Origin of the sequence: Paenibacillus rigui (assembly GCF_002234615.1) — a bacterium.
In the GTDB taxonomy this organism is placed as follows: Bacteria; Bacillota; Bacilli; order Paenibacillales; family NBRC-103111; genus Paenibacillus_S; species Paenibacillus_S rigui.
The window spans coordinates 57,040-114,710 of record NZ_NMQW01000057.1; the positions used below are offsets into that span (position 1 = coordinate 57,040).

Here is a 57,671-nt window from a genome sequence, read left to right on the forward strand (position 1 = left end):
GGCAGGGCTACACCTCTACGGCGATCAGCCCTTTTTACAACTGGTATTTCGACAGTTCCAACGTATATCGGCACTTTGGCTTTTCACGCTTTATCAGCTTTGAATATTTCAACCCGAATGAATATGTCGGCCCCTACATCGGGGATCATGCCGTGGCCAAGCGAATCATAGAAGAGAGTGAACGCAGTACGGGCTCGGATTTTATTTTTGCCAATACCATGGAAAATCACTATCATTATTGGCCGAACAAATTCAAGAAAAATACGATTGATATTAAGGGCAATATGTCCGGGGAAGCGCTTGGCATTCTCGAAACCTATGCACAAGGCGCCAACGGTGCGGATGCGATGCTGCAAGAGCTTGTAGAGCACTACAGTCGAGTGAAGGAACCGACCATTCTCGTCTTTTTCGGAGATCATCTCCCTTCGCTGGAGAAGGAGTTCGTTTACCGTGAAAGCAAATATATTAGCGGAGAGGACGATCCCGACTATCTGGAAAAAATGCACCGTACCCCGGTTCTGGTCTGGGACAACTATTTGAATCATGGCAAGGACTCGCTGCAGATCAGCCCTTCCTTCCTGAGCCCTTATGTTCTTGAGCTGGCCCAAAGGAAAGGAAGCACTTACACCGATTTCCTCCATGAGCTGTCCCGGAAAATTCCGGTCATTCCGCCTAAAGCCTATTATGAGGCTTACCACATTCGGGAGGCGGATTTGACCGAGTACGAGCAGCGGCAGCAGCAAATCTTGTTCGGCGTGGGCGATTCCGCGGAACCGGTTAAGCCCCCGATCGGCAAGGATCCGAATTTCATATCGGGATATGGCGATCCTGCGATCCGCTCCGTAGCTCCGGATCACCTCCAGGCAGGCGAAGGCGGACTGGTCGCCGATTTGAAAAAATCCGTCACCCTGACGGTAAAGGGTGGCCGGTACGGCATTGCAAGTGTGGTGTTTGCGGATGGAAAGCCGCTGCAGACGGAATGGCATAATGAGGAGACGTTAACGGCTTCCTTGCCTAAAGAAATGATGATGGGGCCAGGCAATCTGCAGCTGGATGTAAGAGTCGTCGACGAGAAGTACAACGTGCTGGGTCAATCCCCACCTTACCCGCTCCAGATTAAGGATAAAAAAGAAAAATAAAAGCATACGAACCAACCCTGAGCCGCTTAAGAGCTTGGGGTTGGTTTTTTACTGTCTGTTTCTGGATATACAAGGAGTAAGCCTGAAATACAGCGCCGGCTGCGAATTTTGTAGAATACACGTTCATTATGCAGATCTGAGGGATAAACGATGAGATTCGTTACAAAGACGAGACTGGAATATCTTCAAACCTTGTTAGTCCAATCGATCGAGGATACCAAGAAGCAAAAAGAGGCTTTGCATTTGCTGGAATCGATTGAACGGGATATCGAAGAAAACTATGCTGAAATTCAAAGACCGATCCGGCTGACCGAGCGGTTTTAGCTTTTGGCCGGCGTTTCGGGATTGCCGGTTGTCTGTTTCCTCAAGGTGCGCTGGGTGAAATAGACGCCGGCCACGATGAATACAATACCGAGCAGATGATACAAATGAAACCTTTCGCCTGTAAAGCTCATTGCGAAGATGGTGCTGAACATCGGAATGAAATTAAGGAAGCCCGCACAACGCTGCGGTCCGGCCAGCTCTATCGCGCGATTCCAGGACAGGAACGCCACGATGGAGGCGAACAAACCGATATACAGCAGACCTGCCGCCACGGGAAAACTCCATTCAACCGGTTTCCCAACCGTAAAGAGCTCCATTGCGGAGAGCGGAATCATAAGCACCAGCGCGAAGCCCACCTGCACCAGCAAAAAGGGACTGGCCGGAAACAGCCCGGCCGCCCTTTTCATGCCGACGGAATACATTGCCCAGCACAACACGGCCAACAGCATCCACAGATCGCCTTTATTGAACGATAGGCTGAGGAGCGCATCCATACTGCCCCGGCCGATAATCCAGGCGACCCCCGCCATAGACACGACAATCCCGGGGATGGCCCTCCAGGCCAGCCTTTCTTTTAACATGACCCAGGATAGCACAACGACCATAATCGGTGTCGCCGAATTCATAAGCGAAGCATTGATCGATCCCGTATACTGGACCGCCACATAGGTTAATGTGTTGAACCCAGCCACACCGGTGATAGAGAGAAAGCTGATCATTTTCCAGTGCTTTCGCACCTTAGAGCGCAGGCGCAAGGCTTCCTTTCCGTAAAATAGGGCCAGACCTGCAAAAGCAATGCACCATCGCAGTGCGGCCAGCGTAATCGGCGGCATATGGCTCACGAGCACTTTGCCGGCAACGAAATTGCCCCCCCATATACATGTGGCGATAATAAGTAAAGCGTAAGATGAATTACGCAGCATGCGAGTCACTCCTTGATGTATGCAAATTGGTTATAGCCTCCGAATCGGCTGACCCGCCAGAAAAGCCTGGATATCCTCCACCGCATCCCGATAAAATGTCCGGTAATTGTCCTCCGTCACATAACCGAGATGAGGGGTTGTGAGCACATGAGGCAGAGACCGGAATACATGCCCCTCCGGGAGCGGCTCCACTTCATACACATCGATGCCGGCTCCTGCGATCCAGCGGTTGGCTACCGCCTCCTCCAGCGCTTGCTGATCGATGATGGGGGCTCGTGACGTATTTATCAAAAACGCAGTAGGCCGCATATGTTTCAGCTCTTCCGCACCGATGAGTCCTCTTGTCCGATCGCTAAGCACCAAATGGATCGATACGAAATCACTGCTCGCAAGCAGCTCTTCCTTGGAGGCTGCAAGCTGAACGCCCACCTCATCCGTCCGTTCCCGGGTCAAATTCTGGCTCCATGCGACGACCTCCATGCCGAAGGCCAAGCCGATTTGCGCCACGCGGCTGCCCAGCTTCCCAAGTCCCAGCAGACCGAGCCTTTTGCCGGAAAGATCGGTACCGAGCGTGCTCTGCCACGGCCCATTGTTTTTCACCGCAGCATGCTCCCAAACGATATTGCGGGCAAGCCCAAGAATCAAAGCCCAGGTCAGCTCTACTGTCGGGGTAGCCAGCCCGCCCGTCCCGCATACAACGATGCCGCGGTCGGCGGCAGCCTGTGTATCGACGGAGGCATTGCGCATCCCTGTGGTCACGAGCAGCTTCAACCGGGGCAACCGGGCTAGGAGCGACGCGCGAAACGGTGTGCGCTCACGCATAATCACCAGAATCTCATAGCCTTCAAGCGCTTGGACGAGCTCGTCCTCCTCTTCCATATGCTCGTGAAAGACATCCACCTCAACTTGATCCGAAATAACGGACCAGTCGGCTATCGTTCGCGCTGCCTTTTGATAATCATCCAGAACCGCACATCGCAGCTTCATTCAGCCATCCTCCTTCATATGTATAAGCAAGTTTGAGCTGCTTCCCCGTTCTCACCTTTGGGAATCCGGTGAATTTGCATCTCTGCCAAGACGGAGCCTTCTTCCCATCGCTGCTGAGCCGCTCTACAACGGTTCATCCGGTCCGATCCGCCTCACCTTCGCCGGAATTGTTCGTTCGGTTTCGTTAAGCCGACTAGGGCCGGCATTTCGAGAATAGTATAACATGGAGAACACGCTGGCAAAAGAACCTCCTTATCCATAGGCGGAGGATTCAATGCCAAGTATCGAGGGAGCGGGGGATGAAAGCTGATGCAAGGGATGGATGAAGTAAGTCACGCAATCCGTCAGATGACGGAAAACCTGCTGAAGCTGCAGCAGTCTGACGGGTCTTGGCGCTTTTGCTTTGAGAACGGAATCTTGACGGACGCCTATATGATCATTACCCTGCGGGTGCTCGATATGAACGATGAATCCTTGATCCGGAGACTGCATGCACGTATTCTTAACGAACAGCAGGCAGACGGGTCCTGGAAAGTATTTCACGATGAGAAGGAGGGCAGTCTCTCGACCACGGTCGATGCTTATTATGCACTGCTATGCAGCGGATACAGCAGCCGAGACGATTTGTCCATGCAAAAAGCCAAGCAGTTCATCTTGTCCAAGGGCGGCCTGCGGAAGGTCCGTGCTGTGCTGACAAAAATTTTTCTGGCAGTGACCGGCCAATATCCATGGCCCTCCTCCCTGCTCATCCCGATTGAATTACTGCTGCTCCCCCCTTCGGCTCCGGTCAGCTTTTGGGACTTTTCCGGCTATGCACGGGTGCATCTTGCTCCCATGCTTCTCCTGGCCGATCGAAAATATGTTGTTTCAGTACAGGAGCTGCCCGATTTATCCGAATTGGCGGGCGGTCGTCCTGAAGGCTGGGATGATCCCGAGCCCCCTTCCCGCGGGCTGCAAGATCTGCTGCACAAAATGAAAAACGGGATTGGCAGGCTGAGCGGTCTGCCTCTGCAGCTCCATAAGGCGGCAACGCAGGAAGCGGAGCGATATATGCTGGATAGGCGGGAAGCGGACGGTACCCTTTACAGCTATGCCACCTCGACCTTTCTCATGATCTACGCCCTGCTCGCTCTCGGCTATGATAAAAGGCATTCTGTCATTACCCAGGCGGTTCAAGGCTTGAAGGGCATGCTGTGCTCATCTGACGGAAAGCTTTTTTTACAAAACTCACCTTCACCGGTTTGGGATACAGCCCTGCTGTCCCATGCCCTGCAGGAGGCGGGACTAAGCGCAGAGCATCCGGCGATTCGAAGCGCAGCCGGCTACCTTATCCCGAAGCAGCAGCGGACATTAGGCGACTGGACCGTCCATAATCCCAATCCCGTGCCAGGGGGCTGGGGCTTCTCCGAGACGAACACCATGAACCCGGATGTGGATGATACGACTGCTGCATTAAGGGCCATCAAGCCTCTGCTCAGATCGGAGCCGTCTTATCGCGAGGAATGGAACCGGGGGGTGAATTGGGTTATCTCGATGCAAAACGACGATGGCGGTTGGCCCTCCTTCGAGAAGGACACCGATCTTGAGCTTCTGACCTGGCTGCCGATCGACGGGGCCAAAGCAGCGGCAATCGATCCTTCATCCGCCGATTTAACCGGCCGGACCTTGGATTTTCTGGGTCATTGCGCCGGTCTCAACCAGCAGCAGCGGTTTATTCGCTCGGCCGCCGATTGGTTAATCAACCGTCAGGAAGAGGACGGATCCTGGTACGGCCGCTGGGGCGTTTGTTACATTTACGGCACCTGGGCAGCCTTAACGGGGCTGCGTGCTGTAGGGATTGAAGGCGAGCACCCGACCGTAAGGAAAGCGGTCCGCTGGCTCTTAAGTATCCAGAACGGCGATGGAGGCTGGGGGGAATCATGCAGCAGCGACAGGCTGATGCGATATGTTTCTCTTGGGCACAGCACCCCTTCGCAAACGGCATGGGCATTAGACGCTCTCATCGCGGTCCATGCTTCATCAACTCCGCCGATCGATCTGGGCATACAGAGACTCATCCGTCTCCTGCATGAGGACGATTGGAAGAGCACGTACCCGACAGGGGCCGGACTTCCCGGCATCTTTTACAGTCATTATCATAGCTACCGCCTGATTTGGCCGCTGCTTACACTTAGCCATTACCGGAATAAGTACGGGTAAAGCCGCGCAAAAAAAGGGAGGCTTCGCAGCCGTCCTGACCGGCTTGAAGTGTCCCTTTTTCCGTATAGGCCCTATAGATGAACTGTATATTAGCTTAAGCTTCCTCGTGCATCGGCTTCGCCGCTTTCATTTTCCGGTACGCCACGGGAGTCATCCCTTTCGTCTCCCGAAATATGCGGGCAAAGGTATTGTAGGAGCCGTATCCGGTCTCCAGTGCAATGTCTGACACATTCATTTCGGTTGATACGAGCAGCCCGCAAGCCTGGCGGATTCGAACCTCGTGAACGAAGGTCACGAAATTTTGACCGATCGTTTTTTTGAATAGCTCGCTTAAATACGGGATACTGAAGCCGAAGCGCTCCGCTAAGCCGGACAAGGTCAGATCCTCCTGATAGTGGGCATGAATATGCTGGATGACGCGCCAAATGCTGCCTCTTGAAGCGGTCCGGTCGCTTGTATGCTGGGAACCGGCTTCCCCACTTGCCGTCTCTCTGCGGGTCCGGTCGAATTGAACCAATAGCTCCATCAGCTTGGCCTTGATCAAAGCATGCTTCCACGCCTCGCTCCCGGTATACTCCTGCATCAGTTCCTGCAAAATCCGGCACATCCGCTCGTGCCCGTCCCCGCTCATTTGTACGAACGGCGGCAGTTCCGCTTCGGTCGACTGCCAGTCAATACCAGGAATTGGCTCGCCTGGGGCATAGAGATGAATTCCGAAATTACAATTATATAAGGATAGGCGCTGCCCTGGATCCGGATGGATTTCGTGATACTGGTAAGGCATAACCAAGGTGAAGGTGCCTGGCCGCATCGGATGCGTCACACCGTTGATGATTTCGTTCCCGCTTCCCTCGATAACATAGGAAAACTCCAAATAATCGTGCCTGTGCGAGGGAAAGCCCTTGGTCAAGGTATTGATTTTCAGATGAAAAGGAAACCCCGAATCCATATTCGGATAGTGTGTAAAATATTGCGGCACCGATGCCATGAACGAGCCGCCCCCTCTCCAAGACTTCTAAGTGCTGAAATAATGGGATATCCATCGGAAAAAATGGGACGCAATTTATACGCTTTCATCTTACTATAAAAGTGAAAGCAGTACCAACACACGAACAACAAATAGGAGGGTCTCCACTCATGAGCAATTCGGCACAAATCCGCATCGGAATTATCGGAGCGGGCAATATCGGTAACGTGCATATTCATACCTTCAAGCAGCTTCCCGACGATGTATCCGTACAAGCCATTACGGATGCCTACCTTCCTCTTGCAGAGCAGCGCGCGGCGGAACACGACATACCCAAATGCTACTCGACGGCAGAGGAGCTCATCGCCGATCCGGACATTGACGCCGTAGTGATCGGCGTCCCGAACCAATGGCATGCGCCGATCGCCGTACAGGCACTCCGCGCCGGCAAGCATGTGCTGCTGGAGAAGCCGATGGCCATTGACGTGGCGTCCGCGCGCGAGATTGTCAGAGCGCAGCGCGAGAGCGGCAAAGTGGTCATGATTCCGCATCAGATGCGTTGGGAATCCATTCCGCTTCAGGTGAAGCAGCAGGTAGATCAAGGAGCGCTCGGCACCATTTATAATGCCAAGGTCGGCTGGTTCCGCCGCAAAGGGATCCCCGGCTGGGGAACATGGTTTACCCAGAAGGAACAATCCGGCGGGGGTCCGCTTATCGATATCGGCGTTCATATGCTGGATCTGGCTTTCTTCTTCATGAACTCCAAGCCGGTTTCCGTCTACGGCTCCACCTATGCCGAATTCGGTCCGAAAAAACGCGGTATCGGCACATGGGGGACACCGAACTGGAACGGTCATTTCGACGTAGAGGATTTGGCCACCGCATTGATCAAAATGGAGGACGGCAGCACGCTTTCCCTTGAGGTCAGCTGGGCCGTACATATGGATACCGACAGCAATCATTTCATTCATCTTATGGGTTCCGAGGGCGGGGCTTCCATTCGAGGCAACCACGGCAAGCTGCTGACCGAGACATTCGAGCGTGCGGTCGAAGTCGATTTGACCGTCCCATCGAAGGACGAAGGCGGACGTGTCCGCATGAGCCGCCATTTCATCGAGTGCATCCGTGAGGGGAAAGAACCCGCAACCTCCGCTATGGCGGGCTTTACGAACAATTTGATTCTTGATGCCATTTACGAGTCCTCTCGTACAGGACATGAAGTCATTCTGGACTGGACTCTGTAAAAGAAGCTCTTAGGAGGCGAACACCATGCTGAAAGGTTTAACCCGGGCAGGACTGGGTCCTGTAGGTTCCATCGAAGATTTCATCAAAGGCGCATCCGCCCATCAATTCGATGCCATTGCTTCAAGCGGAACCGAATTGGAACAATGGATTGAAAGCAAAGGGCTGGAAGCAGCCCAATCCTTCCTGAAGGAGCACCGCGTTCAAATTTGTACGATCGGCTTATCCGTTCAATGGCGGACCACCGAGGAGGAATTCCGCAGCGGGCTCATCCGGTTGGCTCAGGATGCGGAAGCGGCCTCTGCTCTGGGCTGCACCACCTGCACCACCTATGTGCTGCCTTCGACCGATCACCCCTCCGCCCATTTCATGGCACTGGCCACGCGGAGACTGCGTACCTGCGCTCAAATATTGGCGCCATACGGCATCCGGCTAGGTCTTGAATTCGTCGGGCCCCATCACCTGAGAACGAGATGGCAAAATCCGTTTATATGGGGATTGCAGGAAATGGCGGATTGGATCGAGGCGATCGGTGAGAGCAATGTCGGGCTGCTGTTCGACAGCTACCATTGGTATACGAACGAGCTGAATGTTGACGCAATCCTGGCGCTGAAGCCGGAGCAAATCGTCCTCGTCCATATCAATGACGCGCCGGATGTACCTGTTGCAGAAGTACTGGACAATGACCGATTATTCCCCGGAGAGGGCGTTATTGACTTGGCCGGCTTCCTCAGCGCGCTTCACCAGATCGGCTACAAGGGCGTTATAGCCCAAGAAATATTGACGCCCCAACCGCTGGAGGAGCCTAGCGAAGGTCTGTTTAGACGCTCTCAGGAAGGGTTCCGCAAGGTGTATGCGGCGGCAGGTCTACAATAGAAAGAACGACACCAGGCGATTGCATCTGCTTGTATTGAGCGCATGCAACCGCCTGTTTATTTAGTGCATCCGTAGTTGTCCCAAGCAGCCTGCCAGGGACGCGCTTCAAGTGGCATGGCATCATATCAACTGGTTAAGGGAAATGCACATTGCAAGCTTGAGAATATTATTTTATGGCTTTAACAAACTCTGTATATTTCGTATTGAATTCATTTTTCAACGCAGCCCAATTTGTCTCCATATGGTCCAATCCCCCTGTTTTTCGCGCGAGCTCGACACGGGCTGCCTTTTTGTTTTGCGTTTTGGCCGGTAATGCCGTCGGCTTGGCCTCTTCGACTTCTTTTTCATCTGCAATTTTTTCTTCCCACGAAATGAGAAATTGCTCTTTGATCTTATCCCTCCAGGCTGCTTTAATTTTATCCTTATGGTACTGAAAGTGCTCAACCAAATGCCGTGCTCCTACCGCAGCAGCATGCTCAAGTCTTCTTTTGGCAGTAAAGCTTGGGGGGAAGAAGTCAAATGTTTTAATAATCCTGTCGCTGATCTCTTTTGCTTCAGTATCAGACAAATTGGCTTGAGCTTGATAACTCTCGGCCGTGGAATTGACTTGTCTTGGTCCCACTGCATCCCCAGTAATGTATGAACCGGTATCGACGGATGTCCAAGGGATTTGCCCGCGCAGAAGTATCCATTGCTCGCATGCATTAGCCAGACGAAGTACATCGGCATCTCTAAGGGTTGGCTTCCACTTTTTCACAATATGCGTCGAGGCATCTACCCCATCATTGGGTTGATCAGGCAAATGATCGTAGTACTTCCAATCGTTAGGCGTGCCCACAATGGGTCTCGCTGCCCAAAGGTGATCTCCGATGGGATGACCGCCACGAGTTAACTCGTTATCACAATTATCTATTTGAGCTTGAATAAGTCCCGGCAGGTTATTTCTTATATTCGCATTTGAGCCCGTCCGTAAGTCGTTTTGCTTGTACCACTGATCCAATAAATCATATAAAAATTGATACTGCTCCTTCACGGCTGTCCATGCTTGGACCCAGGTTTTCCCCGGCAGCATCCGCTCGAACATGCTGGTAAATACCACATTCGAAGTCACATGGGCGTTCTGTGCTTTATCGTGGGACTGATCCTCAGTGGATACACTGTAACTATCCCGGTCTGCACGAATCTGCTCGATTTGTGCGGCGGATGTATCAAGATCCTCCATTTCATGCTCAGGCTCTTGAAACTTAATGGTTACTTTTCGTTGAATTTCATCAGACGGATTCGGGGTTATCGATATCGGGGCTTGGATGGGGCTGGCTTGAAGCATCAGGCTGGATACAGATTTATTGCCTAAAGCTCTTTGTAATTGCATAATTTGACTGAAATCCGCGTCCCCAGCCGGAATACTTGAATGGGTATGGGACGATTCCTTTGGAGCAATTAATGATTTTCCCTGATTGGAATAAATCATGCTAGTTCAATCTCCTTTTCGAAAATGGAATGGGATGATCGACCGCTGCTGCACCCTAACTATAAACAATAAACCCATTTACTTACAAGCAGGATGAAATTCGGTGACAAAAAAATCAAGGAAGCCCCTATTTGTAGGCCCCCTTGTTCATTTCAATACGTGCATATTATTTCTTTTTAAATTTGGCGTCATAAGCGGTTTGATAAATTTCCAGATAACGTTTGAGGTTCATGTTATCCAAATTTTTCACATACGCATCCCAGCCTTTATCAATATCGGAATCGCCTGTAATGAACCGCGCCATCATTTCCTTGACATGATCCAGAATGGTTTTCTCCATGTCGGCAATTTCGGAAGCCTGCTCCGCCGTAAAGAAAACCGGTGGCATAACTTTATCAATCTTCATTTGATACGGCTCCATCTTTTCCTTCGTTTGGTTATACAGGATGACTTCCAGCGGCTGCTCCGGATTTTGCGCCTCGCCGAGACGGAAATCACTCGAACGGTATCCCGGACCGGTTTGACCCCAGTTCACGTTCTGCACGCCGCCCCATGGCGTCAGCTGTTTCCAGATGGCCGGCTTGCCGTTAATGCCGATCTCGCCTTTTTCCGCGTAACGCCATTCCTTGCCTTCGACTCCTGCATACCATCTCAGCGCTGTGTCCGGGGAATTGAACAGAAAGTCAGCCAGACGGAACGCCGCTTCCGGATTCTTCGCATTTTTCGTAATAATATATTGTCCGTTGCCTACAACATAGGGATGGTACGCCGCAGTCTGGAAGCCGTTAGGTCCTTTGAGAGGAGGGACCGCTTCATAGGTCAGCCATCGGCCGCTTTTTGCCCCGAGCGTAGTCAACGAACCCATGTTGTGGCCTGAGGAGGCTCCAAGAATAACCGTATCCGGATTTTCCCCTAATTTTTTCAATTGATTATTGTCCTGCGTTAATGCCTGCGGATCAATCAAGCCTTCTGCATACAGCTTCCGGATATATTTCAGGCCTTCTTTCCATTCAGGCTTGTTATAAGGTACGGTCACCTTGCCGTTATCCAGATACAGCTTTTTGGTATCGTGATCGTACGTGAAGGCGTTCATCAAGAAAGAATCAAGCATCTGCTCGGAAAATAAATTGCTTGCACCCGCCTGGATCGAGCCCGAAAGCGGAATCTCATCGGCTTTGCCGTTTCCATTCGGATCTTTCGTTTTGAACGCTTTTAATACCTCGTAAAATTCGTCCGTCGTGGTCGGCATCTTCAGGCCGAGCTTATCGAGCCAAGGCTTATGAATCCACATTCGTTGCTTATACATGCAGTGGTAGCACTCGTTAACCTGCGGAAGGGCATAAATATTGCCATCCGGGGCTGTGATCAAATCCTTATATATGGGATTTTCCTTGAACATCTTTTGAATTTCTACCCCGTACTTGTCGATCAGTGAATTCAGAGGAAGGAATACCCCTTGGCTCCCATTAATCATCATTTGTGTTGGCGATACGCCAAAGCCCATAATGACATCGGGGTAATCGCCGCTGGACAGCACGAGATTTAATTTCTCTGTCGCTGATTTCTCGGGCGCAACCTCCCAATCGATATGAATGTTCGTTTTTTGCTCCAGCCATTTCGTAAATTCATTGGTCGCAAAATCCTCCACCGAGGCACTGCCCTTCATCAGCACCTTGATGGTCGTCTTCTCGTTCGTTATCGGAAACTGGCCTGCGGGATTCACTGCTGCCCCCGGCTTCGAAGAATCGACCTTGCCTCCTGACCCCTCGTCTCCCCCTCCGCTGCAGCCGCTCAAAGCGACGGAGATACCTAAAACGAAGGCCAGCATTCCCTTTGTCGTTCTTTTCAATTGGACCCCTCCTACGAGTGTTCTGAGTTATCGAAAGAAATCCACTACCCTTTTAACGATCCGATCATAATGCCTTTGACGAAATATTTTTGAACGAACGGGTATACGATCATCAGAGGTAACGTAGCGACAATAATAAGGGAATATTTCAGCAGCTCGCGCAGGCCTTCCCGCTTTGCCGCTTCCTGTACATCGACGAGCATGTTCATATCCACATCATTCTGAACCAGAATGTCCCGGAGCACGAGCTGAAGCGGAAACAGCTTTTGGCTTTTCAAGTAAATTAATGCATTAAAGAAGGAATTCCAGTGGCCAACGGCATAAAACAATGTGATCACGGCAATAATGGGTCCCGACAGAGGGAGTACAATTTTCCACACAAATTGAAAATCGTTGCAGCCGTCCAGCTGAGACGCCTCCAGCAGCTCATCGGGGATCGTTGTTTGGAAATAGGTTCGGGTGATGATCATATTCCAAACGCCCAATGCACCCGGAAGCACCATGGACCAGGTCGTGTTCAGCAGACCCAGATCCTTCACAAGCAGGTAGCTCGGAATCAAGCCTCCGGTGAACATCATGGTGAAGACGAACAAGAACATGAATGTATTTTTCCCGTAAAAATCTTTCCTCGATAATGGATACGCTGCCAGAATCGTCATCACGACATTAATCAAGGTTCCTGCAACCGTATAATAAAACGAATTCATGAATCCGCTTACAATCAGCTTGTGCTTAAACACCGCCTCATAGCCCATCCATGTCGGCTCAATCGGCCATAACCACACGCGACCGGAGATTACCGCCTCCGAGCTGCTGATCGAGGCGCTTGCAATATAAACTAACGGGTACAGTATCGTAATGAGGAATAAAGTGAGAATGACATAATTGACTACGGTAAACAGCCGGTCCAGATTCGTTTCTTTAATGGTTGAATGCTCCATGGAGATCTCCTTCCCCTTCCCCGTTTACCATAGGCTAGCCTGCTTCGTCTTCTGAGCAATTTTATTGACCAGCAGGAGAAGCACCAGGTTAATCACCGATTTGAACAGACCGATAGCGGAGGAATACGAATAATTCATCGCCTGGGACGCTAATCCGACCTTGTACACATAAGTGTCAATGACCTCCGAGGTCCTCAGGTTCAGCGGATTTTGCATTAACAGCACCTTCTCAAAGCCAACGTCCAGCATATGTCCCGTATTCATAATAAGCATAATAATGGCGATCGGCATAATACCGGGCAGATCGATATGCCACATACGCTGCAGCTTATTCGCGCCATCGACGACAGCCGCTTCATGAAGGGAAGGATCGATGCTGGCCAGTGCAGCCAAGTAAATAATGCACGAGAAGCCCACACTCTGCCAAATTCCCGACCAAACATAGATCGATTTGAAATATTCCGGTGTCCCCATAAAGCTGACCGACTCAAAGCCGAGTCCCTTAATGATCGTATTGACGATCCCGTTTCTGGGGTCCAGCAGCTCCAATATAATCCCAACCATTACAACCACGGAGATGAAGTGGGGTGCGTAGGTGATCATTTGCACGGATTTTTTGAACAACTGGTTTTTCACATAATTCAAGCTAAGCGCCAATATAATCGGAAACGGAAACCCTGCCACCAGACTATACACGCTTAAAACAATCGTATTTACCATTAATCTGCTGAACTCATATGATTTGAAAAAACGTATAAAATGCTTGAACCCCACCCAATCGCTGCCCGATACGCCTTTGGTAACAATAAAATCCTTGAAGGCGATTTGGGCGCCGTACATTGGCACGTATTTAAAAATGATTAAATAAAGAACCGGCAATGCGATAAGCACGTAAAGCCGCCATACTTTCCGGATTTTTTTGATTGGTGTCTGACTATTCGTTTTGACTGCCACCTGAGAGTCAATCCCTGCTGTTTGTTTAAGCGCTTCCAAATGGTCACCTCCTTTAACCTTTTGCCACCCTGCACCGTTGTCCCCCTCTCTACGGCATCTGCCATATACGATAAAGGTCATGGCACGTATTGTATATGTGAAAAGCTGACGATCCATATGCAGTCATGCAGAAAGGGGATGTGCAATTGTGATTCGGATGTGCACTCATTAAGAATGCGCTTTCATTTCATGCTCGAACGTCTGTATTCCATTGCACTTATGGCGTGAATTCGCTTGAATGCCCGGCAAAATGTGTTGGATGAGCTGTATCCGGCCTGCTCGGCAATTTCATAAACCGCCAGATCGGTTTGGGTGAGCAGTGCTTTGGCATGGGCCATTCTCAGCTCCTCCAAATAATCGGAGAAATTAACCCCCTTCTGCTCCTTGAAAAATTGGGACAAGTATCCCTTCGAAATGTTCAATTGTTCCGCGACCGAATCCAGACACAGCTCAGGACGGGCAAAATCCGTGTGCAGCATCTCCATAATTTTCTCCAGCAGCTGGATGTTCTGACTCTTCTTATGATCGTTAACGTACTCGCACACCTGCATATAAGCCGCCCCAAGTGTCCGATAATTGTTCTCAAGCCCGGCATAAGATGCCGTATCGCCCGACTGCTTCATCTGCTCCAGTGCCATTCCCTCATCCATTCCTACCTGCGGCAGCAGCTTAACCATCGTTCCCCACATCTCATTCTGGAACACCCTCAGCATGGGAACCGTCAGCCGTCTTTCTTCGAAGTTGATCCGGTACAGCTCCTCCAGCAGCGCCGCTACCCCTGCTTGCTCGCCGGCTTTAGCCAAGTTGCTCAGCCGCTGCTCCAGATCCGAGGGATAGTAGTAGCCGCTGTTTTCCTTGGGCAGCTCCCCGAACCGCATCATTCCGTTCATATTTCTCCAGGATAAGTATTCCAGCGAACGCTTGGCTTCCTCGTAGGAACGTGAAACATTGAGCACGTCCTCGTACATATCCCCTACCCCAAATCGGATCGCCATGTGCAGCCGCGTTTGAATCATATCCCCCACATCGCCGATCACCTCTTCTACATACGCATGCCTTGATTCGGTCTTGCTGCCGGCCGATAAGGTAAACAAGAGCGCAATCTGATCCTCCGCCACATCATGCCAATGCACGCTGCCGCCCAGCTCGACGCGAATGATGTCCTTTACCATGACACGCTTGACGTCCAGCTCCTCCAGCACATCGCGGTCCAATCCGTTATCATAGCCCCTGAGCTGCAGAATGACCACCATAAAATAATGCCCGTCCGTTGCGATACCTACGTGCTGAAGCAGCACCGGAATATCCTTCCGGGTCACATATTCCCCCTTCAGCAGCCGCTCGAACAAGGCCGCCTGAAGCAGCGGCGCCTGCTTTTCGATTTTCCCTTGCAGCTCCTGGTTATTATCAATAAGCCGGGATACCGTATGCCGGATCAAATGATATCCGTCCGAGCCGGCGTAGCCTTCCCCGTTGGTTCGCTCCATGATCGTTTCCATAATATGTTTGAGCGGCCGGCTGTTGCGGTACGCGATGAAATAAGCGATCAACAAGCCAATAGCCAAAAACAGAAAGGCCAAGGTGAAGGTCATCTTTTTTATGTACAGCACTTTTTTCAACACCACATTCACGGGCTGGGCAACCAGGTACGTCCATCCGTTATATTGTGACGTCGTATAAGTAACCATCATAGGGGCGGAGCCTACAGTCTGCTGCACGCTGCCATGCCTGCCCACCAAGCTGCTCCTGTCTATCCAGTGTGCCATCCCGTCCGAAGAAACCGAGCTTATGATTTCGCCTGTCTCATTTATGATATAGGCCCAGCCGCCCCCGGAAAGGTCCAGGCCGCCAAGCAGCTTTTGAATTTCCCGATTATCAACCGTGATGGCAACCGAGCCTTGAGGAAAGCCCGGATAGCCTAAAGAATGAATATAGGTTACTAATGAATACTTGGTTCCGTTCACCGTCACATCCTGTGCCGGGAGCACCCTGCGGTCATACCTGTCTCCGATAAACAAGCCCCGCCAAGCCTGGGTATCGAGCTGATTATAGGAGAAATACGTTTGGAATTGCGGCAGCATATAAGTTGAGCTTTCCGCGAGGACGAGCTCACTATTTTTGTAGCTAATAAAATAATTGAATATAAAATTGTTGGATAGGCTGTAATTATATAAGCTTTTGCGGGTATCCAGCACTTTGTACGTATTCGCCCCTTCAAACGGCTGCGTTACATTGGTCAGCTGTACAATTCGCGTATCGTTAGCCAGCTGCAGCGCAATGGACGCGATTTCTGAAAATCTGCGGTCCATAATGTCTCTCGTCTGCTGAAGCAGATTCATATTGGACGCCGTCACTTCCTTCTCCATCTCCGCCAGCGTTTTGTTATAAAAAACCCAGCCGATTGTAAGCGCTATCAGAAGAAATAACATATTAGGAACCAGCAGCCGCAAAAAAAAGCTGTGACCGCTCGCCTTGCTTCGTTTGACAGTCCACATCCTGAACCCCTCCAAGCATAGAGCTTGATATCATTGTAATGGACTTCTTCCAACTCAACAACGTAAATAAATGTCGCACGATGTCAAATGAGCTCTGTTTCATGGACAAACCGTTATGCCTTGGGGGACCAAAAAAATAGGACCTTCCGGCGGAAAGGATGATCCCCTTCACCAGAAAGCCCTTCTTCCTATACAGCTTCTCGCGCGCGCTTGAATACTTGCCCGCTGCCAGGTTGCTGCCCCATCGCTTGCTGTCGCGCTATGCGAGCAGCTTGATACCCGCAAGCGCCAAGCCGATCAAGAAGCCGCAGATAGCTCCATTCACCCGAATCCACTGCAAATCTTTGCCCACCTTATCTTCCATAAGGGCAATCAGCGTCTCATCGTCGAACCGGTCGATATTTTCCTTAATCAACCCGCCGATCTTATGATGATTCGATTCGATCCAACGGGCAATTTGCTCCCGCAAACCGAGCTCCAGCTTGTTCATCAGCTCCGGGTCTTCTTCCAGTCTGCGAACGATGCCCGAAAGAAACGGCTGCACGTACTTTGAAGCAAAATCCTCCGTATTCACCCATTCAAGCGCCTGGGCTTGAACCCGCTGCAGGAGACCGAGCAGCTGCTCGCCAAGCTTCCACTGCGTCAGCAGCTGATCTTTCCAGCCTTCCAGCTCACTCGCGATGCGGGTCTGATGGTCGGGCTGATCCAGCCAATGACGCAGCGTCCGCATAACCGCCTGCCGGTTCACATTCCCTTCGTTCCTTAGCCCTTCAATGCCATTCAGCATAAACTGCTGAATCAATGTGCCGAGCTTCTCCTCGTTGAAAAATCCGACAAAAGCATTCAGTGCAAACTGCATCAAGCCGTTCGTCTTCAGGTGGGATAACGCTTCAACGGCCATCAGCCCCATCCGGTCCCGGATTTCATCCTTTGCAACCAGTTTTTCAGCCAGGTCCAGGACAAAATCGAATGCTTTCTCGTCATACTGCTTGGCATAAACCTGCTCAAGCACCTTTTCCAGCACCCTGCGCATGTCGGTGCTCTCGATCAGCCTCCGCAGTTCCTGCTCGGCGTAAGCAGCGATTTTCTCCAAGGGTACCTGCCGGATCACGTAATCGCTCAGCACCCTGATGCCCGCTTGGGCACTGTCCGTGGAAAGCTGCTCCTCCGCGCCGCGCAGCAGCTTGGCAGCCAACGGGACTTGGGACAGCTTGTCCATGATGCTTTGCTTGCTGAGCAGATCCTCCTGGATCGTCGTGACGAAGGCCTTGGACACCTTGTCGCGGTTTTTGGGCAGCAGCGCCGTATGCGGAATGGGAATGCCTAACGGATGACGAAACAGCGCCGTTACGGCAAACCAATCCGCAAGTCCTCCGACAAGCCCCGCTTCAAAGCCGCTCTGAACAAAGCGTACCCACGGGGCTCCATCTATAAATAAAGTGCCTGCAAATCCGGCCGCCATCACCCCAAGGGATACGGTTGCCGTATATTTAGAATTTCCGCTCACTTCCCTAATCTCCTCTGTATGCAGCCATTCAAGCATTGTGGCTTGGCTTTATGTATTTCTTCTATTATAGAACATAAATGGGGAGGAAAATCAAATAAATGCGATTTTTTTGTCGATTAACTATGACTGCAGCTGTCAGGTTCCCGGGATATACTGAAATAGAAGAAGCACACTAAAGAAATTCAAGGAGGCCGAGGAAATGGTATACGAGAGCGCACTTCAACAGCTTAAACAAACCGGGACGCTGCAAGGGAAGGTAGCCGTGGTAGCAGGGGGGACGCGAGGGGCCGGCAGAGCCATTGCCATATCGCTGGGAGCTGCAGGAGCCACCGTCTATGTAACGGGAAGAAGCGTAAAGGGACGACCGGCGACGGAAGGACGAACGGAAACCATTGATGAGACCGCGGAATGGGTCACCGCCAAAGGCGGCGTCGGCATCCCGGTTCGGGTCGATCATACCGTCGAGGACGAGGTTCGGGGACTTTTCGAACGGATTCAAGACGAACAGCACGGCCAGCTGGATATTGTGGTCAATGATATTTGGGGCGGGGATGCACTAACGGTGTGGGGACAGACCTTCTGGGAGCACTCGCTGAAGGACGGACTCCTCATTCAGCAACGAGCAGTCCATTCCCACATGATTACAAGCTACTACGCGGCTCCACTCCTGGTGAAGCGCAAGCAAGGATTAATTATTGAAATTACCGATGGTGTCGGCTACGATTATCGCGGCAATCTGTATTACAGCTTAGCCAAAATTTCCGCCATCCACTTGGCGCAAGCTATGGCCAAGGATTTGCAGCCGCATGGCATTACAGCCCTGGCATTGACACCGGGCTTCTTGCGTTCGGAGGCGATGCTTGACCACTTCGGAGTCACCGAAACCAACTGGCAGGATGCCGTGAAACAGGAACCCCATTTCATCTCGTCGGAAACCCCCTACTTTGTCGGGCAAGCGGTCGCTGCGCTAGCGTCCGATTCGAGGGTAGCGGACAAAAGAGGCATGTCGCTGTCCAGCTGGGAGCTTTCCCGCGAATACGGGTTCCAAGACATTGACGGCAGGAAGCCCGACTGGGGCCGCTACTTTGATGAGCATGTTGCCGGCACCTTGGAATAAAGCGGCGGAGAAGCTCACTGCATCCAACTTATGCCGCTTGGTTCGGCTGGCCCTTCAAGCGGTATTTCTTCTCGAGACTCGCACCATAGCCGGCAGCGAGCAGCTGCTGGAACAGCATTCCTGCGATAACGGGGAGCGCGACCGGCGGCGGGAAGAAGCTTATAGCAAGCACCGCGCCTGCGCTCAGATTGCGCATCCCCGAGTTAAAGGTCAGCGCCACCGTCACATCACGCTCCCACCGCATGGCACGGGATGCCAGCCAACCGAGCAAATATCCGACCGTCGCACAGACGAAGGCGACAACGATAATCGTGACGAGCTTGAGATTGACTTCCTTCAGGTAGGGCGCGACGACCGAGCTGTTGATCGCAACGACGATAAACAGTCCGATTTTGGTAAAGGGTGCAAGCCGCGGGCCCCATACCTTTTTAATCCGGCCTTTGGTATATTGATTCAGAACCATCCCGATAATCGAAGGCAGCACGACCATCCAGAACAGCCCTTGCATCATGGACCAGCTATCCAGGTGAACCTTGGCCCCTACGATAATCGACAGGCTGAGCGGGACCATAAATGGGGACAGCAGTGTATCCAGAAGAATAAGGGCGAGCGTCAGTGCGATATTACCGCCGTAGATGGTCACCCATACCAGGCTGACGACCCCTGTAGGGATAACAAACAGCAGCACAAAGCCCGTTTGGGTCAAATCATCGCCCGGGAAAAATAACGTCCCCGCGCCCCAGCCGAGGACCGGCATGATCAAATGCAGGATGACGAAGGTTGCGATAATGGGCATCGGATGCATCATCACCTTGCGCAGATCGTTAAAGTTGGAACCAATGCTGCCCGCAAAGGTCATGCAAGCAAATATCCACTGCACCAGAAAGCTGAACGAATGAAGCCATGAAGCACAAAGCAATCCAACCACGATAGCTGTCGGTGTAAGGAACGGCAGCACCTTTTCCAAGGTTTTGTTTAACCGGTTTAGCATGATGAGACCTTCTCTCTGTTGTGGTGAGCAATCGTTTTCAAGCTATCCAAAAAATGTTAACGTGTGCATTGCATAATTATTTTTATTGTATCACATTTCCGGTTGCTGTAGAATGATGGATTTGACTATACGGCTAGAAAATGATCCCTTGAAACAACAAGCGTCCCTCCGCCAAAGAGGGACGCTTCACTTTACATGGGAAAGACGCCTCACGGCGTCCTTGGTGTAAACTATGCTTTCGAGCCAGGGGGAAAGATTCGGATACAGGATCAACCGCTGCCTCTCTCTCCCATGGGTCTCACAAGCAAATTGCAGCTTATCTTCCGGGTCTCCTCTTACGCTGCATCCTCCTGCACCAGCAGCTGAAGCTGAGGCTGAATGTACGGATTAGCCGCCACGATGCCCGTGCTGCCCCAATCAAATGCTTCGCCGCCGCTTGAAGTAACCCGCCCGCCTGCCTCCTGGATGAGCAAAGCTCCTGCAAGCCATTCGTACAGATCAAAGCTGTATTCCCAAAAGCCGTCCAATCTTCCGCAAGCCACATACGCAAGCTGCAGGGATACTGCGCCCAGCATCCGCACCGCGAATGCTTTTGGAAACACGCGAGACAACCCCTGCACCGCAGCCTGGGTCAACACCGGCTCCTCGGCAGGATAAGACGGAGGCGACGTCGCGATGACCGAGTCCGCCAATTGCCGCTTCGCCGATACATGAATCGGCTTCCCGTTCAGATAAGCTCCTCGTCCCGCTTCAGCGTGGAACAGCTCCCGTTTCACCGGATCATAGATGAAAGCAGCTGAGGGCTTGCCCCCATGAACCAGGCATAAAGAGATGGACCAGCTGGGAAGATCGTGCAAGTAATGGACCGCCCCGTCCAGCGTATCGCACACCCAATACGTACCTTCGAATTCGGGGCTTTTCTGCCGGGTTACATCGAATTCCGCTTCCGACCACGGAATGCCCGGATACCGTTTCATCAATCCGTCCCGCAGTGTGGATGTCATGAAAAGATCTATCTCCTTAAAGCGTTGAAACAGTCCTTCCCGCTCCTGGGGCCATTCCTCGGTCCTCGCCATTTGCCTGTAAATCTCATCGCCCGCCTGTACGACCAGCTCTCCACAATAAGTAACGTCAATTGTCATCATCCTATCCATTCCCATCCCTTCTCCCGCTTGTAATAATCAATCAGCTGCTCATAATGGCTGCCGTACCGCTCGGACAGCTGCGGTCCGAAATCCGTCTCGATATGCGTCATCAGCAGATCATGATAGAAGGCGTTCTTCAGCACCTCCACAACGGCAGCGTGATCCGTCTCTACCGCGGAAAGCCGCCTTTCTCCGCCAAAGCTGCCAAGCACCGCGGAGCTCCCGTCACATAAGATCGAGAACTTCCGTTCGATATGGGCCGGCCAAGCCTCGTCTCTTTTATGGAAAATCACGTTGTTCAGCGAGCTGCGTATGTCACCCAGCACAATAACGACAACCGTAACCTCCCTCGACTCTGCCTCCAGCAAAGCCGGCTGGAATAGCGAAAGCTCTTCCGCCCACAAGTCCACAACGATGCTGCGGCTAGCATTCGCAATTAACCGCTGTGCTGCGGTAACAATCGCGTCTTGGCCCTGCCAATTATAGAAAGCAGGCGCTTCCTTCGGCGGAGTCTTCAACTGCTGCGCCAGCAAGCTGGCCGTCTGGTCGAACTCGGTGCGCAGATGGCGGAGCAGCTGCTCGATCGGAACGGCATCATAGCGTACCGGGTCGCCATCGATCAATCGGCACGCACCCTTATCCATGAGCGATCTGAGCGAAGCGTACACATTCGTTCTGGAAACAGATACCCGTTTGGCCACCTCGTAGCCGGATAAGCCGGATTGCTCATGAAGCACGATATAGCAGCGTGCTTCCAGCTCGGATAAACCGATTTTCGTTAACAGCTCCATGATCCGTTTCTCTCCTCATTCGTTAGTAGTATGTTTAAATACTACTATTGATTTTTATCAGAGTCAACCCGGCGGATTCGGATAATCGAACGAGTAGAAATTTTTTCATCGGCAATCATGTTAATTTTCGTGTCGATGTAGTAAAATAACATCATTTCATGTCTAATGTATAGGAGCCAAAGAAACATGAGCGTAGAACAGCAAGCTGCCGTATTATGGAGAAATTTAATGGATCTGAGCCGCCAGCTGAAACAGACGCTGCAAACAATGAACGCAGACAATCAGTTTAGCAATTCATCCCTGGCCGTCATCTTTCAATTGGAGCATAAATCCATGAAAATGAACGACATTGCCGATTATTTGTGCATTACGCTGGGGGCTGCTACAAGCCTTGTCGACAAGCTGGAGCGTCAAAATATAGTGTCCCGCATCCGCTCAGAAGAGGATCGGCGCATTATTTACGTGGAGCTGACCCCCACAGGGAAGGAAACGATTCTATCGATCCGCAAGCATTTTGCCGACGAGGCCGGGATTATTTTCGAGCATATTTCCGCTGAACAGATAAATATGTGGAACACGGAGCTGAAGCAGATTGAATCCGTGCTGTCCAAATATAACCATAGATCAACCGATTCCAATTAACCCCCCTGCAGCCAGCCTTCGTACGAATGAAGGTATTTAATTTTGAAATCGCTGTCAGAAATGAAATGACTCCTTCCATCGGGGGCGCCCATCGCTACAAGTTCCGGCTCCCCTAGCCGCCATCTGCGAAAAAATATCCTGTGCCGCGGCTGGGCCGGACGATGGGCCGATGGGCCGAACGGAGCATTTGTGAGCCCATTCCCTAGTCCATCAGCACGAATTTCAAGGAACCGGTATTAGCAACCAAGTAAAAATATTGTATTCCCACTATTTTCTAGCCTATAATTAAAGAGTTGTTATAATTTAACAATTCATATGCATAGATAAAAAGGAGTGGGAAGGACAGTTATGAAGAAATCCGTTGTTGCAATTGTCGGTGCATCGCTGCTGCTGGGTGCAAGCATGGGTGTATATGCCGGCTCCAATCTGCAGGAAATTAAGGCCTACCTGAACGACGATATTAAAGTGAAGGTCAATGGGGCCGCTACACAATTACTTGATGAGCAGGGCAATGTCGTAACCCCTATCACTTACGAAGGCAGCACCTATTTGCCGGCAAGAGCCATTGCTAATTCGTTAAATGTAGCCGTCGATTACGATGCCGCGTCCAATACGGTGCTGTTCGGGGAAAAGGTTGAGGGAACACCTGTCAATTCTGTTCAAACCTTCTATCAATCCATTAAAGATCCGAACATGACCAAGTATAAAAACAAGGATTACATCGAGGTCATCAAGGATACGAAGAACGCCGGTTACAATTTTTCACTGACGCCAAACAAGAAATTCCAGAAGCTGTACCTCCAGGCAGCCGCTATCGGCTCGGACGTAGAGGTGAAGATCGAGGATAGCAACGGCCGGCTGCTGAAGCAGGAAACAGTGACTGTCGACAATGGATTGAAAACGATTGAAGCTAACGTAGCTGGCCTCTCGGAGGTTACCGTTTTTTATAAATATGAGCAAAATGGAAGCTCCGGTATTTTCATTCCTCTATCCACCTCCTATTACAAATAAGCCGCGCAAGCACCCTTGCTCCCCGCAATTGCAGGAGACGGGGTGCTTTTTTTCAATGAACAAAAGAAAGGAGTGACTTTATGCTTCGGAGATTTTTTTCTTACTATCGCCCTTATAAAGGGTTATTTATACTGGACTTCACCTGCGCCGTCATTGCCGGGCTGCTGGAGCTTGGCTTCCCCCTAGCAGTCAATCAGTTTGTTGACAAGCTGCTGCCCGGCAAAGACTGGCCGCTCATTCTTTGGGCGTGCGCCGGACTGCTCGCGGTCTATGTGCTGAATATGGTTTTGCAGTATATCGTAACCTACTGGGGACATATGCTCGGCATCAACATTGAAACCGATATGCGCAAAAAGCTGTTCGAGCATATTCAAAAGCTATCGTTCCGGTTTTTCGACAATCATAAAACAGGGCACCTGATTGCACGGATTACGAATGATCTGAATGAAATCGGCGAGGTAGCGCACCATGGGCCAGAGGATATTTTTATAGCGGTTATGACGCTGGTCGGGTCCTTCATTCTGATGTCGTATATCAATTTGAAGCTAGCCATTCTTACGTTTCTTATCATTCCTGTCATGGCCTGGCTTGCCTACTACTTCAGCCGAAAAATGACGGTAACCTACCGCCGCCTGTTCGGGGATGTCGCCAATTTCAACACACGGGTGGAAGACAACGTCGGCGGAATTCGCGTCGTTCAGGCATTCGCCAACGAAGAGTATGAGAAGCAGCTGTTCGCGGTCAATAACCGCCAATTCCGCGCCACCAAGCTGCTCGCCTACAAGATTATGGCGAAAAGCATGTCCATCACCTACATGATGATGCGGTTTGTCTCGATGTTCATCATGATCTGCGGCACGTGGTTCGTCATCCACAACGAATTGACTTACGGCGAATTTGTCGGCTTTCTGCTGCTGACGAACGTATTTTTCCGCCCGATCGAGAAAATAAATGCCGTGATTGAGAGCTATCCCAAAGGCATTGCCGGCTTCAAAAGATATGTCGAAATTCTCGATACAGAGCCTGATGTTGCAGATATGCCTGGTGCTGTGGATATCCGTCATTTGGAAGGAAATATCCGATTCCATCAAGTCAGCTTCGGATATGAAGAGCATAAAACGATTCTAAACGGGATCAATCTGACAATTCACGCGGGGGAAACCATTGCCTTCGTCGGTCCCTCCGGTGCAGGCAAAACGACCATTTGCTCGCTGCTGCCCAGGTTTTATGAGGTCAGTGGGGGAAGCATCACGATTGACGGGATCGATATCCGCCATATGACGCTGGCCTCGCTCCGCAAGCAGATCGGCATCGTGCAGCAGGATGTGTTTTTATTTTCCGGAACGATTCGTGAAAATATCGCCTACGGCAAGCTGGACGCTGCTCCCGAGGAAATTTGGGAAGCAGCCCGTCGCGCGCGGCTCGAAGATGTCATCCACAAGCTGTCGGACGGCATGGATACGGTAATTGGCGAACGGGGGGTGAGCTGTCGGGAGGGCAAAAGCAACGACTGGCTATCGCACGCATGTTTCTCAAAAATCCGCCGATCCTCATTCTGGATGAAGCCACCTCGGCGCTCGACACCGAGACGGAAGCGGCCATCCAACAGTCGCTCTCGGAGCTGTCCGTCGGACGTACCACTCTCGTCATTGCGCATCGTCTGACGACGATCAAAAATGCCAATCGCATTGTCGTCGTGAATGAGAACGGCATCGTAGAGCAAGGCCGGCATCAGGAGCTCATCGCGGCCGGCGGCATCTACAGTCGTCTCCATCAGGCACAGTTCAGCCAGTGATCTTACCTGTCCTGCAGCGGCGGCGGGGCGTCGATCCAATTCCATTCATTGTTGGCTACGAACAGGCTAACGGCTTGATGGTAGGTGATCCCCCAATCCTGAAAGGACCCTATCGTCTCCACAAACTCCAACATGCGTTCCTTCGTCGGATCGGCCAGCAGCTCATGCACCTGCTGTACGTATTGTACGGGTTTATCGGGCGCTCCCTCCACTGCACGCATGAACGATTTATGGCAAGGAAACAGGATCCGGTTGTAAGCGAGGATCAAACGGCCTGCGAACAAGACGACATTGCTAAGCGATTGGCTTAGTAAGTAGGGATTGTTCTGATCCAAAGCCCTTGCGGCAAAATATTTTCCATACAGCAATACCTGAGCGTAAAAATCCTTCAAATTCTGTTCCCGGTTTACTTCCGGGTATACGGGGATTTGCTGCAGCAGTGAGTCGATGCCGGGTATTCTCGAAAAAACAGCTCTGCTTCCGATAAAGGAAGCCCGGGTCGGTTCACTGCCGCGCTCTAACGCGCTTTCCAGAAACGCGTAGTTAATGATTTTGCCGTCGATATAGCCCTCGGGGTACGTGCACACATCCTTGTCATAATAACAAAGGCTGTGATCCCTTTTTCGCTTCTGAAATTCTTCGTCCGTTACAACCAGATAAACGTCGATATCGGAATCGTCACGCGCTACGCCTTGAGCAATAGATCCTGAAAGGATGATGGCGCGAAATGACTCATCCTGCTCCAGCAGCCGGATCAGGTTGGCAACCGATTCACGATGATGCTCTCTCAGCTTCAATGAATCCAGATTCATTACAGAACACCTCTTCTTCAATAAATTTCCTTCGCATAGTTAGACAAAAGGTTTCCTCGCCTTCCAAATGAACTTATGTTCTCTGATCCCCAACCGGCCTCCGATGTTATGCTCCGAAATACGCTCTTCCAGTTCCTGCTGATGTTCAGGTAACGTATAATCCGGATTGCCCGGAATCGAAGATAGCGCTTTCGTAAATTCCGTTCTATTCGGATAGTAAGTCACTGCCTCGTCATACTCTTCCATTTCGATATCGGTATACCGGTTGCGCGTTAATCTTTCCTGAACGGCATCCACACGATTATGAATACCGAAGATGATCCCGCCCGGGCAGAGTACTCTTGGGTGATCAATAATTGAGGTTGGCCCCCTCCGATCGTAAATGAGATCGAACTCTCCGTCTTGAAAGGGCAGCTCGGTTTTGGTCGTTGCATACACAAATCGAACATGGCTCACGCCTGCTTCTTCCCATAAACCATGGGCAATAGCCAGCAGGTTGGCTGAATTGTCAAATCCGGTCAGCCGCTTCGCATAAGGTGACATTTTCAATGTAAACTCGCCATGCCCACACCCGGCATCAAGTACGGACTCGCAAGCAGGCAGCATCTGAATCAAGCGCTGCTCGAAAATATCCTCTGCCGAAATACCTTCCACTGTACAAATGGCATTGCTTTTATACCCGCCGTTTCGCAATGCGATTTGATCATACCATTCCATTCCCATGAGGGTTCCTCCTGCAAATCGAAATGTACATTATTTCCAGATCTGGTTGGAAAGACAGTATACCATAATAGCCTGCTGGACATAAATTAAATTTTTTTTGAAAGCATGACCTACAAAATAATCCGAGGATATTACCTCTTCGCTTACTTCTTTCTCCCTATATACAGCAGATGGGAGGAAATGCCCAATATTGCGGGATCATTCGCAGCTGCAGTGAGAAACTCAATCAGCTTTTCGTACTCCCCTTTGTCTGTCCAATACTGTTTTTGCTCACTATTCAACAGTGTTCCAAAACTGGAGGAGCCGATCAAATCCAAGGTTTCAAATCCGTGGCTCTCCATAAAAGGTTTAATTTCATTAATTTGAAAGTAATAGGCTCCCGTAAACCGTCCTTTATCGTTATGATCAAAAATACCACTTCTATAAAACGCCTGGATTGAATCCATGCTGTCATGCGGTTTCCAATGCTCCGGGGACTGTAAAGAGGTAATCGACATCCTTATCCGGCTTTGGAACGCGACAAATACGATGCCGTTCCTTTTTGTTACCCGATACAGCTCTTTTACGGCGGAAACTCGCTCTGCTTCTTGCTGTAAATGGTACAGGGGGCCCAGCATCAAAGAAGCATCATACATTTCATTAAGTATCGCCTCTAATTGGGTTGCATTTAAGACATGAAAGCCATTGAATTGTTTCAGTACTCCTAATTCGCTTGCCTTTTGCTCTGCCATTTCAACCAGTCGAGGGGTCATGTCAGAGAGAGTGATCTCATAACCGAGTTTGGCCAACTCTATCGCATATTTGCCTGGCCCTGCCCCATTATCGAGTATCCTTCCAGATGGGGGAAGATATTTTCTTATGTACTGCAGATTAATTTGGAACTCCAGCGGCTCTCTATCCAACCTCCCCCACTCATCAAAGCTCGAATAATAATCAGTCACTTTGCTCATGCCAAAGCACCTCTCCCTCGCGATCATGTTTACGAAAAGACAAGAAAACCTATCGTCTGCAAAGAGGCGATAGGTTTAACCTTCACGGTACCACTCTTCTTGTTTCGTTGGCGTTTCGCCTTATTATAATTGGACTCAGTATACTATTTCCATATAATTCCTGTCAATACATCTAACTTCTCATTGGCATTTCCATTCGCTTTTCTACACAATATGTATACACACCGGCTCAGCTACCGCGATGGAGCGGCTGGCATCATGTGTCAGCCTCCCGCTGACCGGGTCCAGTTGGAACACCTCAATCGTATCGGTCTGCTGATTAGCCGCAAGCAGCAGCTTCCCTCCAGGAGCAATAGCAAAATTTCGCGGCGAGCTGCCATGCGTTGAAGTATGCTCGACATAGGTCAGCCGGCCTGAGTCCGGATCGATCCGGTACACCACAATACTGTTATGTCCTCGGTTCGAGCCGTAGAGGAATCTGCCGGACGGATCCAGATGCAGATCGGCACTCGTATTGCTTCCTGTAAAATCGGCTGGCAGCGTCGGAACGGTCTCCAACGCCGTTAGCTTTCCTTCTTCACCATCAAAAGCATACGCCGTGATCGTATTATTTAGCTCGTTGATGCCGTAAGCATAGGGCCGCTCAGGGTGAAAGACAAAATGTCTTGGGCCTGCACCTTCCGCTGCTGCCGTCTCGCTGTGTGCAACCAGCTGCTTCAGCTCGGCATCCCAGCGATAAACGATCAGCTTGTCTTGGCCTAAATCGGAGACCACGACATACTTCCCTTCAGGGTGAATGACGGCGGAATGGGTGTGCGGGCCCAGCTGCCTTTCCGTAGCCCCGCTTGCCCCTTCATGGGAGATGAGCTGGAGCAGCGGCTCCAACAGATCACCAGAACCGGACAAAGGAAACACGCTGACGCTTCCGCTGGAATAGTTCGTTGCAAGCAGCAGCCGCGATTGCTTCTCGTTCAGCACACTGACGTAGCAGGGGTCTTTGCCAAGGGTACGCTGTCTGTTCAATTCGTGCAGACGGCCGGAAGCAGAATCCCGTTCATAGCTCACGACTTCCCCGCCCAATTGCCCTTGCACTTCCTGCACCTCACTGACTGCATAAAGCCGCTCTGTCTGAGCATCCGTTGTCAGAAACGATGCGTTTTTAATCGTTGTTACCGTTTGCAAAAGCTGCGTCTCCCCGGTTCCTGTATCCAAACGATACAGGGACACCCCCGCATCGCTTTTGTTCGTATAAGAACCCACGTACATGTAGACTGATTGCCCTTTTTCCTCAATAGAGCTCATCATCGGAGCCTCCTATTCTTTCTTTACACCTCTAAACGGTAAAATACCGCTGCATTCCGTCCCAGCACATCGTCCAGCTCCGTATCGGAAAGCTGCTTCGGAAGCGTATTACGGAGCAATGCATACACCTCGGAATATTGTGCAGCCAGCAGGCAGACCGGCCAGTCGCTGCCGTACATGACCCGTTTTGTTCCGAAATGCTCCACGATATGATGGACATAGGGTACGAAATGAGCTTCCTCCCAATGGTCGTGGTCCGCTTCCGTTACCATGCCCGAGAGCTTGCAGTAGACGCCAGGGAAATCTTTGGCGATACGGGCCATATGCGTTTGCCAAGGCTCCAGCTCCTGCTTGGAGATTACCGGTTTGGCGATATGATCGATCACCGCCCGTAAATTCGGAACAAGCTCCAACAGCTTATAGGTGTCCTCCACCTGATGCGACTTAATCAGGACGTCCACAGGAAACTGCTCCTTTTCCATAAAACGCAGGCCTTCCAGAACCCCCGGACGAAAGGCGAACTCCATATCGATATCCTGGAGCATGATTCGGATTCCTTTGAAAAAGGGATTTTGACGAAGCCTTGCATAGTCCTCCTGATAGGTTGGACTCTCCAGATCAAGCCACCCTACCACGCCTGCAATCGTATCCGTCTGCTCGCACAAGCTCAGCATGAAATCCGTCTCCGCCACCGTTGGTTCCGCCTGCACGACAATTGTCTTCTGAATACCGTTGGCCTGAAGATGCGCTTCCAAATCCTTCGGCAAATAAGTTTGGTATAGGACCGGCACGTCCGGCGTCAGCCATCCGTAATCCCCGCGGTCCAGACTCCAGTAATGCTGATGCGAATCAATTCTCATCCCCGGTATCTCCTCACCATCCATGGTTTACAAGCTTGTGATGTTGTTCCCACTTACGATGATAATATAGGAGAAGCGGTTTCACAACCTCCACACCAACAGCAAAAAAACACCCGGGAGTGATCCGTTCTTCAGCGGATGGTTCAAGCAACTAAAAAGAAGGGCCCTCCCTGTACCGGGAAAGCCCTCGCTTTTGACGTACGGCCAGGCCTGGCTAGCCCTAAGATTCAGGCTTAGCATGAACGGCTGTGCACGCACGCGTCATTCTTTATTCGGCTCTAATAAGGAATCACCGATCAGTTCAAGACAAACGATGGCATTCAAGCACCATTGGGAAACGGAATTCGTCGAAATCCACGGAATTTCGTGAATGTCTCTGATGTACTCGGCTCTCGAAACCGGCAGCCGCTCCGCAGCCAGCTTCAAATCCCCCATCCCTGCGTCGTTCAGCAGAATCGTCCAGGCCTGCTTGGCCAATGCCTCATCCTTATACTTCCGCGCGGCAAAGGCGGCTATGCCGGTAGAAAACATCGGCCACGCATAGCCTCCGCTCGGCATATCCCCAACCAGCTGCTGCTCCTTCTGTTCTCTCGGCAAATTGTAAAAGGCGCCGATTTCGGCTAGCATCTCATCCCAATCCGGGTCTTTCAGCATAAGCGACAGCTCCATCCATACTTGCGGACCACCCATACAGATGGCCAGATGGCCTCCCGCGTTATTGCCCATATCGAACAGCCGGCCGGTTTTCGGATCATAGCCATGAACGGCCAGGTTCCGCATCCGGTTCGGCATCTGCTTCAATGATTCGATGCCCGTAAGCAGCTTGTCACGGTACGAAGTATCCTCCGTCCGTTCCCAACGGGTCATCCAGTTCGAGGTAAAAGCGGCCCAGTCCGGTCCCACGCGGGCGTGTGTCGGGTATTCGTCCTTCGGAAAGTAATAGCGCATCGGATCCAAATGGACGGTCGTATAATCGGAATCGACCACTTCATTCATGATGTCTCCAATCCGCTCATCCGCTGTCAAGTAATAGTAATAGCGGTGCAGCCCCGCCATTGAAATCCGCGCTTCCTTACAGCCGCAGCCCCAATGCACGACGTTATGACGGGAGCCCAAGCCCGCATATTCTCCGAAATGATATACATCCGCTTCGCTTGTATGCCGGGTCATCGCCTCCGCCATCCGAAACACATCCGCTCTGCCTGTCCGAAGGAACATGAGCCACAGCCACATGTTGGGCACCAGCTCCGTATTTTGCCAAGCGCAGCCTCCGATGTCGTAGCGCCAAGTATGGCGCACCGTGTCATAGCTGTGCATGACATCGCCATAATCCCAGAAGCCGTACCATCTGCGCTGTTCGATTTCCTGCTGGTAAAATGCAATGGCAGCCTCCAGCTGATCCTCGACGGCTCCTTTGACCGGGGAGCTGCGGTCCGGAAGACTCCACACGCCGAACGCTTGGGTGCGATGGTAGTACTCCGGCTCGCAAACCAGCAAGGACGGCGATTGCGTTTCCGCCGTAAGCGCCAGCAGCTCATCGTGGCTCGGCGTACGATCGCAGCACCATAAAGACAGCTCGCTCGTATTGGCCACCCCGTAAGGCGTGCTCCGCATTTCGTCGAAGCCTTCGTACGAGGATTGAAGATGCGTCGTCGTATCATAATGGCGCAGGTCCATCGCCGGCGCGTCCGGAGACCAGAACCACAGCGTCATCTCGGCCGTTTCCTTCGACAGCCCACTCAGCTCAAGTGAAGACGGATGCTTCCGCCAAAAGTTTCTGACCCCCGCGGCCAAGCCCCCGTGCTCCCCGCCGGCAAACACCAATCCGTTGGAACGGTTCCCTGCCGCTGCCCGAATCCATGCACAGCCTTCCTGAGTGCGCTTCGAGATCGTATACGAGTCCGCAGATTGCTGAACCAGCTTGTAGCTGTCCCATACGGCAGATTCTTCGATCAGCCCGATAAACCGCGCATCCTCCTCTGGATCGAACGCCACCTTTTCTCCAGCCGATTGGCGCTTGAATAGCTCCTCGTACTTCCCTGTGGTCCGGATCGTCATCAAATGCTTCGGAGATTCAATGAACAAGCCGGTATCGCCCGCAAAGCGAATATGGCGGTTATATAACGGTCCTTGCATCGGCATAGCGAAGGTCATGCCAAGCCCTTTGATGAAATCCATATGCGGGTTGCCGTCATACATAAACGTATGAACAGCCTTAATGGAATGCTGACCGGCATAGAAATACAGGCGCAATGTAAAAGGAAGCCATTCCCTGACACCCGAGGTCAGCTTATGACGACCTTCCACCCTGACAACAGCGCGAACGGGGCCGCTCTGTTCGATAACCGCTTCGGTCACGAGGCTGACGTAGTCATGCTCTTTGATCGAACGCTGACCGGAGGTGCAATGCCGTTCCTCCACAATACAGCGCAGCTTTCCGTCAGTGCAAAGAAGCGTATCGCCGCGATAGATCGCGCTTACGACAGACGCCCCCCGCTTATTCAACAGACAGCGGATGCTTCCCGTATCCACTTCAATGACATCCCCTTGCTGCGATACGGCAACCTGTTCGGCTGTAGTCTGCGAGCGGTCCTGGTTCCGCTTGGTTAAGGAATAAGAAGCCGAGCGGCTGTCTGGCATGGACACCGCATGAGCGGACCATTTTACACTGCCATCGGGCCAATAAGCCGTAGGCCAGCTTTGTACCGGAAGCTCCGCCTCATCATCGCCGCGAAGAGAGAACGTTTCGCCCCGTTGAAGCTCCCCTTCCGCCCAGGGCACACCCCAAGTGACACCTGCTGCTGGAGCTTTGTGCTCCGTATTGCTATCTAACCAGCCCAATCGGATGGATTGGTCTTCCGAATGCTTTCCCATGTCCTCGTCTCCCCGCATTTTGCAATCCTTCGCATCGATTATTTGCTTGCCAGTGTCTCCGTCAGCAGCATGATCGCCAACGCTTGTCCATAAGCTGTAGGGCAAATCGGAATGTTCAAATAATGCTCGTCGTTCATGCCGATCGCAGTGCCATAGGAAACCTGCAGCACCGTACCGTCCTCATCAATGTTAGCAATCACTGCTTGTACCGCCTTCTCTGCCGTAGCCGCATACGAAGCGTCCAGATATCCTTGGCGGACTGCCTTCAAAATACCGTAGCCGAATCCCGCCGTAGCCGAAGTCTCGGTGTAAGAAGACGGGTCTGTCAAAATGGTGTGCCACATGCCGTCCGATTCCTGAAGCTTGGCCAAAGTTCTCGCCTGCGCCTCCAGCGCTTCCAGCAAATAACGCTTGACCGGTCCTTCCAATTCGGCAATTTCCAGAAACTCCACGACACCGGCTGTAAACCAGCAGTTGCCGCGGGCCCACAGTGTGCGTCCGAAGTGATGTCGGCCGATGAAGCTCCAGCCATGGAACCACAACCCGGTCTCAGGGTCATGCAAATATTTGATATGCAGCAAAAATTGGTAGACCGCTTCGTCCACATACTCCTGCTTGCCGGTCACTTTGCCCATCTTGGCCAAGAACAGCACGGTCATGAACAGCGTGTCGTCCCACAGCTGCTCCACATTATCCTCAATGATCGTAATATGCTGAAGTCCGCCCTCCTCGGTGCGAGGCATGTCGTACATGACCCATTCCGCCCATTCGGAGCAGACGTTCAGGTAAGCTTCGTTCTTGGTCTGCTCGTACAAGTGAATCAGGGCGAGCAGAGGCGCGACGGAATTGACATTTTTGGGAGGCAGCCCCTCAGCCAGATGACGGTCATACCAGTCAATGAGAAAATCCGTATACTCCTGTTTTCCTGTGAATCGGGTATATTTGAATAAACCGTACAAGGCAACACCGAGCGGCCATTCCCAGACATCAAAGTCCATATGGTCATTGGCATTGTCCTTGTTAGCCGACACCAGACGCTGGAACACCTTCTCCAATAGCTCTGCCGTGTTCGTAACGGTTACCTCTTGATTCGATTGCTGCATCATTGACACACTCCCTTAAATTGATTTAATGGATATGAAGGTGAGCGCAAGCGTTTTCATCTGCCAGATGAGGGGCAGTAACAGCTCGTCCTGCTCTGTGGAAAGCAATGGATTGCGTTAAGATCTATGTATACGATACCTTTATTTGTTTTTGTTTTCAACCGTTTTCTTTTGAATTTCTTTTTTAATGCAATGAGAAAACCCATTCAACTGGACATTGAAAACCGCAAATTGTAAAATCCCCTGCGAAAAAGAAAGCAGGGGATTGCATGCTTGCTATTCAACTGATCTTGCCGGATAACGTCCGGCGCGTCGGCAATTATTTTTTCAAACGGATTACGTTCCAGGAAAGCTTCGGCAGCACCGCTTGAAGGAGGCCATCCTTCACCTCAGCGTTACCGCGGTTATGCGGAACGACACGATTAGGCTCTTTCTCGGTATTCGTCGCCTTCACGTCTTCATTCTCGAGCACCAGGTGCTCTACAACCTTAAAGCCGGAGAAGCCGCGAATATCGCAATCCAGCAGCAAGCCGCCGGTCGTATCCTTGTTCACGGCAAATACGGTAAGCTCTTCGTTCTCCTCGTTGTATACCGCAATGGATTCAAGATACGGTACATCCGTGAAATCTTTACTGTCATACTTAGGCGAGCTGATGATCGGATTCAACGCAACGCCTCTTCCATATACCGATGCATGCATATAAGGATAGAAAATGGTTTGACGCCAGGCGTCCCCGCCGTTAGTCGTCATAATCGGAGCAATAACATTGACCAACTGAGCCATGCAGGCAATCTTCACGCGATCGGAATGACGAAGCAGCGTGATCAGCAGGCTTCCTACCAATAAAGCATCCTCGAAGGTGTATACATCCTCCAGCTGCGGCGGCGCTATCGTCCAAGGCTCCAGCTTCCGGTCGGCTTCATTGGAGTGGAACCACACATTCCATTCGTCAAACGACAGGAACATCGTTTTCTTCGAGCGCTTCTTCGCCTTGATATAATCGCAAATGGCAACCACCTCGTGGATAAAAGCATCCATGTCCAAGGATCTCGCCAAGAAATTTTCGATATTGTTATCCCGGTTCCCGTAATACGTATGCAGCGACAAATACTCAACATGGTCATACGTATGATCCAGCACCGTAGCTTCCCACTCCGCATAGGTAGCCATGGCACGGCTGGAGCTGCCGCAGGCGACCAGCTCAATCGTCGGATCGACCCACTTCATCACCTTGGCCGCTTCCAAAGCAATACGTCCGTATTCATTCGCCGTTTTATGACCGATTTGCCAAGGCCCGTCCATCTCGTTGCCCAGGCACCAGGTTTTAATCTTATGAGGCTCCTTGTAGCCGTGCGAGATGCGCAAATCACTATAATAAGAGCCGGAGGTATGATTGCAATATTCCACCAGATTACGGGCCGCATCAATGCCGCGTGTTCCAAGATTGATAGCCATGTTGACCTCGCTGTTTACCCGCTTGGCCCACTGCATAAATTCATTGGTCCCGATCCAGTTCGGCTCGGTTGTCCGCCAAGCCAGCTCGAGCCTGCGCGGTCTGGCTTCAACCGGCCCTACGCCGTCCTCCCAATTGTAACCGGATACGAAATTCCCGCCCGGATAACGAATAATCGGCACGTCGATTTCATTAATCAGATCGATCACATCCTGACGGAACCCCTGCTCATCCGCCGTAGGGTGGTCCGGTTCATAAATTCCGCCATACACGGCACGGCCCAAATGCTCGATGAACGAACCGTAAATACGTTTGTCCACCTCTGCAATAGTGAAGTCTTTCTCCAGCACCATCTTCGCTTTCTTCAAATCCGCCACGTTCTTCTCCTCTTTCCATCGTTTATTTTAAATTAATATAAAACAATTTAAACTTTTATTTTCATCCTTATTTTAAAAGAAAGCTGTTTCTTCTGTCAATAACAAAATAAACACGGCATCCATCGATGCTTATACAGGAGTGAAGCTTTTCTTTTCGCTCATTTTACTTTATACTTTATTAAAACAATCGATGACACGAGGAGTTTGTCCACCTATGATTCATATCAAAGACTTAAAAACAGGCTTGAACCTATTCAAGGCATTGAGCTCCGATATCCGGCTGCAAATTATTGAACTGCTTGCTGAGCACGAGCATCTGAATTTAAATGATTTGGCCCACAAGCTGGATTTGACGAACGGCGCTATTACTATGCATATCAAGAAGCTGGAGGAGAGCGGACTGATTGAGATTCAAACCGCGGTAGGCAAGCATGGCATCCAAAAAATATGTTATCTGAACGAAAACAAGCTTGTCGTAGAACTAAAAAGTCAGGAAAAAGGAAACAATATTTATGAGGTCGACATTCCGGTAGGACGCTACAGCTCTTATGAGGTAAAACCGACCTGCGGAATGGCAACCCGCGACAAAATCATCGGCGAGTTCGACGATCCGCGATATTTCGCCGACCCTCAGCATATTCACGCCGACATTGTATGGCTGACGGAGGGACACTTCGAGTATCGGATCCCGAATTATTTGAAATCGAACCAGCAGTTCGAGGAGCTTCAATTCATTATGGAGATCGGTTCGGAGGCACCCGGATACTGTAATAATTGGCCTTCGGATATTTATTTCTATGTGAATGATCAAGAGATCGGCTATTGGACTAGCCCAGGGGACTTCGGCGGGGTGAGAGGAACGTTTAACCCGGACTGGTGGCCTCTCAGCTTAAACCAGTACGGACTGCTCAAGCTGATCCGTATCAACAAGGACGGCTCCTTTATTGACGGAACCAAGGTTTCCGAAATAACGCTGGATCATATCGGACTTGATTATAAAAGCGATATCAAGCTGAAAATCGGCGTGCCAGCCCACGCCAAGAACCCCCATGGCCTCACCTTATTCGGCAGCCACTTCGGCAACTACAATCAAAACATTACCGCTCGCGTCCTATATCAGCAGCAGATGTAAACAATATAAGGTTTCAACAGCCGCGGGCAGGGGGAATCACCTCTGCCCTGTTCTTTTTTTAATGAATCCGTTCATGAAAAAGGGGATGGATTCACTTTTTTTATGGCAAATAATGGGAAAACCATGGAATTCATAGATTCTGTAGTAAAATTGTAAAACTATTTTAATGTTATTTTAATAATCGTAATATATCCTATTTACATATCCAATATTAGGTTGGTGATCAATGATGAAACTATTTATTACTATTCACAACAAAAAGGTACCTGTGTACACCGATGAAAAGACAAATAAGAAATTTAATTTATTAAAATCCGCCGTGGAATCGAAGCTCGTTAAAGGAAGAAAAGCAGTGAAGAAATGCCTGGACTCCTTGATCAGCATCGAAATCGTAGGCTGCGAAGCGATTCTTCATTCCCTGAACGAACGAGACTCGCTCGCTTTATCCCTCTATTAATCTATGAAAACAAACAGCTTGAAATTTTAGCATAGGCCGGGACAACAGCTTCGCCGTCTTCGAAGGCATCCGTGTGTCACAATTCACTGCATAGGCAGACCGGATGTACACACAAAAAAAACAAAATCCAGACCTTTCCCGGAAGGGTCTGGATTTTGTAATGCCTGCAAAACGTCATTCGATGTAGCGTTCCTTCAGCACGTTCAAATGATGCAACTCATGCCCGATGATAATACATGCCAACGCTAGCGGGGTCATGGGACCGCCGTTGACGTTGCCTTGGCGCTGCCATGCTTCATCGTTCAAGCCTGCAAGCAGCGATAGCGTGGAATGCCTTACGAGACGAAGCTCTTCAAGCAAATAAGCGGTTGCCAGCCCGTCGAAGGACGCCCCCGGCACATAGATATCCTGATCATAGCCAGGCAAGGGCCCTGTCTCGCCGCGGGCAATACAGAGAAGCCGGTAAGCCATGATCCGTTCATTATCGGAGATATGACCTACAACCTGCTTGACCGACCATTTGTCAGGTGCATACCGGTGCTCCCACTGCTCTTCGCTTAAGGACTCCAGCCACCCGAGCACGGTCTGGTGCTGAGCCTGCAGAATCGTTAGCAGTTCACCTTCAGGCACCAGCCCTATATACATCTCATAAAACGGATTGTATTCCCCCTGCCGAGGTCTTAACTTCATCTCAAACCACCCTCTCCCACTTAAGATTTTAAAAAGATTCGACACGCATCCATCCTATTCCTTCCATGGATATAATCCCCTGACATCCAACGAAAAAATGACAGCTTCTTCTGGCATCGCCGAACCTGAAAAGGTACAATAAGGCTACTTCTACTATACCTATACCGACTCATGGAGAAACGAACCTTATGACAGAACTGCCTATTGAATCCGCACTGCCGGAGCTTATAAAAGCGCTTGGCGCAAACACGGGCGCCGTGCTCGTCGCCCCGCCCGGAGCAGGCAAGACGACCCGTGTCCCTCTCGCCCTATTGAATGAGTCTTGGCTCGCCGGACGCAAAATATTGATGCTCGAGCCCAGACGTCTCGCGGCGCGTGCCGCCGCCCGCTTCATGGCCTCCGCATTGGACGAGCCCGTCGGACAAACAGTCGGCTACCGGGTGAAGCTGGACTCCAAAACAAGCCCGTCCACCCGGATTGAAGTGATCACAGAAGGCGTGCTGACGCGTTTGCTGCAGGCCGATCCGGCGCTGGAGGATGTCGGCCTCGTCATCTTCGATGAATTTCACGAGCGCAGCCTCCATGCCGATACCGGGCTGGCGCTCTGCCTGCAATCGCAGGCGCTGCTGCGCGACGACCTGCGCCTGCTGGTGATGTCGGCGACACTGGACGCCGAGCCCGTTGCCCAGCTGCTGAACGAGGCTCCGATCGTCCTGAGTGAAGGCCGCAGCTATCCGGTGGAGACAATCTTCCGGGAGAAGCGCGTGGACGGACGCATCGAGCCCGAGCTCGTCCGCACGATTCAGACGGCACTAGCGGATCATGCAGGCGATCTGCTCGTGTTCCTGCCCGGTGAAGGCGAAATTCGCCGTGTACAGGCTAGACTGCGGGAGCTTGAACTTGGTCCGGGCGTCCGGATCACGCCGCTGTACGGCAGCTTGCCGCAGGAAGCGCAGGATCAGGCGATCGCTCCCAGCCCGCCGGGAACCCGCAAAATCGTACTCGCCACATCGATTGCCGAGTCGAGCTTAACCGTCGAAGGCGTCCGCATCGTCATCGACTCCGGGCTGATGCGTGTGCCGCGCTTCTCGCCGCGCACCGGGATGACCTCGCTCGCGACGGTTCCCGTCTCGCGTGCGTCCGCGGATCAACGCCGCGGACGTGCAGGGCGCCTCGCCCCCGGCGTCTGCTACCGCCTGTGGACCGAGGCCGACGACCGCCGTCTGGCGTCCCGGACGACGCCGGAAATGCTCGAGGCGGACCTCGCCGCCCTCGCGCTGGAGCTGGCCGCCTGGGGCGTCGCCGACCCGGCCGAGCTGCTCTGGCTCGACCCGCCGCCTGCCGCGGCCTTCGCGCAGGCGCGGGAGCTGCTCCGCCAGCTCGGCGCGCTGAACGGCGACGGCGGCATCACGCCGCACGGCAAAAGCATGGCCGAGCTCGGGCTGCACCCCCGGCTCGCGCACATGATGCTGCAAGCCGTGCCCTTGCAGCTGGGCGAGCTGGCCTGCGAGCTGGCCGCGCTGCTGAACGAGCGCGACATGCTGCGGAGCGAGCCGCAGGCCGCGAACGCGGATGTGCGCCTGCGGCTTGAAGCGCTGCGGCGCAGCACGCCGCAGGCTGGCGCGCGGGAAGCGTCGGGTGAGCTGCCCGGCGGTGAAGCCTTCTACCAAGGCTTCACCGTCGACACCGTGGCATGCCGCCGGATTGCAGCCGAGGCAAGCCAGTGGAAGCGGGCGCTTCGGCTGTCACAAGACTCCCACCGCTCCGGGGACATAGACGCGTGCGGCATGCTGCTCGCGTTCGCCTACCCGGACCGGATCGGTCAGCAGCGTACGACGGGCCGTTTTCTGCTGCGCAACGGCCGAGGTGCCGCCTTTGGCGTCGTGCAGCCGCTATCCCGTGCGGCCTATCTGGTCGCTGCATCGCTGGACGATCAAGGCCAGGACAGCCGCATTCATCTGGCTGCGCCTCTGGAGCTGCAGGAGCTTGAAGCCTGCATGAGGGATCAAATTACCGAGGAATCGGTGATTGAATGGGACCGCACCGTCCAGGCCGTGCGCGCCCGCAAACGGAGACGTCTTGGCGCGCTGACGCTCGGAGAGCAAACGATCGTCAATCCCAGCCCTGACGAGGCGTTAGCCGCAGTGCTCCAGGGAATTGCAATGGAAGGCCTGTCCATCCTTCCGTGGTCCAAGGCCTCGCGTCAGCTGCAGCTGCGCCTGCAGTTTATGCATCATGCAGACCCAGCCAACTGGCCGGACGCCTGTGAGCAAGCCCTGCTGGACTCGATGGAGGAATGGCTGGCTCCCCACCTGTACGGGATGAGAAGCCGTGCCGATCTGGCACGTCTCAACCTGCACGACATCCTGGAGGCGTGGCTGCCGTGGGAACAGCGCAAGGAGCTCGACGCTTATGCGCCTACGCACTTTCAGGTCCCCAGCGGCTCCCGCATCGCTATCGACTACAACGAACCGTCACAGCCGCTGCTGTCCGTTCGGCTGCAGGAAATGTTCGGACTGCTCGACACCCCGCGTATCGGACGCGGCAGAGTACCCCTCACCCTGCACCTGCTGTCACCGGCCAGTCGGCCCGTGCAGGTCACGCAGGATTTGGCCAGCTTCTGGTCCGGCACCTACTTCGAGGTCAAAAAGGATTTGAAGGGACGCTACCCGAAGCATTATTGGCCGGATGATCCGCTTATTGCCCAGCCGACAAATCGGGTCCGGCCCCGAACATAAAGCTTCGAAAAAAAAGACGCCTCCATTCCACTTCTCTTGTGGCAATGGTGGCGTCTTTGCCATTCTGATAAACTAAGCCAACAGACCAGGCTAGACATGATTTCCTTTTCTCACGTTTTCCCAGACCGCCGCTAACAATCTTTTTAGATTTTCTAATTAAAGCTTAACGAACACTGTTCTTTACGAACTATGTTCGTTGTGGTATAACTTAGATAAGTTAATCGCTTATAAGAATGGGCTTCAATAAATAAAACTTCACACAAGGAGCTGAATTTTATGACTCATCCAACCCTGCAACAAAAACGTATTGCCATCATCGGTGCAGGTCCAGGGGGCCTGACGTTAGCCCTGATTCTCCAGAAGCACGACATTAGTTCAGTCGTCTATGAACGGGAGCCCCGAGATACAAACCGCGAAAGAGGAGGTTCCCTGGATATTCACGAGGAATCCGGGCAGAAAGCGCTCAGAGCAGCTGGGCTTTACGAGAAATTTCAGGAATGGGTTCGATATGAGGGTGAGGACTTCCGGATCTTGGATAAAACCGGAAAGATTTATATCGACGAAGTGACGGAGCCGGACGTTAAAGGGAGCCGGCCGGAAATTGATCGGGGCGAGCTGTGCGATTTACTGTTAAGCGCCATCGATACCGACTGCATCAAGTACGGCTACAAGCTGGACCGGGCTGTCTCTCTTGATAATGGGATGACCGAGCTTCATTTCGAGAATGGAACCATCGATACCGTTCATCTTCTGGTCGGAGCCGACGGAGCCTTCTCGCGAGTGCGTCCGCTGCTCTCTGACACGAATGCCGAATACGCAGGACTTACCATGTTAGAGCTCAACGTTCATAATGCAGCCGAGAAGTATCCCGATTTGGCGGAATTAAACAGGCGCGGTAAAATGTTTGCTCTAAGCGATCACAAAGGCATTCTCGGTCAACTGAACGGTGACGGCCGGATTAAGGTTTATGCAAGCTTTGAGGCTGAACGGGAATGGCTGGAAACCTGCGGCATTCCGTTCGATCAGCCTGCAGAAGCAAAGCGCCGTCTATTAGAGCTGTTCAACGACTGGGACGACTCGCTCAAAAATTATATCCGCTACGCCGAAGACTCTATCCTGCCGAGAAGAATTTACATGCTTCCCGTCCATTTTAAGTGGCAGCGCAATCCTGGAGTCACGCTTATCGGAGACGCTGCCCATGTCATGTCGCCTTTTGCAGGCGAAGGTGTGAATCTGGCGATGCAGGATGCTATGGAGCTAGCGTTTGCACTCATTCAAAACCATGATTTTGCCCAAGCCATTGAGACGTATGAAGAAAAAATGTATCACTATTCTTCTGAAAAGGCACGGGAAACGTATGACAACTTAAAACTGTGCTTCTCCGACGATGCTGCCAGCAAGCTGGCAGATTTAATGAATCAATACCATGAGCCATACACCGGGCATGAAGATGAAGGGTGAAGCATTTACTAATTATTTTGAGCGTGTTATAAATGAAATATGATGAATCCTAAACGAACCATTGTTAGCCGTCGATCCCGCCCAGCCAAGGAGCCGCTGAGCCATGAGCTCATTGTCAGAACAGCCTATTCTCTTCTGAAAGAAGAGGGAATGCAGGGCATGACGATGCGCAAGATTGCCAAAGCACTTGATACGGGGCCTTCTTCGTTGTATGTCTACGTTAAAAATCTTCAAGAATTGAATGCATATGTAATGGATTACGGTCTGAGTGAGCTTGTTTTGCCCCCAGCAGACGAAAGCTCATGGAATATCAGGCTGTTCGGCGCTCTGGATAATTATCTCATGCTGCTGTACGAGCAACCAGGCCTTGCCGAGTTGTCACTCACTACAATACCCATGGGTGTTAACTTCCTGCGGCTTACTGAATACATTCTCGCCGCTCTGCATGAAGCGGGAATCCGTGACAGATCAGCGGCGTGGGGGGTTGACCTGTTCTTATTTTACGTTTCATCCGTGGCGTTTGAACAAACTTCTTGGAAGAAGAATGAAGGCATGCAGATGTCGGTCATAAAGGAATCGTTTTTGTCTGCCGATCCGACTCATTATCCGATGATCGCCAGCCTCAGTGAGGAAATGTTCACTGGAGACAATGCCTCGAAGGAACGGTTCCGCTGGGGACTTGAAGTGATTTTACAAGGAATTGTACAGTCGTACAAATAAAAGGCCATCCGCTGTGGGATGGCCTCTTATTTTGGCATTGCGAGCGGCGCGGGGAAGCTTAGCTTCATTACCAGCTCCGCTGAAAACTTATAAATTCTATCATTATAAAAAACGACCGGCTCCAGTTTAAAGAGCCGGTCGTTTTATTTACATACTTTCAATTAATCGCGCTAAAAATGCGGTACGAAGCGGAAGCTCGCCGATAATAATATGCTCCTTGGGGGAATGGGCATAGTCGCCCCGCACACCAAGGCCGTCCAGCGTCGGAGTGCCTACCGCCGCTGTAAAGTTGCCGTCGCTGACGCCTCCTGTAGCGGTTTCCTCCAAGGTGAAGGTGAACTCAGACGCGGCCAATTCCCGCGCATGGCTGTACAGTGAAGCGATGGCTGCCGTACGCTCCATCGGAGGACGCAGCATGCCGCCGGTTAAGACCAGCTCTGCTCCGGGAAGGCGCGGAGTCAGAGCCGCAAACTCGGCTTCAATCCGCGCCGCTTCCTCCAAAGTGGCGACACGGACGTCGATTTCGGCCTCCGCATGATCCGGCACCACGTTGGTGCCGATCCCACCCTGGATAACGCCGACATTGACGGTCGTCCCGAGCTCGTAATCGGTCAGGCTATGCAGCTGCTGAATTTGATAGGAGAGCTCCTGAATCGCCGATACCCCCTTCTGCGGATTTACCCCCGCATGAGCGGATACCCCTTTCACGGTCAGCTTATAGCGCCCGCTGCCCTTGCGGGCTGTTTTCAGCGCGCCGTTCGGCTCCATCGGGGGCTCCAGCACCAAAGCTGCAGCCGATTGAAGCGCCGCGGCCTCTATAAATTCGCGTGATGTTGGGCTGCCGATTTCTTCGTCGCTGTTAATCAACAGCACGACCCGTTTATCGTCAGGGAACCGCCCCATATCCTTCAACGCCTTCAAGGCGAAGATGGCCAGCAGAAGCCCGCCCTTCATATCATAAACGCCGGGACCGTAGGCGATGCCGTTCTCGGTGCGGAACGGTCGGCGCTCCGCTTCCCCCAGCGGCCATACCGTATCGTAGTGGCCGACCAGAAGGATTTGCTTCGGCCCCGAACCGACTTCGCACAAAAGCCTGTCGCCTGCGACAGGGTGAGGAATGCGCTCGACGCGTCCTCCGGTTAAACGGGTAAACTGAGCCGCATACCATTCAGCCATTAAATCGTTTGATGCCTTGTTTTTGGAAGGCGAGTCCATATTCACGCTTTCCTCCAGAAGACTTAGCATTTCCGGAAGATAAGATTCGATTTGTTGGGTAAGCTCATGTGACATGTTATATTGCATCTCCCTTAGTGGGACTGCGAGTTGGAACCGAACAAACGATCCAAGCCATAAACGCGTTCCAAAATAATGATAAAAATAAGACTGACTAAAATAACAACCGATGAAATCGACGCGACCAACGGATCTAAAATCTCCTGCATATAGCTAAAAATAGCAAGCGGCAGCGTCGTCGTTGTAGGTGAAACTAAAAACAGCGAAACGGTAACGTTATCGAAAGAGGTTAAAAAAGCAAAGATCATTCCTGACATAATCGCCGGCTTTAGCAGCGGCAGCGTAATATCCTTAAATACATGATACGGTTTTGCGCCCATAATATAAGCGGCACGCTCCAGCGTATAATCGAAGGAGCTTAGTCCGGTCAAGACAAGCCGTACCACATAAGGGATGGATATCAGCACGTGCGACAACAGCAGGCCAAGAAATGTTCCGGCAAGACCGATTCGGGTGAAAAACAAAAGTGCCGCTATACCGATGATCAAGGCCGGAACCGTCAGAGGCGACAAAATCATCGCGTTAATGACGCCGCTGCCGCGGAATTTGTACTTGTGCAGCGCCAGCCCTGCCAATGTGCCGATTAAGGTCGAGATAACCGCGGTCAGTGCGGCAAGCTGCAGGCTGAAAATAAACGAATCGACAAATTCGGGACGATCGAATATTTTGGAATACCATTGGAGGGAAAACCCTACAGGCGGAAACGATAAATATTTAACCGATGTCAACGATGTCGGAATAATGATCAGCAGCGGTGAAATGACGAACATCACAACGAAAAAAGTGATGACGCCTAACGGTGAAATTTTTTTGATCATGAGTTAAACACCTCTTTGTAGCGCTTGGTTTCAATCAACCGGGTAAACAGGGCTACCAAGGCGAATGTGGAGGCAAGCAGCAGGAATGAAAGCGCTGCTCCCATAGACCAATCCAATTGGGTCATAATTTTTTCGTAGGCGATGACCGGAAGCACCTTTACTGATGTTCCGCCCATTAATGCCGGCGTAACGAACGAGCTCATGGACAAGCTGAATACAAGCGTGGTGCCGGCAACGAGCCCCGGTAGTGTTAGAGGCAGCGTGACGGAAAAGAACGTGCGTATTTTGCCCGCGCCAAGAATTCCGGACGCTTTATACAGCGAGCCGTCGATCTGATAAAGACTGGTGGCGATAGCCAGCACCATATAGACGATCAGCGAATCGGTCAAGCCGATCACGACGCCGAGCTCGTTGTATAGAAGCTTCAACGGCACATCGATCAATCCAAGACTCATCAGCGTATTGTTAATCCAGCCCTTCTCGCCGAGAATAACGACCCAGCCGAAATTACGAATCACGACGCTGACCAGATGCGGCGAAATAATCAGGAAAGTGACCAGGCCGCGCATTTTGCTGGATGCTTGAGCCATGTACATGGCTACTGGATAACCGAGCACTAGACAGGCCAACACCGTAAGCAGGCTCATTTTGACCGTTCGCCATAAAATTTTTATATAATAGGGATCCTGGACAAACACTAAGTAGTTCGCTAGCGTAAACTGCTCATGCTTATCCTGAAAGCTAAGAACTAAAATGTATAGCATAGGAAGCAAGAATACCCCAAGCACCACGGCAAGTGCAGGAGCAACCAGCAGAACGGCGGTTCGCATCAAACGGCTACGTCCCTCGCTCATTGTCCTTTCCCCTTCCTGGAAAATACAAATACATCCTCAGGCTTCCAAACGAGTGTGACCGGCTGCCCCTCCGTAAAGAGGATCATCTGCTGTCCGGTTTGAATGCGAACGGCTATCGTGTACGGCCCTACCTCAACCTCACACTCCGTGTAGGCTCCAAGGAAAGAGGTCGATTTGACTGTGCCCTTAACCTGATTACTTCCTTCTGCAGCAGGCGTTCCATCGCTTATACTGATTTTCTCGGGCCGGACATAAATGGATACCGCCTCGCCGTCCGCGAAGCTCATGTCCCTGCTGTCCGCCTGTAATGCAAAGCCTGCATCTGTTTTCAGCTGGACAGTTGAGCCACCCGTTCGCTCGACTGTGCCCTGCATCCGGTTCGATTTCCCGATAAACGTATGCACGAATTCAGACGCCGGCCGGTTATAAATATCCCAAGGTGTGCCGATCTGCTCCACCTTGCCATGATCGAGCACGACAATCCGGCTGGATAAATAGAGTGCTTCTTCCTGATCATGCGTAACGAAGATCGTCGTAACTCCAATTTCCTGCTGAAGCCGCTTCAACTCATCCCGCAATTCCTCGCGAAGCTTCGCGTCCAAATTGCTGAGCGGCTCATCCAGCAGCAGAAGCGACGGCTCCGTAACGAGCGCGCGCGCTATCGCGATCCGTTGTCTTTGTCCGCCGGACAGCTGCTTAGGATAACGGTCCGCTACATGCGGCAGCTTCACAAGCTCAAGAACTGCATTCACTCTTTTCGTCATTTCCGGTTTTGGCGTCTTGCGGAGCTTCAGTCCGTAGGCGACATTTTCAAAAACCGTCATATGCGGAAACAACGAGTAGGTTTGAAACACCATTCCCAGCTGGCGTTTATTGGAAGACACGCCGTTCATCCGCTTGCCTTTAATCAGCAAATCCCCTTGATCAGGCTCCAAAAAACCGGCTATCATATTCAGCGTCGTTGTCTTGCCGCACCCTGACGGGCCGAGAAAGGAGATGCACTCTCCCTGCTCGATTTGCAAATTAAAATTGTCTACAACTACATTAGGACCAAACTTCTTCTGGATGCCGATTAGTTCAACGTCAATGTTTTTGGTCATGGGCTCTTCCCCTATTTTCCGACTTTTGGAGCTATTTCTTTATTGAAACGATCCAGCCATTCCGGATTTTTGCTGCCGACGACTTCCAGGTCGAATTTCACAACTTTGCTGCGGTCAAAGTTCAGCTTTTTGGCAATATCTTCAGGAAGCTTTACAGGAACGGCCGGGTTGTAATACAGCTTCGTACCGTACATAGCCTGTACTTCATCCGTTAGCAGAAAATCGATAAACAGCTTCGATGCATTAGGATTTTTTGCTCCTTTAACAATCGTTGCCACGTTCGGAACCAGGTTTGCCCCTTCCTTCGGAATCACGAACTCAAGATCCAAGCCTGCATCCTTCTGCACCAAGCTTCTCGCCATCGTCCATGTCGTGTAGGCTGCTGTTTTGTTCTGCATGTTTTGCTGCAGCTGCGCCGCGCTTTTGGCAAAGGTCGGCATGTAGCCAGCAATCGTACTCAGCTTTGCAAATCCGGGATCCATGTTCTTTTCAGAGCCGCCATTGGCATAAGCAAGCATAATATATGCGGAACGTCCGAAGTTGCTGGACATTTCGGCTAACGTAATGTTGCCCTTCATTTCAGGCTTGGCCAGATCGTTCCACGATTGCGGGACAGGCAAGCCTTTAGCTTTTACCATTTCTGCATTATAGGAAATACCCATTGGGGTAAAGTTAACTGCAACACCGCTATTGTCTTTAACCTTAAGCTCCTCACTGACCTTCTTCATATTCGGAATATCTTTATCGGCCAGCTGTTCCCATAAGCCTTCTACCCGGCCCGCTTCCTGCTCACCGCCCTCAACGATCGTGACATCGATCTGCGGCGATGCTTTCTGCGCCTTAACTTTCGCAATAATTTCTGTCGAAACACCCGAAACGTATGTCAGCTTAACGTCAGGATATTTCGCGTTAAACTTCTTGAATATCTCATCCTTCATCAATTGCTCTACCGTAGCTCCGTTACCCGCAACGACCAGCTGCTTCTCCGGCGTAAGACTTGCCGCCGCTTCTTTGCTTGCTCCCGCTCCTTTATCCGCCGCCGGCGCCGGTTGCGCGGCATTGCCCCCGCACCCCGCCAACAATGAACCGCATAACGCTGCAACCGATAAAACCGCTCCCCATTTTTTCATAACAAACATCCTCTCGGCGTAGTTTAGTGTTCTCTATACGTGAACACTGTTTTCTATACGTGAATATAATGCAATTTTAGCATGGCATTAAAACAAAATGCAACAACATTTTTATCTCATGTCAGAAATCCTTCCACATCTTATTCCAGCTAGGAAAAGCGATTTTTTTGTGATAAACTAACATCTAAAAAACTGTCAATGTCCGCGCATTGCCCATGAAGGAGCAGATTTATATTATGGACAATCATCTTTCCTCCGTCAAAAACAGCTGTACGCTGTTAAAAATGTTCCTCGATTCCCCTAAGGAAATGGGCGTCAGTGAGCTGAGCAGGCAGCTCCAGCTTTCCAAAGGCGCTGTACATAAGCTGCTCGCCACCTTGGAAAGCGAAGGGTTCATTAAACAAAACCCGACAAATAAACAGTATTCCCTCGGCTATACTTTGCTAGAACTCGGAAACAAAGTTTTGAAGGATCATAATTTGGTCGAGTTTTCCAAGCAGTATCTCCAGAGGCTCTCCGATACGACGCAAGAGCTTACATGTCTTTGCGTCAGGGATGATTACGAGGCCATCTATGTCGACCGGATCGACTCCAAGCACCCGATTCGATTTAATGTCGACATTTATCGGCGGTTCCCCCTCTATGCGACTTCTGCGGCAAGGGCCATTCTCGCCTTTCAGGAACCGCTCTTTATTGAGAGCATCCTGAGCTCTGGCATCCGAACATACACGGCCTATTCTATGAAAGAGCCTGCGGAAGTGAAGAAACGTCTTGATATCATTCACGCTAATGGTTACGAGGTCAGCGAAAACATGCGCAACGTCGGCGTAATGGGAATCGCTGCTCCGATCTTCGATACGAACGGTGCGGTAAACGCCTCGATCAGCATGATCGGCCCGGCAAACCGGGTGAAGCCGTCCCTCGAGACGATGATCGAGCATGTAACGACAACGGCGAGGGAAATATCCGCTCAGCTTGGGTATAGGGGATAAGCATTCGGAAGAACCGTAACAAATGAAAACCGCTTTTCGATATTCTGCATGTTTGGCCGTATAGATAAATGCAAAAAACACCCTTCGAATATCAGGAACGCATACTCAGCGTCCTATGATTATTCTTAGGGTGTTTTCATTCTTTTTTCTAAATAGCTCTAACGATATCCACTAAGCTTTGTGACATGCCGCTTATTTCTTCCATCGATGCATTCAATTGCTCTGTCACCGCTGCCTGCGATTGTGTCATCGTTGTCATATTGCTAATGTACTCTTGAATTTGGCCAATAAGAACGTTCATCTCACCCAAGCTACTTTCAATATTCTCTGTTGCTTCTGCGCTATTGACGGCTAGCTTTCTAACCTCGTCGGCAACGACGCCAAAGCCGCGTCCCGACTCTCCGGCACGGGCTGCCTCAATCGCGGCGTTTAACCCTAACAAATTGGTTTGCGCTGCAATTTCGCGTATAAATATCGAAATATTTTTAGTTTTCTCCGTACCGGATTTGGCTTGATTAGCCGCTTGCATGGATTGTTCCTGCACTGTGGCCATTTCTTGAGCTTGAATCGTTACCGATTCTATGGCTTTTACCATTTCATTAATGGAATCGGAAAGCTGTTTCATGCTCTGATTCATGTCATGAATAGCCCGTTCCTTATTTTTTTCCAGCGTAATATCGCGTATGGTTCCGGCGAATCGAAGGGGAACTCCACTGCTGTTGCGAAGCGTTCTGCCTGCCGCTTGAAACCAGCGATATTCGCCGGTTTTCAAACATAATCGATACTGTGTCTCAAAGGGCGTCTTTCCTGAATAATCATTTAAACTCTCGGCAAACAACTGGAGCACACGATCCGAGTCCTCCGGGTGCAGCCTGCTGCGGAAGCTCTCAAATTCATCAGGGAAATCATGCTCGTCTTTAAAGCCCAATGCTTTTCTGAATTGAGAGGACATCCACATTTCATTATTGTTAACATCACCGTCAATAATCGTGATGTCCCAAGGCGCTTCTACCAAAGCCTGATGAATCAAATCGTACTTTGTCATGATCGAGTTTATTTCTTGTTTTTTCATTTTTTCCTCATGGTTATCAAAAAGTGCGCCTACTACCCGAAGGGGAACGCCATTATTATCCCTAAGAGTCGTCCCCGTAGCGCGGACCCAGCGGGTTTCGCCGTTTTTCATAAGTACGCGGTATTCGATATCATAGGGGGTATTACCGGAATGGTCAATTAGATGATCGGAAAAAGCATTCATCACCCACTCCTGATCCTCCGGATGTATTCTCGATGCCCAGCTGTTCAAAACGTTGGGAAAATCGTTCTCGTCGTTGAAGCCAAGCAAACCTCGAAATTCGTCAGACCAGATGAACTCGTTATCGGGATTGATAGGATCTCCAGCAATCACCTTCATATCCCATAAACCTACCTGGATAGCCTTCGTAACTAACTCCAAACGAACTTCCGTGTCCTGTGCCGATTCCCTTAGCTTATTTAAAGCGAAGTTTACATTTCCGGCGATTTCCTTCGCTATCGGAGAATCCAGAGACGATAGTTGGAGATTAGCAGAAAGAGCATTACTCTCCATATTCTTAAATAAAATTCGGCTTTCTTCCGCTAATTCTTGATCAGGACTAGTCGTTTTGAAGAAATTCATTCCCTCTTGCCCCCCTCATTGATGTTTTTATGCAAAGAAAAACACCCAAGCAGCAGGTGCTTTTCTTTCCCATTGCCTTCTTCGATCGCTCGGCGGTTGTAGCCTTTTGGCTAATATCCGTAGCTTCGAATCGTGACCCCCATAAGTTCCCATTGTAAAAATTTGTCGAAATTTGCGATAATATGTACTTTTTCAGAATAACAAAAACGGAGCCACTTTACTATCATAATTTGTAATAGTATGCTGCCCTTCTGCACGGTAGCTGTTGATGGCGATCGCATAGTCGGCCAGGTTCTCGTCTGACAGTCGCACCGAGAGCTGCACGACACCGGATGCGTCGAGCATGACCTCGTTGAGATACACGACGTCGTCGATCAACGGATTGTCGGCGTTGGCAGGGGTGAACCCACAACGGCCTCGACTCTCGGCGAGGCGGGCGCCGGCTGCGCGAGCACCCGCAGCACGGGACGTGCGGCCGCGGCATTCCACTGCCAGACCGGTATCTGCAACTCCCGGTTAAATTATTTCAACTATTGTTCTACGTAACGTATGACGGGCGATTCGCGATTGACTATTTCAGTCAAATACAATACAATGAAATTGACCGAAATAGTCAATTTCGACAAGTAAACAGTTGCAAGAAAGGAATTTTTTATGTTTGAAAAATTTAATAGTCTAAAGCCGGAGAAGCAGGAGCGCATCATCAACGCCGCTATTACAGAGTTTGCAAACAAGGGCTATAGTAACGCTGCTACGGATGAGATTGTAAAGCAGGCAAATATTTCCAAGGGGGCATTGTTCCACTACTTTACAAATAAAAAGGAACTGTTCTTATTTTTGTATGATTACACATTGAATACGATCATGAATAATTTTTTTGGGGAAATATGCTTCGACGAAAAAGACATTTTGGTTAGAATACGTCAGGCGGTATATTTGGAATGTATGCTTGTTAGCCGATATCCGATGATGTTCGATTTTGTTAAGACCGTATATTTTGAAAACTCCGATATGGTGAAGGAGGAGATGCAGAAGAGGAACGCTAAAATCCTTACCGACAGCTACAATAAATTATTGAGTGATTTTGACAAGTCTAAATTCAAAGAAGAAATTAACATCAATCAGGCGGTTCAAGTAATCATGTGGACGGTAGAAGGGATTTTGGCAAAAGAGAAAGAAAAACTCAAACTTCGATCGTCTAGCGAAATAAACCTTGAAGAAATCATGCTGCAAGTGGATGATTTTTTAGAACTGCTTAGGAATAGTTTTTATCGCTAGTATTCTATTGCGGAAGGTGAATAGGATGGAAATAACGACGTTCATAGAGTTGTTTTGGGGTTGGATGACGGTAATTATTTCTACCGTTTTGTTTGTCCGCCCTTCGGTATTGCGTGAATTAAAACGGTTAGTGGTCGAGGACAGAGGATTCGGAATCATGTATGGCTTTTTGTCTATTTTTTTAGGCTTAGGCACTGTAATTATTCATAACATTTGGGCATTAAATTGGCAGGGTTTTATTACACTGATTGCGTGGCTTGCCCTGTTGAAAGGGGTTTATGTCATTGCTTATCCTGAGCCTTCCAAGAAGACCAATTTTGAAGTGCGTATCTTAACTACAAGGCTCGCCCTCGCAATCGTTGGCGGTCTAGCACTATGGATGGTTTTGGTAATCTAACGCGAGACATCCTAAGCCGCGGCTAAACTTGCTCCAACCGTTGAAGAGCGGTGGCAGAAAAATCAGGTTTCATATTGTACTTGAAGGGGCTGTTCCAAATGCTATGGCTTTGGGGACAGCCTCGTTTCTTTGTATGTATTATGCATGTTGCCTCTACTCTTCAACCCGTTTTTCTAGTGGAATGTTCCTGTTATATTATCCTCACGATCCATTAATAATTTTGTTAGAATTACAACCTGCCCGCTGTGATAACTATAATGCTCACAAACTTGAATAAGCATGGTTTCTAGATCCCTCGAATAGTTGGAGTTTGTTTCGAAAGCAGGACGTACCATCATTTTATTCCAATCATCGATTGAAAAATGTACGGTGATGCTTGTTTTCAGATCCCTTTCCGTCATAGCTTCAAGTATGCTTGAAGACTGGCGTCTCACGTCCTTGAGCAGCTCCGCCAATTCTTTTCCGGGTATACCACGGTTCATGGAAAACTCCTCTGACCTCGTTCGATTAAAAGGTGCCTTCCCTATACCGCTTACAAAATGCTGATATTCGTTTCCCGCCAAATGCATGCATAGATTACCAATGCTATTCATGTTCGGTTTAAATCTGTGCCATACTTGTTCATCTGACAAAAGGTGTAAACATGCTTCTATTCGTTTCAGCTGCTTGTTCATTTCATTTAGAACGATATCATTTAATTTCATCGTATTGGCTCCTTCTGCAATGTATAAATATTCATATACAGGTATAATTATACACATCTTTCCACTTCAATCAACTCATATCTTGCAAATGATTACCAAAATGGTTTTAAGCTATCCCGCTAGATGAATCCCTCCCGCCAGTCTACTACTCTATTTTCACTGGACACCAGCATCTCCTGCACGATCTCGACGATGCGCCGCAGTCCTTCTTCGATCCTGGTTTCATGAGTCCGGATGATGCTCAGCCTGATGGCATTCTCCTTAGGAAACCCCCGTAGATAACACAGATCCGTAGGCATCACAAAAATATGGCGGGCTCTTAGAGACGCCGCCAGCTCTCTGGCAGGGAGCTCCGGGGGAAGCAGGAGGCGTGCGAATATACCGCCCTCTGGTATGCTTGCACGTATGCCCGAAGAAGCTGAAAGCTGCCGCTCACAAGCAACCCGGAGGGTGCTCATCCGAACCCGGTATCTTTCCCGCATTTGCTCCAAATGCCGATCGAACATCCCGCAGCCCATATACATCTCCAGAGCGCCTTGCGACAAGGCGGCCGTGCTTGAGTCGGAGGCGGCTTTAAACAGCCGGAACGTCTCCAGCAGCGATGGAGGCAGTACGGCAACAGCCAGCCGCAGACCCGGCAGCGTTACTTTGGAAAAGCTTTTTAAATATACCGTATGTCCTGAAGCATCCTCGGTATAGATCGGATCGTCCTTCGGATTCAACGATAAATCTCCCAGATAATCGTCCTCCACAATATACACATCGTATTTTTCCGCCAATTCGGCAATCTTCTGCTTCTGTTCGCGCCGATAGCTGCACCCCAGAGGGTTATGATACCGAGGCACCGTATAAAAAAATTTGATTGAGTTGCTGCGGAAATGCCGCTCCAGCTCCTCAAGATCAATGCCCTCAACGGTCCTCTTGATGCCGATAGCCGTTACACCTAACAGCTCGATGGACCTCAGCATACCAAAATAAGCCGGCTGCTCCACAAGAATAACGGATTTGCCATTCGGAAAAGGCATCCCTGCCAGCATATGAAGCGCCTGCTGCGAACCGGATACAACACAGATCCTTTCCGGCGGAGCAAACACCTGATTACTTGCCAAATGCTTGGAGAGCGCTTCACGAAGCGATGGAAAGCCCTGCGGATCGGTATACGTAAAAAGCTGATCACGGTACTGCTCGATCGCCCGGTTCAGACAGTGCTGAAAATCCCCATAAGGCATTACCTCCGGGTCCGGCGAGGCTGAAGAGAAATCAATTTGTTCCACAGGGCTCCCCTGCTCCTTCCCACTCTTCCGAACGACAGCATAGTAGCCGCTTTTGGGCACCGAATAAATCCAATGCTCTTGCTCTAAACCGGCATATGCACGGATGACCGTGTTGGCGCTGCACCCGAGCTGTCTGGACATCTCACGGATGGACGGAAGCTTGTCCCCTGGCTTAATCAAGCCTTCCGCAATTTTTCCTTTCACCTGTTCCATAACATGCTGGAATTTGCTGCTTTCCATAAGCCCCTCCTCACCACTGTATGGGTACAGTTGCATATTTTTTGGCTATCGCCTGATATCTGCATCTATTATACTTTATACAGGTGAAGCAAAACCATGACGAGGGGGACTACCGATGGCCATTGAACACGAATTTGCAACCTACCGCATTAGCGATGACAAAACATTGCTGGAATTGGACACCATTTATTCCTTACTGCACAGTACTTACTGGGCAGGGCACCGAAGCCAGGACCAGATCAGCCGCAGTATCGAAGCGTCCGTCTCTGTGGGTGTCTATGACGGGCACGGACAAATCGGATTTCTTCGCGCTGTCACGGACGGAGCGACCTTTACTTGGATATGTGATGTCGTCGTTCACCCGGAGCATCGGGGTAAAGGCATCGGCAAACAAATGATGCACTATATCACCCGGCACCCCTCCGTATGCCATACGAACATGCTTCTCGGAACCAGGGATGCACATGGTTTATATAAACAGTATGGTTTCGTCCGGAAGGAAATGATGATACGGAGAACGGTACTAAAATGAAAAAACTTTTGCCAAATCAAAAAAATTATGACAACATAGTAGAGATTAACCGATGGAATGGAGATTAGAGATTATGTCGAATTTACCGAATTGCCCCAAGTGTCAGTCAGAGTATACCTATGAGGACGGAGCCTTCCTGATTTGCCCCGAATGCGCCCATGAATGGAGCCTCGAATCCGAAACTGAGCAGGACGAGGAGAAGAAAATCGTAAAGGATGCCAATGGTAATGTTCTAAACGACGGTGATTCCATTACCGTTATCAAGGACCTGAAAGTAAAAGGAACTTCATTGGTGGTCAAAATCGGGACGAAGGTGAAAAACATCCGTTTGATTGATGGAGATCATGACATTGATTGTAAAATTGATGGATTCGGTGCCATGAAGCTTAAATCCGAATTTGTCAAAAAGATATAAGATTCCCCCGTCGCTTCTTAGGGTTGATGCGCCCTTATAATAGCATGACAAAAAGCCCTGCTCACCGGTTCCACTTTCTTGGAAACCATGAGCAGGGCTTTGCCGCGTCACGCTTAGCCCAGTAAAACAAACAGTAAGGCAAGCAGTGCAGGCAATCCCTGTACTACCCAGATCGATCGTTTCGCCGTCGCACCGCCATACAAAGCTGCTATTAACACGCAGGCGAGGAAAAACAATGCCAGCTGCCGTCCCATTGCGGGATCGGGATGCAAGAGAGACCATACAAGCCCTGCGGCCAGAAAGCCGTTATACAACCCTTGGTTGGCGGCAAGAGACTTGGTGGCCGCAGCGGACTCCCTGGTCATGCCAAAGGCCTTGAGACCTCTTGGTGTCGTCCATAGAAACATTTCAAGAACAAGAATGTACAGGTGTTCCAATGCAACCAAAGCGACAAGTATCGAAGCGAGCATCGTCCCCCTCCTTTCTGTTTCCTGATATTATAAATAAGGACTAACGATACGCCGGATTCGCTCCAAGCCTTCCCACATGTCTCCCGGCCCATCATAAATAAGAGCGACCGCTCCATTGTAGTCAGCCGTTCTAAGGGTATCGAGGCAGCGGATAAATTCCGCCTCATCCGGATATCCGTTCTCATCGTAATGCGCCTTGGCGTGCACCGTTACGCTGTGAGGCAGTGTGAGCAGAAATTCATCGTATTTGCTCGGTTCCTTGAAGTTGCCAAAGTCCGTAATCATGCCGACACACTCGTCCGAAAGCTCCAGCAGACGGATACAGCTGGCTCCTGTCGACGTCAGTGAGCGGAAATTTTCAGTAATGACACGGACGCCTTTCGGTCCGGCATAATCGGACAGCCCGCCAAGTGTCTCAGCGGAAAGACGGATTGCTTCGTCATCCGTAGGAACGGCTTCCCCGGCTATGATCCGGATTTGCTTGGCGCCTGCCAAAGAGGCCGCGTCAATCCATGAACGGATGAGCTCAAGGTCCGCGGATCTCCTCTTCATATCCTCTGAGGTTAGATTGCCGTAATCCAGAAGCAACGTATCAAACGAAATTCCTGCCTCGGCAAAGGCGGCGCGAAGCGCTTCCAAATAGGCCGGCTCCAGGGATGGGAAATGAAAATGGCACACTTCCAGCGCTTGAAATCCCCGCCTGGCCGCTTCGGCCGGCAGCTCGAGAAGCGTCAGCACCTGCGGCTGAGCCTGCTCCCGAATGATATGTATTTCCTGCTCCGCATCCCATTCCGTCCAACGGAGCGGGCCCAGCAGACGATGCAAACTCCAGGTGCTGACCGATAAATAAGACATGAATCAAACCTCCCGGCGAATCAATTAGGCTTGCCTTAATTTACTATATCATACCTATTCCTGCCATGAAACTAACAATCCGGCAGGTCATCCAACAAGGATCAGCCTTTCACCGTCCATTAAAGGGGGAGCCCATTTATGAGCATTAAGGATAAACTTTGAGCCATCTTTCCAGATGGCATGCGTTTTGTCAAAGTAGACGAAGGATGTGAAGCTTATACTTCTTATCCATTGAAAAAACCTGTTCATCGCTGAACAGGTTGGCAGTTTCACTTTTGGAGAAGGGATTTGGAGTAGCATTCAATCTGTAACTTCCGCGTCGGGTTCGCCTGATTCATCCGCTGCATCTTCTTCTGCCGCTTCCTCACCGTCTCCAGCTTCCTCTTCCGACTCTTCCACTACATCTTCCTCTGCTTCTTCCCCGGCTTCTTCCTCTGCTTCCGCTTCGTCTGCATCCTCAGCGTCTACCTCCTCAGACTCGACGACCTCTTCCTCTGCTTCCTCATCTGCCGCAACGATGTGGATTGGAACACCTGCTTCTTCAGCCAACCGTTCTTCCCTTTGCTCTACTTCTCCCATTGCAATCCCTCCAATTAGCACTTAGTTT

50 protein-coding genes and 1 pseudogene (1 of these 51 running past the window's edge) are annotated in these 57,671 nt (G+C 50.8%); 19 read left to right on the forward strand and 32 right to left on the reverse strand.

Translation table 11 applies throughout. The annotated features are described in order from the left end of the window. Both CF651_RS29215 and CF651_RS32550 read left to right on the forward strand, forming a co-directional pair. Positions 1 to 1,139, forward strand: the 3' portion of a protein-coding gene (locus tag CF651_RS29215) for an LTA synthase family protein (RefSeq protein ID WP_094018391.1). It extends 439 nt beyond the left edge of the window; only the last 1,139 of its 1,578 coding nucleotides appear in the window; its start codon lies beyond the left edge, outside the window; it ends in the stop codon at positions 1,137 to 1,139. A gap of 150 nt (positions 1,140 to 1,289) precedes the next feature. Then, positions 1,290 to 1,463, forward strand: coding sequence for a hypothetical protein (locus tag CF651_RS32550; RefSeq protein ID WP_179233051.1), 174 nt, complete (start codon positions 1,290 to 1,292; stop codon positions 1,461 to 1,463). On the opposite strand, the gene CF651_RS29220 is transcribed toward CF651_RS32550, so the two are convergent. Together CF651_RS29220 and CF651_RS29225 are read right to left on the reverse strand one after the other, a co-directional pair. Next, positions 1,460 to 2,386 carry a DMT family transporter gene (locus CF651_RS29220; protein ID WP_094018392.1) on the reverse strand — a complete coding sequence of 309 codons (927 nt, stop codon included), beginning with the start codon at positions 2,384 to 2,386 and terminating at the stop codon, positions 1,460 to 1,462. The two genes, CF651_RS32550 and CF651_RS29220, sit on opposite strands and share 4 nt — an antisense overlap. A 30-nt stretch (positions 2,387 to 2,416) precedes the next feature. Beyond that, entirely contained in the window at positions 2,417 to 3,373 is a 957-nt protein-coding gene (locus CF651_RS29225; RefSeq protein WP_094018393.1) for a D-2-hydroxyacid dehydrogenase family protein, read from the reverse strand. A 309-nt stretch (positions 3,374 to 3,682) separates the two neighbouring features. On the opposite strand from CF651_RS29225, the gene shc reads away from it, so the two are divergent. Next, the gene (gene shc, locus CF651_RS29230) at positions 3,683 to 5,572 is read left to right on the forward strand and encodes a squalene--hopene cyclase (protein WP_094018394.1); all 1,890 of its coding nucleotides are present in this window, start codon (positions 3,683 to 3,685) and stop codon (positions 5,570 to 5,572) included. Between the two features lie 94 nt (positions 5,573 to 5,666). On the opposite strand, the gene CF651_RS29235 is transcribed toward shc, so the two are convergent. Beyond that, the gene (locus CF651_RS29235; protein ID WP_094018395.1) at positions 5,667 to 6,560 is read right to left on the reverse strand and encodes an AraC family transcriptional regulator; all 894 of its coding nucleotides are present in this window, start codon (positions 6,558 to 6,560) and stop codon (positions 5,667 to 5,669) included. Positions 6,561 to 6,709: 149 nt separating this feature from the next. On the opposite strand from CF651_RS29235, the gene CF651_RS29240 reads away from it, so the two are divergent. Beyond that, positions 6,710 to 7,783, forward strand: a complete 1,074-nt coding sequence (locus tag CF651_RS29240) for a Gfo/Idh/MocA family protein (RefSeq protein ID WP_094018396.1) — start codon at positions 6,710 to 6,712, stop codon at positions 7,781 to 7,783. Positions 7,784 to 7,808: 25 nt separating this feature from the next. After that, entirely contained in the window at positions 7,809 to 8,657 is an 849-nt protein-coding gene (locus CF651_RS29245; protein WP_094018397.1) for a sugar phosphate isomerase/epimerase family protein, read from the forward strand. 166 nt (positions 8,658 to 8,823) lie between these two features. On the opposite strand, the gene CF651_RS29250 is transcribed toward CF651_RS29245, so the two are convergent. From CF651_RS29250 to CF651_RS29275, 6 genes are all read right to left on the reverse strand, one after another. After that, positions 8,824 to 10,128 (reverse strand): hypothetical protein, encoded by a 1,305-nt coding sequence (locus CF651_RS29250; protein ID WP_094018398.1) that lies wholly within the window; start codon positions 10,126 to 10,128, stop codon positions 8,824 to 8,826. A gap of 166 nt (positions 10,129 to 10,294) precedes the next feature. Beyond that, positions 10,295 to 11,977, reverse strand: coding sequence for an ABC transporter substrate-binding protein (locus CF651_RS29255; protein ID WP_094018399.1), 1,683 nt, complete (start codon positions 11,975 to 11,977; stop codon positions 10,295 to 10,297). A 44-nt stretch (positions 11,978 to 12,021) separates the two neighbouring features. Beyond that, positions 12,022 to 12,918 (reverse strand): carbohydrate ABC transporter permease, encoded by an 897-nt coding sequence (locus CF651_RS29260; protein ID WP_094018400.1) that lies wholly within the window; start codon positions 12,916 to 12,918, stop codon positions 12,022 to 12,024. A gap of 24 nt (positions 12,919 to 12,942) precedes the next feature. After that, positions 12,943 to 13,911 carry an ABC transporter permease gene (locus tag CF651_RS29265; RefSeq protein ID WP_342746628.1) on the reverse strand — a complete coding sequence of 323 codons (969 nt, stop codon included), beginning with the start codon at positions 13,909 to 13,911 and terminating at the stop codon, positions 12,943 to 12,945. A gap of 182 nt (positions 13,912 to 14,093) precedes the next feature. Beyond that, the gene (locus CF651_RS29270; RefSeq protein ID WP_094018401.1) at positions 14,094 to 16,406 is read right to left on the reverse strand and encodes a helix-turn-helix domain-containing protein; all 2,313 of its coding nucleotides are present in this window, start codon (positions 16,404 to 16,406) and stop codon (positions 14,094 to 14,096) included. Positions 16,407 to 16,665: 259 nt separating this feature from the next. Continuing rightward, positions 16,666 to 17,913 (reverse strand): DUF445 domain-containing protein, encoded by a 1,248-nt coding sequence (locus CF651_RS29275; RefSeq protein ID WP_179233052.1) that lies wholly within the window; start codon positions 17,911 to 17,913, stop codon positions 16,666 to 16,668. A 199-nt stretch (positions 17,914 to 18,112) separates the two neighbouring features. On the opposite strand from CF651_RS29275, the gene CF651_RS29280 reads away from it, so the two are divergent. After that, on the forward strand, positions 18,113 to 19,030 hold the full coding sequence (locus tag CF651_RS29280; RefSeq protein ID WP_094018403.1) for an SDR family oxidoreductase: 918 nt from the start codon (positions 18,113 to 18,115) through the stop codon (positions 19,028 to 19,030). Between the two features lie 28 nt (positions 19,031 to 19,058). Here the strand turns inward: CF651_RS29280 and CF651_RS29285 are convergent, their stop codons facing one another. The 3 genes from CF651_RS29285 to CF651_RS29295 all read right to left on the reverse strand — a co-directional run bounded on the left by CF651_RS29285 (position 19,059) and on the right by CF651_RS29295 (position 21,960). Further along, positions 19,059 to 20,021: a bile acid:sodium symporter family protein gene (locus CF651_RS29285; RefSeq protein WP_094018404.1), complete on the reverse strand. Its 963-nt coding sequence runs from the start codon at positions 20,019 to 20,021 to the stop codon at positions 19,059 to 19,061. Between the two features lie 335 nt (positions 20,022 to 20,356). Further along, positions 20,357 to 21,175, reverse strand: a complete 819-nt coding sequence (locus CF651_RS29290) for an inositol monophosphatase family protein (RefSeq protein WP_179233053.1) — start codon at positions 21,173 to 21,175, stop codon at positions 20,357 to 20,359. Further along, positions 21,163 to 21,960 carry a TrmB family transcriptional regulator gene (locus tag CF651_RS29295; protein WP_094018406.1) on the reverse strand — a complete coding sequence of 266 codons (798 nt, stop codon included), beginning with the start codon at positions 21,958 to 21,960 and terminating at the stop codon, positions 21,163 to 21,165. The genes CF651_RS29290 and CF651_RS29295 overlap by 13 nt, the downstream gene beginning before the upstream one ends. Positions 21,961 to 22,143: 183 nt before the next feature. Here CF651_RS29295 and CF651_RS29300 point away from each other — a divergent pair, with 183 nt between their 5' ends. From CF651_RS29300 to CF651_RS29310, 3 genes and pseudogenes are all read left to right on the forward strand, one after another. Further along, entirely contained in the window at positions 22,144 to 22,599 is a 456-nt protein-coding gene (locus CF651_RS29300) for a MarR family winged helix-turn-helix transcriptional regulator (RefSeq protein WP_179233054.1), read from the forward strand. Positions 22,600 to 22,947: 348 nt separating this feature from the next. Then, the gene (locus CF651_RS29305; protein ID WP_094018408.1) at positions 22,948 to 23,610 is read left to right on the forward strand and encodes a stalk domain-containing protein; all 663 of its coding nucleotides are present in this window, start codon (positions 22,948 to 22,950) and stop codon (positions 23,608 to 23,610) included. Between the two features lie 80 nt (positions 23,611 to 23,690). After that, a pseudogene (locus CF651_RS29310) lies at positions 23,691 to 25,405 on the forward strand (ABC transporter ATP-binding protein). A gap of 2 nt (positions 25,406 to 25,407) precedes the next feature. On the opposite strand, the gene CF651_RS29315 reads toward CF651_RS29310, so the two are convergent. The 8 genes from CF651_RS29315 to arfA form a co-directional block, all read right to left on the reverse strand. Then, entirely contained in the window at positions 25,408 to 26,217 is an 810-nt protein-coding gene (locus CF651_RS29315; RefSeq protein ID WP_094018409.1) for a nucleotidyltransferase domain-containing protein, read from the reverse strand. A 39-nt stretch (positions 26,218 to 26,256) separates the two neighbouring features. Continuing rightward, entirely contained in the window at positions 26,257 to 26,940 is a 684-nt protein-coding gene (locus tag CF651_RS29320; RefSeq protein WP_094018410.1) for a class I SAM-dependent methyltransferase, read from the reverse strand. Positions 26,941 to 27,083: 143 nt separating this feature from the next. Next, positions 27,084 to 27,890, reverse strand: coding sequence for a class I SAM-dependent methyltransferase (locus tag CF651_RS29325; RefSeq protein WP_094018411.1), 807 nt, complete (start codon positions 27,888 to 27,890; stop codon positions 27,084 to 27,086). A 204-nt stretch (positions 27,891 to 28,094) separates the two neighbouring features. Beyond that, positions 28,095 to 29,195, reverse strand: a complete 1,101-nt coding sequence (locus CF651_RS29330) for a lactonase family protein (RefSeq protein ID WP_094018412.1) — start codon at positions 29,193 to 29,195, stop codon at positions 28,095 to 28,097. A 20-nt stretch (positions 29,196 to 29,215) separates the two neighbouring features. Continuing rightward, complete coding sequence (locus CF651_RS29335) at positions 29,216 to 30,052, reverse strand: amidohydrolase family protein (protein WP_094018413.1); 837 nt, start codon at positions 30,050 to 30,052, stop codon at positions 29,216 to 29,218. Positions 30,053 to 30,313: 261 nt separating this feature from the next. Continuing rightward, positions 30,314 to 32,926, reverse strand: coding sequence for an exo-rhamnogalacturonan lyase family protein (locus CF651_RS29340; RefSeq protein WP_245856205.1), 2,613 nt, complete (start codon positions 32,924 to 32,926; stop codon positions 30,314 to 30,316). A gap of 38 nt (positions 32,927 to 32,964) precedes the next feature. After that, positions 32,965 to 34,032 carry a beta-galactosidase BglB gene (gene bglB, locus CF651_RS29345; RefSeq protein ID WP_218827886.1) on the reverse strand — a complete coding sequence of 356 codons (1,068 nt, stop codon included), beginning with the start codon at positions 34,030 to 34,032 and terminating at the stop codon, positions 32,965 to 32,967. 316 nt (positions 34,033 to 34,348) lie between these two features. Then, positions 34,349 to 35,836, reverse strand: coding sequence for an arabinosylfuranosidase ArfA (gene arfA / locus CF651_RS29350; protein ID WP_094018465.1), 1,488 nt, complete (start codon positions 35,834 to 35,836; stop codon positions 34,349 to 34,351). A 238-nt stretch (positions 35,837 to 36,074) separates the two neighbouring features. Here arfA and CF651_RS29355 point away from each other — a divergent pair, with 238 nt between their 5' ends. Next, complete coding sequence (locus CF651_RS29355; RefSeq protein ID WP_094018414.1) at positions 36,075 to 36,992, forward strand: ArsR/SmtB family transcription factor; 918 nt, start codon at positions 36,075 to 36,077, stop codon at positions 36,990 to 36,992. A 229-nt stretch (positions 36,993 to 37,221) separates the two neighbouring features. Further along, on the forward strand, positions 37,222 to 37,449 hold the full coding sequence (locus CF651_RS29360) for a 3-dehydroquinate dehydratase (RefSeq protein ID WP_094018466.1): 228 nt from the start codon (positions 37,222 to 37,224) through the stop codon (positions 37,447 to 37,449). 174 nt (positions 37,450 to 37,623) lie between these two features. Here the strand turns inward: CF651_RS29360 and CF651_RS29365 are convergent, their stop codons facing one another. Further along, positions 37,624 to 38,139 carry a DinB family protein gene (locus CF651_RS29365; protein WP_094018415.1) on the reverse strand — a complete coding sequence of 172 codons (516 nt, stop codon included), beginning with the start codon at positions 38,137 to 38,139 and terminating at the stop codon, positions 37,624 to 37,626. A gap of 188 nt (positions 38,140 to 38,327) precedes the next feature. On the opposite strand from CF651_RS29365, the gene hrpB reads away from it, so the two are divergent. From hrpB to CF651_RS29380, 3 genes are all read left to right on the forward strand, one after another. Next, complete coding sequence (hrpB, locus tag CF651_RS29370) at positions 38,328 to 40,877, forward strand: ATP-dependent helicase HrpB (RefSeq protein ID WP_094018416.1); 2,550 nt, start codon at positions 38,328 to 38,330, stop codon at positions 40,875 to 40,877. 276 nt (positions 40,878 to 41,153) lie between these two features. After that, positions 41,154 to 42,338, forward strand: a complete 1,185-nt coding sequence (locus CF651_RS29375; RefSeq protein WP_094018417.1) for an FAD-dependent oxidoreductase — start codon at positions 41,154 to 41,156, stop codon at positions 42,336 to 42,338. A 39-nt stretch (positions 42,339 to 42,377) separates the two neighbouring features. Beyond that, on the forward strand, positions 42,378 to 43,058 hold the full coding sequence (locus CF651_RS29380) for a TetR/AcrR family transcriptional regulator (protein WP_094018418.1): 681 nt from the start codon (positions 42,378 to 42,380) through the stop codon (positions 43,056 to 43,058). Positions 43,059 to 43,205: 147 nt separating this feature from the next. Here the strand turns inward: CF651_RS29380 and CF651_RS29385 are convergent, their stop codons facing one another. Genes CF651_RS29385 through CF651_RS29405 form a run of 5 tightly spaced genes read right to left on the reverse strand, consistent with a single transcriptional unit; the run spans position 43,206 to position 48,253 of the window. Continuing rightward, positions 43,206 to 44,348 carry a M20 family metallopeptidase gene (locus CF651_RS29385; RefSeq protein WP_094018419.1) on the reverse strand — a complete coding sequence of 381 codons (1,143 nt, stop codon included), beginning with the start codon at positions 44,346 to 44,348 and terminating at the stop codon, positions 43,206 to 43,208. Positions 44,349 to 44,365: 17 nt separating this feature from the next. Continuing rightward, the gene (locus CF651_RS29390; protein WP_094018420.1) at positions 44,366 to 45,169 is read right to left on the reverse strand and encodes an ABC transporter permease; all 804 of its coding nucleotides are present in this window, start codon (positions 45,167 to 45,169) and stop codon (positions 44,366 to 44,368) included. Further along, on the reverse strand, positions 45,166 to 46,023 hold the full coding sequence (locus CF651_RS29395) for an ABC transporter permease (protein WP_094018421.1): 858 nt from the start codon (positions 46,021 to 46,023) through the stop codon (positions 45,166 to 45,168). Before CF651_RS29395 ends, CF651_RS29390 begins: the two co-directional genes overlap by 4 nt. Beyond that, positions 46,020 to 47,123 (reverse strand): ABC transporter ATP-binding protein, encoded by a 1,104-nt coding sequence (locus CF651_RS29400; RefSeq protein WP_094018422.1) that lies wholly within the window; start codon positions 47,121 to 47,123, stop codon positions 46,020 to 46,022. The genes CF651_RS29395 and CF651_RS29400 overlap by 4 nt, the downstream gene beginning before the upstream one ends. An 11-nt stretch (positions 47,124 to 47,134) precedes the next feature. Then, entirely contained in the window at positions 47,135 to 48,253 is a 1,119-nt protein-coding gene (locus tag CF651_RS29405; RefSeq protein ID WP_094018423.1) for an ABC transporter substrate-binding protein, read from the reverse strand. Positions 48,254 to 48,489: 236 nt separating this feature from the next. On the opposite strand from CF651_RS29405, the gene CF651_RS29410 reads away from it, so the two are divergent. Then, complete coding sequence (locus tag CF651_RS29410; RefSeq protein WP_094018424.1) at positions 48,490 to 49,245, forward strand: IclR family transcriptional regulator; 756 nt, start codon at positions 48,490 to 48,492, stop codon at positions 49,243 to 49,245. 148 nt (positions 49,246 to 49,393) lie between these two features. Here the strand turns inward: CF651_RS29410 and CF651_RS29415 are convergent, their stop codons facing one another. Continuing rightward, positions 49,394 to 50,899 carry a methyl-accepting chemotaxis protein gene (locus tag CF651_RS29415; RefSeq protein ID WP_094018425.1) on the reverse strand — a complete coding sequence of 502 codons (1,506 nt, stop codon included), beginning with the start codon at positions 50,897 to 50,899 and terminating at the stop codon, positions 49,394 to 49,396. A 654-nt stretch (positions 50,900 to 51,553) separates the two neighbouring features. Between CF651_RS29415 and CF651_RS29425 the strand changes: the two genes are divergently transcribed. Both CF651_RS29425 and CF651_RS29430 read left to right on the forward strand, forming a co-directional pair. After that, positions 51,554 to 52,177, forward strand: a complete 624-nt coding sequence (locus CF651_RS29425; protein ID WP_094018427.1) for a TetR/AcrR family transcriptional regulator — start codon at positions 51,554 to 51,556, stop codon at positions 52,175 to 52,177. Between the two features lie 25 nt (positions 52,178 to 52,202). After that, complete coding sequence (locus tag CF651_RS29430) at positions 52,203 to 52,574, forward strand: hypothetical protein (RefSeq protein WP_094018428.1); 372 nt, start codon at positions 52,203 to 52,205, stop codon at positions 52,572 to 52,574. A 173-nt stretch (positions 52,575 to 52,747) separates the two neighbouring features. On the opposite strand, the gene CF651_RS29435 is transcribed toward CF651_RS29430, so the two are convergent. Beyond that, complete coding sequence (locus tag CF651_RS29435; RefSeq protein WP_179233055.1) at positions 52,748 to 53,278, reverse strand: DinB family protein; 531 nt, start codon at positions 53,276 to 53,278, stop codon at positions 52,748 to 52,750. 119 nt (positions 53,279 to 53,397) lie between these two features. Further along, a complete protein-coding gene (locus CF651_RS29440; protein ID WP_094018430.1) occupies positions 53,398 to 54,792 on the reverse strand; it encodes an aminotransferase-like domain-containing protein in 1,395 nt (464 codons plus the stop codon). A 115-nt stretch (positions 54,793 to 54,907) separates the two neighbouring features. Here CF651_RS29440 and CF651_RS29445 point away from each other — a divergent pair, with 115 nt between their 5' ends. Both CF651_RS29445 and CF651_RS29450 read left to right on the forward strand, forming a co-directional pair. After that, entirely contained in the window at positions 54,908 to 55,324 is a 417-nt protein-coding gene (locus CF651_RS29445) for a GNAT family N-acetyltransferase (protein WP_094018431.1), read from the forward strand. A 73-nt stretch (positions 55,325 to 55,397) separates the two neighbouring features. Continuing rightward, complete coding sequence (locus CF651_RS29450; RefSeq protein ID WP_094018432.1) at positions 55,398 to 55,739, forward strand: zinc ribbon domain-containing protein YjdM; 342 nt, start codon at positions 55,398 to 55,400, stop codon at positions 55,737 to 55,739. A 113-nt stretch (positions 55,740 to 55,852) separates the two neighbouring features. Here the strand turns inward: CF651_RS29450 and CF651_RS29455 are convergent, their stop codons facing one another. The 3 genes from CF651_RS29455 to CF651_RS29470 form a co-directional block, all read right to left on the reverse strand. Continuing rightward, positions 55,853 to 56,209: a DUF1304 domain-containing protein gene (locus CF651_RS29455; protein ID WP_094018433.1), complete on the reverse strand. Its 357-nt coding sequence runs from the start codon at positions 56,207 to 56,209 to the stop codon at positions 55,853 to 55,855. Between the two features lie 27 nt (positions 56,210 to 56,236). Then, the gene (locus tag CF651_RS29460) at positions 56,237 to 57,064 is read right to left on the reverse strand and encodes a sugar phosphate isomerase/epimerase family protein (RefSeq protein ID WP_094018434.1); all 828 of its coding nucleotides are present in this window, start codon (positions 57,062 to 57,064) and stop codon (positions 56,237 to 56,239) included. A 300-nt stretch (positions 57,065 to 57,364) separates the two neighbouring features. Next, positions 57,365 to 57,643, reverse strand: coding sequence for a hypothetical protein (locus CF651_RS29470; protein ID WP_094018436.1), 279 nt, complete (start codon positions 57,641 to 57,643; stop codon positions 57,365 to 57,367). Between the last annotated feature and the right edge of the window lie 28 nt (positions 57,644 to 57,671).

Excerpts from the sequence above, each read along its gene's own strand:
- CF651_RS32550 (WP_179233051.1), top strand. The coding sequence starts at position 1,290 with ATGAGATTCGTTACAAAGACGAGACTGGAATATCTTCAAACCTTGTTA.
- CF651_RS29220 (WP_094018392.1), bottom strand. The coding sequence starts at position 2,386 with ATGCTGCGTAATTCATCTTACGCTTTACTTATTATCGCCACATGTATA.
- CF651_RS29225 (WP_094018393.1), bottom strand. The coding sequence starts at position 3,373 with ATGAAGCTGCGATGTGCGGTTCTGGATGATTATCAAAAGGCAGCGCGA.
- shc (WP_094018394.1), top strand. The coding sequence starts at position 3,683 with ATGCAAGGGATGGATGAAGTAAGTCACGCAATCCGTCAGATGACGGAA.
- CF651_RS29235 (WP_094018395.1), bottom strand. The coding sequence starts at position 6,560 with ATGGCATCGGTGCCGCAATATTTTACACACTATCCGAATATGGATTCG.
- CF651_RS29240 (WP_094018396.1), top strand. The coding sequence starts at position 6,710 with ATGAGCAATTCGGCACAAATCCGCATCGGAATTATCGGAGCGGGCAAT.
- CF651_RS29245 (WP_094018397.1), top strand. The coding sequence starts at position 7,809 with ATGCTGAAAGGTTTAACCCGGGCAGGACTGGGTCCTGTAGGTTCCATC.
- CF651_RS29250 (WP_094018398.1), bottom strand. The coding sequence starts at position 10,128 with ATGATTTATTCCAATCAGGGAAAATCATTAATTGCTCCAAAGGAATCG.
- CF651_RS29260 (WP_094018400.1), bottom strand. The coding sequence starts at position 12,918 with ATGGAGCATTCAACCATTAAAGAAACGAATCTGGACCGGCTGTTTACC.
- CF651_RS29270 (WP_094018401.1), bottom strand. The coding sequence starts at position 16,406 with ATGTGGACTGTCAAACGAAGCAAGGCGAGCGGTCACAGCTTTTTTTTG.
- CF651_RS29280 (WP_094018403.1), top strand. The coding sequence starts at position 18,113 with ATGGTATACGAGAGCGCACTTCAACAGCTTAAACAAACCGGGACGCTG.
- CF651_RS29285 (WP_094018404.1), bottom strand. The coding sequence starts at position 20,021 with ATGCTAAACCGGTTAAACAAAACCTTGGAAAAGGTGCTGCCGTTCCTT.
- CF651_RS29290 (WP_179233053.1), bottom strand. The coding sequence starts at position 21,175 with ATGGATAGGATGATGACAATTGACGTTACTTATTGTGGAGAGCTGGTC.
- CF651_RS29300 (WP_179233054.1), top strand. The coding sequence starts at position 22,144 with ATGAGCGTAGAACAGCAAGCTGCCGTATTATGGAGAAATTTAATGGAT.
- CF651_RS29305 (WP_094018408.1), top strand. The coding sequence starts at position 22,948 with ATGAAGAAATCCGTTGTTGCAATTGTCGGTGCATCGCTGCTGCTGGGT.
- CF651_RS29315 (WP_094018409.1), bottom strand. The coding sequence starts at position 26,217 with ATGAATCTGGATTCATTGAAGCTGAGAGAGCATCATCGTGAATCGGTT.
- CF651_RS29320 (WP_094018410.1), bottom strand. The coding sequence starts at position 26,940 with ATGGGAATGGAATGGTATGATCAAATCGCATTGCGAAACGGCGGGTAT.
- CF651_RS29325 (WP_094018411.1), bottom strand. The coding sequence starts at position 27,890 with ATGAGCAAAGTGACTGATTATTATTCGAGCTTTGATGAGTGGGGGAGG.
- CF651_RS29330 (WP_094018412.1), bottom strand. The coding sequence starts at position 29,195 with ATGATGAGCTCTATTGAGGAAAAAGGGCAATCAGTCTACATGTACGTG.
- CF651_RS29335 (WP_094018413.1), bottom strand. The coding sequence starts at position 30,052 with ATGAGAATTGATTCGCATCAGCATTACTGGAGTCTGGACCGCGGGGAT.
- CF651_RS29340 (WP_245856205.1), bottom strand. The coding sequence starts at position 32,926 with ATGGGAAAGCATTCGGAAGACCAATCCATCCGATTGGGCTGGTTAGAT.
- bglB (WP_218827886.1), bottom strand. The coding sequence starts at position 34,032 with ATGATGCAGCAATCGAATCAAGAGGTAACCGTTACGAACACGGCAGAG.
- arfA (WP_094018465.1), bottom strand. The coding sequence starts at position 35,836 with ATGGTGCTGGAGAAAGACTTCACTATTGCAGAGGTGGACAAACGTATT.
- CF651_RS29355 (WP_094018414.1), top strand. The coding sequence starts at position 36,075 with ATGATTCATATCAAAGACTTAAAAACAGGCTTGAACCTATTCAAGGCA.
- CF651_RS29360 (WP_094018466.1), top strand. The coding sequence starts at position 37,222 with ATGAAACTATTTATTACTATTCACAACAAAAAGGTACCTGTGTACACC.
- CF651_RS29365 (WP_094018415.1), bottom strand. The coding sequence starts at position 38,139 with ATGAAGTTAAGACCTCGGCAGGGGGAATACAATCCGTTTTATGAGATG.
- hrpB (WP_094018416.1), top strand. The coding sequence starts at position 38,328 with ATGACAGAACTGCCTATTGAATCCGCACTGCCGGAGCTTATAAAAGCG.
- CF651_RS29375 (WP_094018417.1), top strand. The coding sequence starts at position 41,154 with ATGACTCATCCAACCCTGCAACAAAAACGTATTGCCATCATCGGTGCA.
- CF651_RS29380 (WP_094018418.1), top strand. The coding sequence starts at position 42,378 with ATGATGAATCCTAAACGAACCATTGTTAGCCGTCGATCCCGCCCAGCC.
- CF651_RS29385 (WP_094018419.1), bottom strand. The coding sequence starts at position 44,348 with ATGTCACATGAGCTTACCCAACAAATCGAATCTTATCTTCCGGAAATG.
- CF651_RS29390 (WP_094018420.1), bottom strand. The coding sequence starts at position 45,169 with ATGATCAAAAAAATTTCACCGTTAGGCGTCATCACTTTTTTCGTTGTG.
- CF651_RS29395 (WP_094018421.1), bottom strand. The coding sequence starts at position 46,023 with ATGAGCGAGGGACGTAGCCGTTTGATGCGAACCGCCGTTCTGCTGGTT.
- CF651_RS29400 (WP_094018422.1), bottom strand. The coding sequence starts at position 47,123 with ATGACCAAAAACATTGACGTTGAACTAATCGGCATCCAGAAGAAGTTT.
- CF651_RS29405 (WP_094018423.1), bottom strand. The coding sequence starts at position 48,253 with ATGAAAAAATGGGGAGCGGTTTTATCGGTTGCAGCGTTATGCGGTTCA.
- CF651_RS29410 (WP_094018424.1), top strand. The coding sequence starts at position 48,490 with ATGGACAATCATCTTTCCTCCGTCAAAAACAGCTGTACGCTGTTAAAA.
- CF651_RS29415 (WP_094018425.1), bottom strand. The coding sequence starts at position 50,899 with ATGAATTTCTTCAAAACGACTAGTCCTGATCAAGAATTAGCGGAAGAA.
- CF651_RS29425 (WP_094018427.1), top strand. The coding sequence starts at position 51,554 with ATGTTTGAAAAATTTAATAGTCTAAAGCCGGAGAAGCAGGAGCGCATC.
- CF651_RS29430 (WP_094018428.1), top strand. The coding sequence starts at position 52,203 with ATGGAAATAACGACGTTCATAGAGTTGTTTTGGGGTTGGATGACGGTA.
- CF651_RS29435 (WP_179233055.1), bottom strand. The coding sequence starts at position 53,278 with ATGAAATTAAATGATATCGTTCTAAATGAAATGAACAAGCAGCTGAAA.
- CF651_RS29440 (WP_094018430.1), bottom strand. The coding sequence starts at position 54,792 with ATGGAAAGCAGCAAATTCCAGCATGTTATGGAACAGGTGAAAGGAAAA.
- CF651_RS29445 (WP_094018431.1), top strand. The coding sequence starts at position 54,908 with ATGGCCATTGAACACGAATTTGCAACCTACCGCATTAGCGATGACAAA.
- CF651_RS29450 (WP_094018432.1), top strand. The coding sequence starts at position 55,398 with ATGTCGAATTTACCGAATTGCCCCAAGTGTCAGTCAGAGTATACCTAT.
- CF651_RS29455 (WP_094018433.1), bottom strand. The coding sequence starts at position 56,209 with ATGCTCGCTTCGATACTTGTCGCTTTGGTTGCATTGGAACACCTGTAC.
- CF651_RS29460 (WP_094018434.1), bottom strand. The coding sequence starts at position 57,064 with ATGTCTTATTTATCGGTCAGCACCTGGAGTTTGCATCGTCTGCTGGGC.
- CF651_RS29470 (WP_094018436.1), bottom strand. The coding sequence starts at position 57,643 with ATGGGAGAAGTAGAGCAAAGGGAAGAACGGTTGGCTGAAGAAGCAGGT.